At 67.4% G+C, this 54,875-nt stretch carries 55 protein-coding genes (2 of these 55 cut by a window edge); 18 read left to right on the top strand and 37 right to left on the bottom strand.

The features are described from left to right. The 3 genes in view from ACSQ9A_RS10785 to ACSQ9A_RS10775 are tightly spaced (at most 20 nt apart) and all read right to left on the bottom strand, a layout consistent with a single transcriptional unit that may run on beyond the window. Nucleotides 1-300 carry the beginning of an ABC transporter substrate-binding protein gene (locus ACSQ9A_RS10785; RefSeq protein WP_093109405.1) on the bottom strand. The gene continues 867 nt to the left of window position 1, outside the view, so 300 of the gene's 1,167 nt are visible here — the first part of the coding sequence; its start codon is at nucleotides 298-300; its stop codon lies off the left edge, out of view. After that, entirely contained in the window at nucleotides 297-1,178 is an 882-nt protein-coding gene (locus tag ACSQ9A_RS10780; RefSeq protein ID WP_093109406.1) for a sugar phosphate isomerase/epimerase family protein, read from the bottom strand. The genes ACSQ9A_RS10785 and ACSQ9A_RS10780 overlap by 4 nt, the downstream gene beginning before the upstream one ends. Nucleotides 1,179-1,198: 20 nt before the next feature. Further along, nucleotides 1,199-2,122, bottom strand: coding sequence for a shikimate dehydrogenase family protein (locus tag ACSQ9A_RS10775; protein ID WP_436303636.1), 924 nt, complete (start codon nucleotides 2,120-2,122; stop codon nucleotides 1,199-1,201). Between the two features lie 160 nt (nucleotides 2,123-2,282). Between ACSQ9A_RS10775 and ACSQ9A_RS10770 the strand changes: the two genes are divergently transcribed. Beyond that, nucleotides 2,283-3,068 carry an IclR family transcriptional regulator domain-containing protein gene (locus tag ACSQ9A_RS10770; protein WP_093109408.1) on the top strand — a complete coding sequence of 262 codons (786 nt, stop codon included), beginning with the start codon at nucleotides 2,283-2,285 and terminating at the stop codon, nucleotides 3,066-3,068. Between the two features lie 107 nt (nucleotides 3,069-3,175). Here ACSQ9A_RS10770 and ACSQ9A_RS10765 read toward each other — a convergent pair whose 3' ends face one another. Then, entirely contained in the window at nucleotides 3,176-4,585 is a 1,410-nt protein-coding gene (locus ACSQ9A_RS10765) for an MFS transporter (protein WP_093109409.1), read from the bottom strand. A 329-nt stretch (nucleotides 4,586-4,914) separates the two neighbouring features. On the opposite strand from ACSQ9A_RS10765, the gene ACSQ9A_RS10760 reads away from it, so the two are divergent. The 5 genes from ACSQ9A_RS10760 (at nucleotide 4,915) to ACSQ9A_RS10740 (ending at nucleotide 10,786) form a co-directional block, all read left to right on the top strand. After that, nucleotides 4,915-6,159, top strand: coding sequence for an ROK family protein (locus ACSQ9A_RS10760; protein ID WP_093109410.1), 1,245 nt, complete (start codon nucleotides 4,915-4,917; stop codon nucleotides 6,157-6,159). Beyond that, nucleotides 6,152-7,699 (top strand): sugar ABC transporter ATP-binding protein, encoded by a 1,548-nt coding sequence (locus ACSQ9A_RS10755; RefSeq protein ID WP_436295198.1) that lies wholly within the window; start codon nucleotides 6,152-6,154, stop codon nucleotides 7,697-7,699. The genes ACSQ9A_RS10760 and ACSQ9A_RS10755 overlap by 8 nt, the downstream gene beginning before the upstream one ends. A 28-nt stretch (nucleotides 7,700-7,727) precedes the next feature. Beyond that, nucleotides 7,728-8,741: an ABC transporter permease subunit gene (locus tag ACSQ9A_RS10750; RefSeq protein ID WP_436295199.1), complete on the top strand. Its 1,014-nt coding sequence runs from the start codon at nucleotides 7,728-7,730 to the stop codon at nucleotides 8,739-8,741. A gap of 40 nt (nucleotides 8,742-8,781) precedes the next feature. Next, nucleotides 8,782-9,720 carry an ABC transporter substrate-binding protein gene (locus ACSQ9A_RS10745; protein ID WP_436303634.1) on the top strand — a complete coding sequence of 313 codons (939 nt, stop codon included), beginning with the start codon at nucleotides 8,782-8,784 and terminating at the stop codon, nucleotides 9,718-9,720. Between the two features lie 139 nt (nucleotides 9,721-9,859). Continuing rightward, nucleotides 9,860-10,786 (top strand): carbohydrate kinase family protein, encoded by a 927-nt coding sequence (locus ACSQ9A_RS10740; protein ID WP_436303633.1) that lies wholly within the window; start codon nucleotides 9,860-9,862, stop codon nucleotides 10,784-10,786. A 5-nt stretch (nucleotides 10,787-10,791) separates the two neighbouring features. Here the strand turns inward: ACSQ9A_RS10740 and ACSQ9A_RS10735 are convergent, their stop codons facing one another. The 10 genes from ACSQ9A_RS10735 to ACSQ9A_RS10690 all read right to left on the bottom strand — a co-directional run bounded on the left by ACSQ9A_RS10735 (nucleotide 10,792) and on the right by ACSQ9A_RS10690 (nucleotide 18,408). Further along, entirely contained in the window at nucleotides 10,792-11,214 is a 423-nt protein-coding gene (locus ACSQ9A_RS10735) for a putative toxin-antitoxin system toxin component, PIN family (RefSeq protein WP_436303632.1), read from the bottom strand. Between the two features lie 4 nt (nucleotides 11,215-11,218). Then, nucleotides 11,219-11,542, bottom strand: a complete 324-nt coding sequence (locus ACSQ9A_RS10730) for an AbrB/MazE/SpoVT family DNA-binding domain-containing protein (RefSeq protein WP_436303631.1) — start codon at nucleotides 11,540-11,542, stop codon at nucleotides 11,219-11,221. Nucleotides 11,543-11,594: 52 nt separating this feature from the next. Then, nucleotides 11,595-12,779, bottom strand: coding sequence for an MFS transporter (locus tag ACSQ9A_RS10725; protein ID WP_436303630.1), 1,185 nt, complete (start codon nucleotides 12,777-12,779; stop codon nucleotides 11,595-11,597). Next, entirely contained in the window at nucleotides 12,779-13,906 is a 1,128-nt protein-coding gene (aroC, locus tag ACSQ9A_RS10720) for a chorismate synthase (protein WP_436303629.1), read from the bottom strand. The genes ACSQ9A_RS10725 and aroC overlap by 1 nt, the downstream gene beginning before the upstream one ends. Before the next feature lie 8 nt (nucleotides 13,907-13,914). Further along, a complete protein-coding gene (locus tag ACSQ9A_RS10715; RefSeq protein WP_436303628.1) occupies nucleotides 13,915-15,477 on the bottom strand; it encodes an MFS transporter in 1,563 nt (520 codons plus the stop codon). Between the two features lie 55 nt (nucleotides 15,478-15,532). Further along, nucleotides 15,533-15,892 (bottom strand): YciI family protein, encoded by a 360-nt coding sequence (locus tag ACSQ9A_RS10710; protein WP_093109419.1) that lies wholly within the window; start codon nucleotides 15,890-15,892, stop codon nucleotides 15,533-15,535. Beyond that, on the bottom strand, nucleotides 15,889-16,251 hold the full coding sequence (locus tag ACSQ9A_RS10705) for a YciI family protein (RefSeq protein WP_436303627.1): 363 nt from the start codon (nucleotides 16,249-16,251) through the stop codon (nucleotides 15,889-15,891). The genes ACSQ9A_RS10710 and ACSQ9A_RS10705 overlap by 4 nt, the downstream gene beginning before the upstream one ends. 89 nt (nucleotides 16,252-16,340) lie before the next feature. After that, on the bottom strand, nucleotides 16,341-17,603 hold the full coding sequence (locus ACSQ9A_RS10700; RefSeq protein WP_436303625.1) for an RNA polymerase sigma factor: 1,263 nt from the start codon (nucleotides 17,601-17,603) through the stop codon (nucleotides 16,341-16,343). Further along, a complete protein-coding gene (locus ACSQ9A_RS10695) occupies nucleotides 17,603-18,070 on the bottom strand; it encodes an SRPBCC family protein (RefSeq protein WP_436303624.1) in 468 nt (155 codons plus the stop codon). Before ACSQ9A_RS10695 ends, ACSQ9A_RS10700 begins: the two co-directional genes overlap by 1 nt. Continuing rightward, complete coding sequence (locus ACSQ9A_RS10690; protein WP_436306282.1) at nucleotides 17,959-18,408, bottom strand: ArsR/SmtB family transcription factor; 450 nt, start codon at nucleotides 18,406-18,408, stop codon at nucleotides 17,959-17,961. The genes ACSQ9A_RS10695 and ACSQ9A_RS10690 overlap by 112 nt, the downstream gene beginning before the upstream one ends. A 99-nt stretch (nucleotides 18,409-18,507) precedes the next feature. On the opposite strand from ACSQ9A_RS10690, the gene ACSQ9A_RS10685 reads away from it, so the two are divergent. Then, nucleotides 18,508-18,930: a cupin domain-containing protein gene (locus ACSQ9A_RS10685; protein ID WP_093109424.1), complete on the top strand. Its 423-nt coding sequence runs from the start codon at nucleotides 18,508-18,510 to the stop codon at nucleotides 18,928-18,930. Nucleotides 18,931-18,987: 57 nt separating this feature from the next. After that, nucleotides 18,988-19,560, top strand: coding sequence for a GbsR/MarR family transcriptional regulator (locus ACSQ9A_RS10680; RefSeq protein ID WP_436303623.1), 573 nt, complete (start codon nucleotides 18,988-18,990; stop codon nucleotides 19,558-19,560). 71 nt (nucleotides 19,561-19,631) lie between these two features. Here ACSQ9A_RS10680 and cydX read toward each other — a convergent pair whose 3' ends face one another. From cydX to cydD, 5 genes are read right to left on the bottom strand one after another with little or no spacing between them, the layout of a single operon-like run. Continuing rightward, a complete protein-coding gene (cydX, locus tag ACSQ9A_RS10675) occupies nucleotides 19,632-19,754 on the bottom strand; it encodes a cytochrome bd-I oxidase subunit CydX (protein WP_086924947.1) in 123 nt (40 codons plus the stop codon). Nucleotides 19,755-19,775: 21 nt separating this feature from the next. Continuing rightward, nucleotides 19,776-20,930 carry a cytochrome d ubiquinol oxidase subunit II gene (gene cydB / locus ACSQ9A_RS10670; RefSeq protein WP_436303622.1) on the bottom strand — a complete coding sequence of 385 codons (1,155 nt, stop codon included), beginning with the start codon at nucleotides 20,928-20,930 and terminating at the stop codon, nucleotides 19,776-19,778. A 16-nt stretch (nucleotides 20,931-20,946) separates the two neighbouring features. Then, nucleotides 20,947-22,563, bottom strand: coding sequence for a cytochrome ubiquinol oxidase subunit I (locus tag ACSQ9A_RS10665; RefSeq protein WP_436303621.1), 1,617 nt, complete (start codon nucleotides 22,561-22,563; stop codon nucleotides 20,947-20,949). Between the two features lie 37 nt (nucleotides 22,564-22,600). Next, nucleotides 22,601-24,292: an ATP-binding cassette domain-containing protein gene (locus ACSQ9A_RS10660; protein WP_436303620.1), complete on the bottom strand. Its 1,692-nt coding sequence runs from the start codon at nucleotides 24,290-24,292 to the stop codon at nucleotides 22,601-22,603. Beyond that, complete coding sequence (cydD, locus tag ACSQ9A_RS10655) at nucleotides 24,289-25,971, bottom strand: thiol reductant ABC exporter subunit CydD (RefSeq protein WP_436303619.1); 1,683 nt, start codon at nucleotides 25,969-25,971, stop codon at nucleotides 24,289-24,291. The genes ACSQ9A_RS10660 and cydD overlap by 4 nt, the downstream gene beginning before the upstream one ends. Nucleotides 25,972-26,086: 115 nt before the next feature. Between cydD and ACSQ9A_RS10650 the strand changes: the two genes are divergently transcribed. Further along, nucleotides 26,087-27,193 carry a glycosyltransferase family 4 protein gene (locus ACSQ9A_RS10650; RefSeq protein WP_436303618.1) on the top strand — a complete coding sequence of 369 codons (1,107 nt, stop codon included), beginning with the start codon at nucleotides 26,087-26,089 and terminating at the stop codon, nucleotides 27,191-27,193. Between the two features lie 12 nt (nucleotides 27,194-27,205). On the opposite strand, the gene ACSQ9A_RS10645 is transcribed toward ACSQ9A_RS10650, so the two are convergent. The 7 genes from ACSQ9A_RS10645 to ACSQ9A_RS10615 all read right to left on the bottom strand — a co-directional run bounded on the left by ACSQ9A_RS10645 (nucleotide 27,206) and on the right by ACSQ9A_RS10615 (nucleotide 35,295). Further along, nucleotides 27,206-28,312 (bottom strand): acyltransferase family protein, encoded by a 1,107-nt coding sequence (locus ACSQ9A_RS10645; RefSeq protein WP_436306281.1) that lies wholly within the window; start codon nucleotides 28,310-28,312, stop codon nucleotides 27,206-27,208. 22 nt (nucleotides 28,313-28,334) lie between these two features. Next, a complete protein-coding gene (locus ACSQ9A_RS10640; protein ID WP_093109431.1) occupies nucleotides 28,335-29,297 on the bottom strand; it encodes an NAD(P)H-dependent flavin oxidoreductase in 963 nt (320 codons plus the stop codon). A 28-nt stretch (nucleotides 29,298-29,325) separates the two neighbouring features. Continuing rightward, entirely contained in the window at nucleotides 29,326-31,125 is a 1,800-nt protein-coding gene (locus ACSQ9A_RS10635; protein ID WP_436303617.1) for an acyl-CoA dehydrogenase, read from the bottom strand. Between the two features lie 82 nt (nucleotides 31,126-31,207). Further along, nucleotides 31,208-32,143 (bottom strand): electron transfer flavoprotein subunit alpha/FixB family protein, encoded by a 936-nt coding sequence (locus tag ACSQ9A_RS10630; RefSeq protein ID WP_436303616.1) that lies wholly within the window; start codon nucleotides 32,141-32,143, stop codon nucleotides 31,208-31,210. Between the two features lie 11 nt (nucleotides 32,144-32,154). Continuing rightward, a complete protein-coding gene (locus tag ACSQ9A_RS10625) occupies nucleotides 32,155-32,904 on the bottom strand; it encodes an electron transfer flavoprotein subunit beta/FixA family protein (RefSeq protein WP_093112348.1) in 750 nt (249 codons plus the stop codon). Between the two features lie 137 nt (nucleotides 32,905-33,041). Then, a complete protein-coding gene (locus tag ACSQ9A_RS10620; RefSeq protein WP_436303615.1) occupies nucleotides 33,042-34,328 on the bottom strand; it encodes a mechanosensitive ion channel family protein in 1,287 nt (428 codons plus the stop codon). A 13-nt stretch (nucleotides 34,329-34,341) separates the two neighbouring features. Next, the gene (locus ACSQ9A_RS10615; protein WP_436303614.1) at nucleotides 34,342-35,295 is read right to left on the bottom strand and encodes a histone deacetylase family protein; all 954 of its coding nucleotides are present in this window, start codon (nucleotides 35,293-35,295) and stop codon (nucleotides 34,342-34,344) included. A gap of 75 nt (nucleotides 35,296-35,370) precedes the next feature. Between ACSQ9A_RS10615 and ACSQ9A_RS10610 the strand changes: the two genes are divergently transcribed. The 5 genes from ACSQ9A_RS10610 to ACSQ9A_RS10590 are packed head-to-tail and all read left to right on the top strand — an operon-like array spanning nucleotide 35,371 to nucleotide 40,970. Next, nucleotides 35,371-36,291 (top strand): AAA family ATPase, encoded by a 921-nt coding sequence (locus ACSQ9A_RS10610; RefSeq protein WP_093102643.1) that lies wholly within the window; start codon nucleotides 35,371-35,373, stop codon nucleotides 36,289-36,291. 2 nt (nucleotides 36,292-36,293) lie between these two features. After that, the gene (locus ACSQ9A_RS10605) at nucleotides 36,294-37,262 is read left to right on the top strand and encodes a DUF58 domain-containing protein (RefSeq protein ID WP_436290821.1); all 969 of its coding nucleotides are present in this window, start codon (nucleotides 36,294-36,296) and stop codon (nucleotides 37,260-37,262) included. Then, nucleotides 37,256-39,247, top strand: a complete 1,992-nt coding sequence (locus ACSQ9A_RS10600) for a transglutaminaseTgpA domain-containing protein (protein ID WP_436303613.1) — start codon at nucleotides 37,256-37,258, stop codon at nucleotides 39,245-39,247. Before ACSQ9A_RS10605 ends, ACSQ9A_RS10600 begins: the two co-directional genes overlap by 7 nt. 53 nt (nucleotides 39,248-39,300) lie before the next feature. Next, nucleotides 39,301-40,350: a lytic murein transglycosylase B gene (gene mltB, locus ACSQ9A_RS10595; protein ID WP_436303612.1), complete on the top strand. Its 1,050-nt coding sequence runs from the start codon at nucleotides 39,301-39,303 to the stop codon at nucleotides 40,348-40,350. 2 nt (nucleotides 40,351-40,352) lie between these two features. Next, complete coding sequence (locus ACSQ9A_RS10590) at nucleotides 40,353-40,970, top strand: HD domain-containing protein (protein ID WP_436303611.1); 618 nt, start codon at nucleotides 40,353-40,355, stop codon at nucleotides 40,968-40,970. On the opposite strand, the gene ACSQ9A_RS10585 is transcribed toward ACSQ9A_RS10590, so the two are convergent. The 8 genes from ACSQ9A_RS10585 to glpD all read right to left on the bottom strand — a co-directional run bounded on the left by ACSQ9A_RS10585 (nucleotide 40,971) and on the right by glpD (nucleotide 49,257). Beyond that, the gene (locus ACSQ9A_RS10585; protein WP_436290563.1) at nucleotides 40,971-41,528 is read right to left on the bottom strand and encodes a histidine phosphatase family protein; all 558 of its coding nucleotides are present in this window, start codon (nucleotides 41,526-41,528) and stop codon (nucleotides 40,971-40,973) included. A gap of 92 nt (nucleotides 41,529-41,620) precedes the next feature. Further along, nucleotides 41,621-43,351, bottom strand: coding sequence for an ABC transporter substrate-binding protein (locus ACSQ9A_RS10580; protein ID WP_093102636.1), 1,731 nt, complete (start codon nucleotides 43,349-43,351; stop codon nucleotides 41,621-41,623). 88 nt (nucleotides 43,352-43,439) lie between these two features. Continuing rightward, complete coding sequence (locus tag ACSQ9A_RS10575; protein ID WP_093102634.1) at nucleotides 43,440-43,748, bottom strand: DUF2160 domain-containing protein; 309 nt, start codon at nucleotides 43,746-43,748, stop codon at nucleotides 43,440-43,442. 12 nt (nucleotides 43,749-43,760) lie between these two features. Beyond that, complete coding sequence (locus ACSQ9A_RS10570; protein WP_093102633.1) at nucleotides 43,761-44,573, bottom strand: carbohydrate ABC transporter permease; 813 nt, start codon at nucleotides 44,571-44,573, stop codon at nucleotides 43,761-43,763. Continuing rightward, on the bottom strand, nucleotides 44,570-45,460 hold the full coding sequence (locus tag ACSQ9A_RS10565; protein WP_436290564.1) for a carbohydrate ABC transporter permease: 891 nt from the start codon (nucleotides 45,458-45,460) through the stop codon (nucleotides 44,570-44,572). Before ACSQ9A_RS10565 ends, ACSQ9A_RS10570 begins: the two co-directional genes overlap by 4 nt. Continuing rightward, entirely contained in the window at nucleotides 45,457-46,527 is a 1,071-nt protein-coding gene (locus ACSQ9A_RS10560; RefSeq protein ID WP_436303610.1) for an ABC transporter ATP-binding protein, read from the bottom strand. The genes ACSQ9A_RS10565 and ACSQ9A_RS10560 overlap by 4 nt, the downstream gene beginning before the upstream one ends. Before the next feature lies 1 nt (nucleotide 46,528). Next, nucleotides 46,529-47,605 carry an ABC transporter ATP-binding protein gene (locus ACSQ9A_RS10555; RefSeq protein WP_436303609.1) on the bottom strand — a complete coding sequence of 359 codons (1,077 nt, stop codon included), beginning with the start codon at nucleotides 47,603-47,605 and terminating at the stop codon, nucleotides 46,529-46,531. Further along, nucleotides 47,596-49,257 carry a glycerol-3-phosphate dehydrogenase gene (glpD, locus tag ACSQ9A_RS10550; protein WP_436303608.1) on the bottom strand — a complete coding sequence of 554 codons (1,662 nt, stop codon included), beginning with the start codon at nucleotides 49,255-49,257 and terminating at the stop codon, nucleotides 47,596-47,598. The genes ACSQ9A_RS10555 and glpD overlap by 10 nt, the downstream gene beginning before the upstream one ends. 99 nt (nucleotides 49,258-49,356) lie before the next feature. Here glpD and ACSQ9A_RS10545 point away from each other — a divergent pair, with 99 nt between their 5' ends. From ACSQ9A_RS10545 to ACSQ9A_RS10535, 3 genes are read left to right on the top strand one after another with little or no spacing between them, the layout of a single operon-like run. Beyond that, on the top strand, nucleotides 49,357-50,130 hold the full coding sequence (locus ACSQ9A_RS10545; protein ID WP_093102690.1) for a DeoR/GlpR family DNA-binding transcription regulator: 774 nt from the start codon (nucleotides 49,357-49,359) through the stop codon (nucleotides 50,128-50,130). A gap of 1 nt (nucleotide 50,131) precedes the next feature. Then, nucleotides 50,132-51,625, top strand: coding sequence for a glycerol kinase GlpK (gene glpK, locus ACSQ9A_RS10540; RefSeq protein WP_436303607.1), 1,494 nt, complete (start codon nucleotides 50,132-50,134; stop codon nucleotides 51,623-51,625). 4 nt (nucleotides 51,626-51,629) lie between these two features. Then, a complete protein-coding gene (locus ACSQ9A_RS10535; protein ID WP_436290568.1) occupies nucleotides 51,630-52,181 on the top strand; it encodes a cytochrome b in 552 nt (183 codons plus the stop codon). Here ACSQ9A_RS10535 and ACSQ9A_RS10530 read toward each other — a convergent pair. Together ACSQ9A_RS10530 and ACSQ9A_RS10525 are read right to left on the bottom strand one after the other, a co-directional pair. Then, complete coding sequence (locus tag ACSQ9A_RS10530) at nucleotides 52,178-52,786, bottom strand: ABC-type transport auxiliary lipoprotein family protein (RefSeq protein WP_436303606.1); 609 nt, start codon at nucleotides 52,784-52,786, stop codon at nucleotides 52,178-52,180. The two genes, ACSQ9A_RS10535 and ACSQ9A_RS10530, sit on opposite strands and share 4 nt — an antisense overlap. Further along, the gene (locus tag ACSQ9A_RS10525) at nucleotides 52,783-53,610 is read right to left on the bottom strand and encodes an MlaD family protein (protein WP_436303605.1); all 828 of its coding nucleotides are present in this window, start codon (nucleotides 53,608-53,610) and stop codon (nucleotides 52,783-52,785) included. Before ACSQ9A_RS10525 ends, ACSQ9A_RS10530 begins: the two co-directional genes overlap by 4 nt. 181 nt (nucleotides 53,611-53,791) lie before the next feature. Between ACSQ9A_RS10525 and ACSQ9A_RS10520 the strand changes: the two genes are divergently transcribed. Then, nucleotides 53,792-54,238 (top strand): hypothetical protein, encoded by a 447-nt coding sequence (locus ACSQ9A_RS10520; RefSeq protein ID WP_436303603.1) that lies wholly within the window; start codon nucleotides 53,792-53,794, stop codon nucleotides 54,236-54,238. 222 nt (nucleotides 54,239-54,460) lie between these two features. On the opposite strand, the gene ACSQ9A_RS10515 is transcribed toward ACSQ9A_RS10520, so the two are convergent. Next, nucleotides 54,461-54,875 carry the final stretch of an alpha-E domain-containing protein gene (locus ACSQ9A_RS10515; protein ID WP_436303602.1) on the bottom strand. The gene runs 542 nt beyond the window's last position, so 415 of the gene's 957 nt are visible here — the last part of the coding sequence; its start codon lies off the right edge, out of view — the gene reads right to left on this strand; it ends in the stop codon at nucleotides 54,461-54,463.

Raw genomic sequence — 54,875 nt, 5'->3', positions numbered from 1 at the left:
GAAGACCTCGTTGTCCACCGCCTTCTGCGTCAGGCCCTTGGCGACGCCGGGATTGCTCTGCGTGTCGCTGGTGCTCGACTCGATCTTCTTGCCGAGGATGCCGCCCGAGGCGTTGATCTCCTTCACCGCCAGCTCGACGCCGTTCTTGAAGTTGGTGCCGGCGGTCGCACCGCCGCCCGAGAGCTCCACGATGTTGACGATCTTGATCGTGTTCTGCGCGAAGGCGCCTGAAGCGCCCGCGGCCACGGCACAGGCGGCGATGAGTTGGATCGCGAATCGACGCGACTGAACGATGGTCATGCTTGTCTCCTTGGGGTTGAATTGCTGGTACTCACGTGGCTCTCGCTAATCCAGCGCGCGCTCTTCATGGCGCGCTGGCCGACCACCATGGGGTCGGAATTCACATAGTCGTCGTTGAACACCTCGAAGGTGTAGTGGCCGCGGTAGCCCTTGTCCTCGAGCAGCTGCACCAGGTCGCGCACGTCGTGCAGGCCTTCGCCCGGAAACAGGCGCTGGTGGCGCGCGAGCTCGATCATGTCGGCCTGGCGGTCGCTGTACTCGAAGAAGTAGTCGGCCAGCTGCACCAGGAAGATCTTCTCGACCGGCACCTGGGCCAGCTGCGCGAGCGTCTCGGGCGTGTCGTCGCCGTGCACCGACATGTGGAAGGAATCGAGATTGAGGCCCACGTTCTGGCGGTTGCAGCGCTTCACGATGTCCCAGGCCTGGTGCCAGCGGTTGACGTGGCGGCCCCAGGACAGGGCCTCGTAGCAGATGCGGATGCCGAGCGGCGTGGCCAGCGTCGCGAGCGTGCGCAAGTCTTCGGCCGCGCGCTCCGGATCGTCGATGGCCAGCGGCGAGGTGGTGGAGCACACCAGCAGCAGGTCGGCGCCGACCAGCGCCATCTGGCGCAGCTGTTCGCGCGCCATCTCGAGCCGGTGCGGCCGCATGGCGTCGGGCGCGCATTCGAAATCGCGCAGCGGCTGGAAGTCGGTGACCTTGAGGCCGCTGGCCTTCACCAGTTCGGCCGCTTTCTCGACGCCGGCGGGGTGCGCGATCAGGTCGCGCGCCCACAGCTCAACGCCGGAAAAACCCGCGGCTTTCATGCATTCGAGCTTGTGCCCGAGGTCGCCGCCCATGGTGACGGTGTTGAAGCCGAAACGGTCGAGGGAGATGGCCATGATGCTTTGCGCGCGCCCTTTCAGGCCACGCTGTCGGAGTGGTAGCGCAGCGGGGCGTCGATCTCGGCCGCCATTGCGGCTGGGTAGATCAGCTCGCGCAGGAAACGCGCGTCGTCGCGCACACCATGCGCCGCGGCCGTCTGGCCGAAGAAGTCGAGGTAGTACGGCATCTGCTGGATCAGCATCTCGAAGCCGGCCTGCGCGTTGAGCCCGCGCGCGCGGGCGGCGCGCACCAGCGGCGTGGGCTGGTTGCGCAGCAGGATGTCGAACAGCGCCGCGTGGGCGTCCATGCGCTCCACGTCCACCGGCAAGGTGTCGCCCTCCTTCAGGCCCATCGGCGTGGCGTTGATGACCAGGTCGTAGCCTTCGGGATCGCTGCTGTCGACCGCGACCGTGGTCGCGTCGAAGAAGGCATCGAGCTTGGCCGCGACCCCTGCTGCCTTGCCGGCCGAGGTGTCGTGGAAGGCGATGTGCTCGGCGCCGTGGACCGTGCCGCCCTCGGCCAGCGCGACGCCGATGGCCGCGGCGCTGACGCCGGCACCGAGGATCAGCACGCGCTTGCCGCGGAACGGGATGTTGTAGTGGTCCAGCGCGCCCAGGAGACCCTCGCCGTCGAAGAGATCGCCCTCGAGCTCGCCGTTGGCGATGCGCCGCACCACGTTGACGGAGCCGGCGACGCGGCCGAACAGGCCGGCGCCGTCGAGCAGGTCCACCACCAGCGGCTTGTGCGGCGGCGCGATCACCATGCCGCGCACGTTCCTGGCGAGGAAGGCGGCCTTGACGAAGACGGCGAAGTCGCGCGTCGCCACCTGCACCGGCGCCATCACCGCGTCGATGCCGAAGCGCTCGAAGACGCTGTTGAACATGCGCGGCAGGCGCACGTTGGTCACCGGATCGCCGGGGAGCAGGTAAAGGTCGGTGCTGCCTGCAATGGAGGGGAACATGATGGCGTCTCGCTCGGAGTTGTTCGGCTATCGCGCAATTTGGCAGGAATGGTCGCTAATGTAGGGTTCCCACTTGCACGATCCAAGTCGGTGGCGCGAGAATAGCGCGTTGATCGTTCTATAGTGATCGATCATCGAACGATTCCAGGGTTTGTCCTCAATGAACCTCGACACTCGCCCCGCTCCACCCGAACTCGACAAGCGCGACTGGATCGCCGGCCTGGAGCGCGGCGTGTCCATCATCGAGGCCTTCGACGACGCCCACCCGCGCATGACGGCGAGCGAAGCCGGCCAGCGCACCGGCATGACGCGCACCGCCGCGCGCCGCTACCTGCTTACGCTGCAGCACATGGGCTACGTAGCGGGCGACGGCAAGCTGTTCTGGCTGACGCCGCGGGTGCTGCGCCTGGGCCAGTCCTACCTCGAATCGGCACGCCTGCCGCGCATAGTGCAGCCCTTTCTGCAGCGGGTGGCCGCCGGCACGCACGAGATCGCGTATCTGAGCGTGATGGACGGCGACGAGGTGGTCTACATCGCGCGCAACGGCCCCAACCGCAGCATGAGCACCGGCTACGTACTGGGCGCGCGGGTGCCGGCGCAGGTCACGGCCTCGGGCATGCTGATGCTGGCGATGCGCGGCGACGAGGAACTCGGCCACTGGCTGGCCACGCACGAGCTCACCGTCTTCACCTCGCACACCATCGCGAGCAAGGAGCGCATGAAGCTCGAACTCGCGCGCATCCGCGCGCAGGGGTGGGCCCTCTCGGAGCAGCAGCTGGACCTCAATTCGCGCGGCATCGCCGTGCCGCTGCGCGACCGGCACGGCGACCTGGTGGGCGCGCTCAACATCACGATGCCCATGGGCCATGAAAGCAGCGAGGACGCGGTCGCCCGCGTCCTCCCGGTGTTGCGCGAAACGGCGCAGGCGATGCGCAACCTGATCTGATCGCGCTGCCAACTACCGTTCGGGCTGAGCCTGGCCTGCCCTGAGCTCGACGAAGGGTCGAAGCCACGCGCAGCCCTTCGACAAGCTCAGGGCGAACGGGGTTTCCTTCAGACCGCGGCCTTCGCCATCCTCGCGTCGGCCAGCGTCTGTTCGCGCAGGCGCTCGTATTCCGGCTTCGGCACGGGCGCCGCGTCGGGATTGCCGAGGTCGTTCATGTGGATGCGATAGGTCTCGCGGGCGCTCAGCGCGGCGAGTGCCGAGATGACCGTGATGCCGAAGGCCAGCGAGCCCACGATCAGCGGGATGTTGGCCGCGCCGGGAGGCGCCACCGTGGCGAACAGCGCCGGCAGCATGGCGGTGGCGGCGGTGCCGATGTTCTGCGAGATCGCCATCGCCGAGACGCGGGTGCGGGTCGGGAACAGCTCGGGGTAGAAGCTCGGGAACACCGCGTTGTAGCCCTGGTAGACCACGCCCCACATCAAAAGCGACATGCAGATCGCGAGCGGCACGTTCTTGATGCTGATCGCGTAGAGGTAGCCGAAGGCCAGGAGGCCCGAGGCCAGCGCGCCGAAGACGATGGGCGGCTTGCGGCCGATGCGGTCCGAGAGGTTGCCGACGTATGGAATGACCAGCACCGCGAGGATGTTGCCGAGCACGGGAATCCACAGGTAGATGTCCTTCGCGAAGCCGATGCCGTAGGCGGACTGCACCGCATAGGCCGCGCCGAAGATGGTGGCGACCACGGGGATCACATTCATCAGCGCCATCAGCACGACGCGCAGCATGTCCCTCCAGCTGTACTTGAAGGCGTCGACGATCGGCGAGCGCGGGCGCTGCTGCTTGCTGCCTTCCTCGGCGAAGGCGGGCGTCTCGTCGACCTCGCGGCGGATGATGTAGCCGGCGACGATGACGATGAAGCTCAAGAGGAAGGGAATGCGCCAGCCCCAGCTGTTGAAGGCATCCTCCGGCATGTAGTGCGCGAGCGGCAGGAACACCGCCGCGGCCAGGATCTGGCCGGCCTGCACGCCCTGCAGCGTGAAGCTGGCGAAGAAGCCGCGGCGCCCGAAGGGTGCGTGCTCCAGGATCATCGAGCTGGCGCCCGAGATTTCCCCGGCCACCGCGAAGCCCTGGACCAGGCGGCAGATCACGAGCAGCACCGGCGCCAGCAGGCCGACCTGGTCGTAGGTGGGCAAGAGGCCGACGGCGATGGTCGAGAAGCCCATCAGGAACATGCACAGGATCAGCACCTGCTTGCGGCCGTGGGTGTCGCCCCAGTGGCCCAGGAAGAAGGCGCCGATCGGCCGCGCCACGTAGCCGACGCCATAGGTCGCGAGCGAGGCGACGATGGCGATATTCGGATCGCCCTTGGGAAAGAAGATCTGCGGAAAGATCAGCGCTGCTGCGGTGGCGTAAATGAAGAAGTCGTAGTACTCGAGGGCCGAGCCGATCCAGCCGCTGGCGGCGGCCTTCTTCGACTGGTGCCGGCCTTGCGGCTCGTGCTCCTGGGGTTTGCTCATGTGTGTCTCCGTTGGGATGGGGCGAGGCGACTGTAGGTGCGCCCCCGGAGCGCCGGCAATGTCGCGGACAGGGGGTTCGATCGATCATCGATCAATCTCGTGCGACTTTCGCGCGGAATCGGGGTTTGTCCCCGGGTTCACGGGACAGGATGCCCTGACCGATACGGTCTTGCTTTCGCACCCCTTCACGACGTGCGCAACGGGCCCCAACACATACTTTCTTGCATTTTTCCGGGTTAACCCTGGATGGCTCGCCGGCGCTTGCTTCTACTATTTATTCAACTTGAATTAATTAATTGCGCCTCGGCATCGGGGCCAGGAGACAGCCAGTGACGACAGCCGGTCCCGGTCGGGGCACCAACTCGGTCAACCTGCGCCTCTACAACGAGCGCAGCCTGCTGCAGCGGCTGCGCCGGGCCGGCGAGGCGTCGAAGGCGGATCTGGCACGTTGGGCCCAGCTCACGAACACGGCGGTCGGCAGCATCGTGCAGTCGCTCGAGGAATCGCGGCTGATCGAACCCGCGGGCCGCCGGCAGGAAGGCCAGCGCGGCCAGCCCGCCGGGCTCTACCGCGTCAATCCCGAAGGCGCCTACGGCATCGGCGTGCGGCTGGACCGCACCAGCATCGAGACGGTGATGATCGACCTCGGCGGCAAGATCCTGGCCCGTGCGGCGCACGACCTGCTGCTGCCCCACCCCGACCGTGCGCTGGCGCTGGTGCACAAGGACGTGAGCCGCATGATGGCCACGCTCGACGCGGCGCAGCACCGCCGGCTCATGGGCGTCGGCCTGGCGCAGCCCTACAACCTCGGCAGCTGGCTGCGCGAACTCGACCTGAAGGCGGACTTCCGCATCTGGGACGAGGTCGACTTCGGCGCGATGCTCGCGCGCGCCGTGGACCAGCCCGTCTTCAAGGAAAACGACGGCAACGCGGCCGCGATCGCGGAGCTGTTCTTCGGCATCGGCCGCGAGGAGAACGACTTCCTCTACATCTTCATCGGCGCGGCACTCGGCGCAGGTGCGGTGATCGGCGGCGAAAGCCTGCGCGGCCCCACCGGCAACGCGGCCGACCTCGGCCTGATGCCGGTGCCGCCCAGCCGCCTGGCCTCGGCCCCGGTGTCGGACCGGCGCTGGGACATCCTGCTCTCGCGCGCCTCGCTCAACGCGCTGGCGCGCCACCTGCGCCACCACGGCATCGCGGTGCGCGGCCATGCCGAGCTCGAGGCCTGCGTCAAGTCCGGCCGGCCCGAGGTGCGCGAATGGCTCGACGACTGCGTCGATGCGCTGGTGCCTTCGACGCGCGCATCGCTGGCCGTGCTGGACCTGCCGGTGGTGGTGATCGACTGCGACATCGACAGCGGCCTGATCGACGAGCTCATGAAGCGCCTCGACGAAGGCCTGCGCGCGATCGCGCCCGAGGCGCGCCAGACCCCGCGGATCCTGCGCGGCAGCTTCCGCGCCGACGCCGGCGCGATCGGCGCGGCCAGCCTGCCAATGTTCTTCAACTTCTCGCCGCGCGCGGACGTGCTGCGCGGACGTTCACGCCCCCGCCACCCGGAGACAGCGAATGCATGAAGCACCCCCCGCGCTGCTGGAGCTGCGCAAGATTTCCAAGACCTTCCCCGGCGTCAAGGCGCTGCAGGACGTGCGGCTGCGCGCCAGCGCCGGCCACGTGCATGCGCTGATGGGCGAGAACGGCGCCGGCAAGTCGACGCTGATGAAGGTGCTGTCGGGCGCCTACATGCCCGACCCCGGCGCCGAGATCCTGATCGACGGCAAGCAGGTCCACATCGACGGCCCGCTCGCGGCCAAGCACCTCGGCGTGTCGGTGATCTACCAGGAACTGAGCCTCGCGGCCAACCTCAGCGTGGCCGAGAATATCTACATGGGTCGGGCGCTGCGACGCGGCGGCCTGGTCGACCGCGCCGGCATGGCCAGCGCTTGCGAGGCGACGCTGCAGCGCCTGGGCGCCGACTTCGGCCCGGCGACCCGCGTCGCGACGCTCTCGATCGCGCAGCGGCAGCTGGTCGAGATCGCGCGCGCGGTGCACTTCGACTGCCGCATCCTGGTGATGGACGAACCGACCACACCGCTATCGACCCACGAGACCGACCGCCTGTTCGCGCTGATCAAGCGCCTGCGCGACGAAGGCCTGGCGATCCTCTACATCAGCCACCGCATGGACGAGATCGACGAGCTCGCCGACGAGGTCACCGTGCTGCGCGACGGCGCCTACGTCGGCACGCTGACCCGCGCCGAGCTCTCGCGCGACAAGCTGGTGAAGATGATGGTGGGCCGCGATCTCTCGGGCTTCTACCGCAAGGAACACCACGGCCAGCACACCGGCGACAAGGCGCTCACGGTGCGCGGCCTCAGCGACGGCCGGCGCGTGCACGACTGCAGCTTCGAGCTGCATGCGGGAGAAGTGCTCGGCCTGGCCGGCCTGGTCGGCGCCGGCCGCACCGAGCTGGCACGCCTGATCTTCGGCGCCGATCCGAGCACCGGCGGCGAAGTCTCCCTCAACGGCAGCGGCGCGCTGCTGAAGATCGCCAGGCCCATCGACGCGATCCGCTCCGGCATCCTCTACCTGACCGAGGACCGCAAGGGCCAGGGCCTGTTTCTCGACCAATCGGTGCGCGACAACATCAACGTGATGGTGTGCCCGCGCGACGCGAACGCCGGCGGCGTGATGGACGGCAAGCGCGCCGCCCAGCGCGCGCGCGACGCGATCGCGCAGCTGTCGATCCGCGTGCCCTCGGCGCGGGTCAACGTCGGCTCGCTGTCCGGCGGCAACCAACAGAAGGTGCTGCTCGCCCGATTGCTCGAACTCGCGCCGAAGGTGCTGATCCTCGACGAGCCGACGCGCGGCGTCGACATCGGCGCCAAGAGCGAGATCTACCGCCTGATCGACGAGCTGGCGCGGCGCGGCGTCGCGGTGCTCGTCATCTCGAGCGAACTGGCCGAGGTGGTGGGTATCTGCGACCGCGTGATCGTGATGCGCGAAGGCCATCTCGTCGGCGAGGTGGGCGGCGCGAGCGGCCTGCCCATCACCCAGGAAAACATCGTCGCGCTCGCCACCGGCGCGGCCGCCACCCACGCGCCCGTGCTGCACTGAGACAGACGGCGCAACAGGAGACATCCCCATGAGCAAGCAGACCTCCCCCGCCTTCCCGGCGCCGGCCAACCCCGCCCTGCCCCGCGCGCTTAGCGGCGCTTCCGGCCGCGAAATCATGCGTGCGCTCGGCATGCTGCCGGTGCTGGTGCTTCTGTGCATCGGCTTCAGCTTCGCGAGCGACAACTTCTTCAGCCTGCAGAACCTGTCGATCATGACGCAGCAGGCCTCGATCAATATCGTGCTGGCCGCCGGCATGACCTTCGTGATCCTCACCGGCGGCATCGATCTGTCGGTGGGCTCGATCCTCGCGGCCTCCGCAGTGGTGGCAATGCTGGTGTCGAACGTGCCGGAGTTCGGCATGCTCGGCATTGCCGCCGGCCTGGCCTGCGGGCTGCTGTTCGGCCTGATCAACGGGGTGCTGATCGCCTTCGTCAAACTGCCGCCCTTCATCGTGACGCTGGGCTCGCTGACCGCGGTGCGCGGCATCGCGCGGCTGCTCGGCAACGACACCACCGTGTTCAACCCGCAGCTGCCCTTCGCCTTCATCGGCAACGGCGAGGTGCTGGGCGTGCCCTGGCTGGTGATCATCGCCTTCGCAGTGGTGGCGCTGTCGTGGTTCATCCTGCGCCGCACCGTGCTGGGCCTGAACATCTACTCGGTCGGCGGCAATCCCGAAGCCGCGCGCCTGGCGGGCATCAAGGTCTGGGCGGTGCTGCTGTTCGTCTACTGCACCTCGGGGCTGCTCTCGGGCCTGGGCGGGGTCATGGCCTCGGCACGGCTCTATGCGGCCAATGGCCTGCAGCTCGGCGCCTCGTACGAACTCGACGCCATCGCGGCGGTGATCCTCGGCGGCACCAGCTTCGTCGGCGGCACCGGCTCGATCCTCGGCACGCTGATCGGCGCGCTGATCATCGCGGTGCTGACCAACGGCCTGATCCTGATGGGTGTCTCGGACATCTGGCAGTACATCGTCAAGGGCCTGGTGATCATCGGCGCCGTCGCATTGGACCGCTACCGCCGCAAGGACTCGGCTCGTACCTGAACCCCTTTCATTTCCCCAACCACGACCAGGAGACTATTCCATGCGCAAGTCATTGTTCGCACTCGCCGTGATCGCCGCGGCCCTCGCTGCCCCGGCGGCGCAGGCCCAGAACAAGCAGATCAAGAGCGTCGGCATCACGCTCGGCTCGCTCGGCAACCCCTTCTTCGTCTCGCTCGCCAAGGGCGCCGAAGCCAAGGTCAAGCAGTACAGCCCGAATGCCAAGGTCAATGCACTGTCGGCCGACTACGACCTCAACAAGCAGTTCTCGCAGATCGACGGCTTCATCGCCTCGGGCGCGGACATGATCCTCGTCAACGCGGTCGACGCCAAGGCCATCGAGCCCGCGCTGCAGAAGGCGAAGAAGGCCGGCATCGTCGTGGTGGGCGTCGACGTGGCGGCCAACGGCGCCGATGCGACCGTGCAGACCAACAACGTGCAGGCCGGCGAGCTCGCCTGCCAGTACATCGTCGAGAAGCTCGGCGGCAAGGGCAATGTGATCATCCAGAACGGCCCGCAGGTATCGGCCGTGATCGACCGCGTCAACGGCTGCAAGACGGTGCTGAAGAAGAGCCCCGACATCAAGATCCTGTCGGACGACCAGGACGCCAAGGGCTCGCGCGAAGGCGGCCTCAACGTGATGCAGAACCACCTGACGCGCTTCCCGAAGATCGACGCCGTGTTCGCGATCAACGATCCGCAGGCCATCGGCACCGATCTCGCGGCCAGGCAGCTCAACCGCAAGAACATCGTCATCACCTCGGTCGACGGCGCGCCCGACATCGAGACGGCGCTCAAGAGCGACACGCAGGTACAGGCCTCGGCCAGCCAGGACCCGTACATGATTGCGCAGAAGGCGGTCGAGATCGGGCAGGACATCATGAACGGCAAGAAGCCCGCCAATCCGATGACACTGCTGCCCTCGACCTTGATCACGCGCACGAACGTCAAGGACTACAAGGGCTGGCAGGCGCCGAGATAAAGCTCTCCCCCAGGCTCCCCCACTTCGTGTGGTCCGCCAACCCCCTTCCGGGGGCAACACCAGCGGCCCGGCAAAGCCGGTTCCGCGGTGTTTCACGAATGTTTGTCGCTATCTAACCTGGCACTTTCTGGAGGATGAGATGTTTGTCGTCTGCGGCGAAGCCCTGATGGATGTCTACACGGGCGAATGGACGGCCACCGGCATGACGCTCGATGCGCGCATCGGCGGCTCGCCGCTCAACGTGGCGCAGGGGCTGGCCCGGCTAGAACGGCCGGTGGCCTTCCTGGCGGGACTGTCGACCGATGCCTGCGGCGAGCGCCTGCTGGCCTCGCTGCGCGCCGAAGGCGTCGACACCTCGCTGGTGCTGCGCAGCGACGCACCGAGCACGCTCAGTGTGATCAGCGTCGACGCTGTAGGCGTGCCGCGCTACGCCTTCCACGGCACGGGCGCGGCGGACCGGCAGATCACGCACGACACGCTGCCGGCGCTGCCTACAGCGGCGCGCGTGCTGCAGTTCGGCTCCTACGCGCTCGCGGTGGAGCCGGTCGGAAGCGCGCTGCGCGCCCTGGCGGCGCGCGAGCGCGAACGGCGCCTGATCGCCTACGACCCCAACGTGCGCCTCAACGTCGAGCCCGACCTCGCGCACTGGCGCGCGGTGGTCGAGCAGATGGTGTCGATCGCGCACTTGGTCAAGGTCAGCGACGAAGACCTGGGCCTGCTCTATCCGGCCGAAAAGCCGGAGCACGTGGCGGCACGCTGGCTCGAGCGGGGCGTGAACCTGGTCGCGGTGACGCGCGGCCGCCATGGGGCGAGCGCGTGGACCGGGGCGGCGCAGGCCGACGTGCCGGCGCCGGAGACCGAGGTGGTGGACACGGTGGGCGCGGGCGATACCTTCCAGGCGGCCCTCCTGACCTGGCTGGACGAGCACGATGCACTCACACCCGAGGCGCTGTCGGCGCTCGGCCATGCATCGCTCGTCGATCTGCTGCGCTTTGCCGCCCGGGCCGCCGCGATCACCTGTTCGCGGCGCGGCGCCGACATGCCGCGGCGCGACAAGCTGAACTGAGGCCTTCAGAGGGAAGCGAATCCCTCGATGAACGGCTCGATGGCGAGGATGGGGAACTTGGTTGCCCCTGACAGCACCAGGAGATCGCGGTCGCCCGTCACCAGCGTCGCCTTGCCCGTGACCGCGAGTTGCAGGAAGGGCACGTCGAAGGGGTCACGGCACGCTGGTACGACGGGCGGCGGATCGGGCAGCGTCACGACCTGCGCAAAGGGAAGATAGTCGGCCAACAGCTCCTCGCGCTCCTGTGGTGAAAGCCTGAACTTCGGATAGCCCAGCACGCGCACCAGTTCGCCTGCGGTCGCCGTGCTGACCAGCGGCGTGCACGCGCCCTGCTGCCACAGCTCGCGCAGCCGCCGTGTCGCCGGTCCGCCGAACAGCAAGGCCGAAAGAACCACATTGGTGTCGAACACCACCCGCCGGGCGGCCACGCGCTCAGGCCTTGCGCCCGGTCTTGGTGGGAGCGCTGCCAGCCGAGCGCGCACGCTTGACGCGATAGGCAGGCGGCGGCTCGGCAGCCATCAGCGCAGCCGGTTCGGCCCCCTGCCGTGCCCAATCGACGGCATTGCGAACATCCGCATCGGTCAGACCCAGCGCCGCGAGCTTGGCGCGCACCGCATCGCCGCGCTGGATGCGCACCGGCGTCAGCACGATCTGGCCGTCGTGCACCGCGACGTCGAAGTACTCCGTGGCGCCGACCTGGTCCGTCACGCTGCGCGGCAGCGTGAGCTGGTTCTTGGAGGTCATCTTGGCAAGCATGGAATATTCCTAAAGTAAGGAATCCTTACTTTAGCCAGCTGTCGCCGGGAGGTCAACCGCCCGCTTCCAGCCGCTGCGCCCGCCACGCGCAAATGCTGCCCACCACGGCAAGCAGGGTCGCCACGCCGAACATCGCGACATAGCCGAATTGCTGCGCGATCGCGCCACCGGCCAGCACGCCGAACACGCCGCCGAAGCCATAGCCGATCACGGTGAAGAGCGCCTGCCCGCGTCCGCGCAGCCGCCCCGGGAAATGGCGCGACACCATCGCGATGCAGGCCGTGTGATGCGCTGCGAACGAGAGCGCATGCAGGGCCTGCGCCGCCACCAGCGCCCAGACCCAGGGGCCGCATCCCGCGGTGATCCCCATGCGCAGCACGGCGGCGACGCCGCAGATCAGGAGCCAGCGCGGCATCGCGAACAAGCCCAGCAGCCGGCCCTGCAGGTAGAACCAGGCGATCTCGGCCACCACCGACAGCGCCCACAGCAAGCCGATGGTCCCCTTGCCGTAGCCGAGCGAATCGAGGTACAGCGAGAGAAAGCCGTAGACCGCGAAGTGCGCCATCACGTGGAAGAACAGCGACATGAAGAACCAGCGCACCGCCGGAATGCGCAGCACCGGCCCGACCGGATCCTTCACCATCGAGTGGGCCGCCGCCGGTTCGCGCACGTCGGGCAGGCGCAAGGTCGCGATCAGCACGATGGCGAGCGTGCCGCCCGCCCAGGCTGGAAAGTGCCCCATGCCGAAATGCTCGAACCATTCGCCGGCAAAGAAGACCGTGACCAGGAATCCCGCCGAGCCCCAGAGCCGGATGCGGCCGTAGCGCCCCCAGTCGCCGGCCACCAGGTGCGCCATGGCCGCTTCGGTGAGCGACATCATCGAACTGGTGTGCGTGAACATCACCAGCAGCACCAGGCCCAGCCACCAGGCGCCGCCGTGCCACCACAGCCCGAACGAGGACACCAGCGCCACGGCCGCGCTGATGCGCAGCAGCAGCACGCGATGCCCCGTGTGGTCGCTCAGCGCGCCCCATGCATAAGGCGCGAAGACCCGCGTGATCGACTGCACCGAGGTCAAGAGGCTGATGGTGAAGATCGGCAGCCCCAGATCCTTCAGCCACAGCGGCAGGTAGGGATTGAAGAAGCCGATGTGCGCGAAGTAGCTGGCCGAGAGTGCCGCGAAGGCCAGCAGGTGGCCGCGGCCGCCCGCAGCAGGGGCCGGGGCCGGGGCCGGCACTAGAGGAAAGACGCCTGTGGCGACGGCCGCGCGTCGGCGTCGGCTTGCCCCTGTTCCTGCTCTCCCTGCACGTCGCCGCATTGCGCGCGGTTGCGAAGCGCATGCTCCATCACGACCAGCGCCAGCATCGCCTCGGCGATCGGCGTCGCGCGGATGCCGACGCAGGGGTCGTGCCGGCCCTTGGTGACAACCTCGACCGGCTGGTTGTTGACATCGACCGACCGGCGTGGGCTGATGATCGAGCTGGTCGGCTTGATCGCGATGCTGACCTCAAGATCCTGCCCGGTGGTGATGCCGCCGAGCGTGCCGCCCGCGTTGTTGCTCTCGAAGCCCTCGGGCGTGATCGAGTCGCCGTGCACGGTGCCGCGCTGCGTGACGCTCGCGAAGCCGGCGCCGATCTCCACGCCCTTGACGGCGTTGATGCCCATCATGGCCCAGGCGATGTCGGCATCCATCTTGTCGAACAGCGGCTCGCCGAGGCCTACCGGCACCTTCGATGCGGTCACGCGAATGCGCGCGCCGCAGGAGTCGCCGGCCTTGCGCAAAGCGTCCATGTAGGCCTCGAGCTTGGAAACGTCGGCAATGGGCGCGAAGAAGGGATTGTTCGGCACGTGCTCCCAGCTCTCGAAGGGGATCGCGATGTCGCCGATCTGCGCCATGCAGCCGCGGAACACCGTGCCGTACTTCTCGTTGAGCCACTTCTTGGCCACCGCGCCGGCCGCGACCATCGGCGCCGTGAGCCGTGCCGAGGAGCGGCCACCGCCGCGCGGATCGCGGATGCCGTATTTCTTCCAGTAGGCGAAGTCGGCATGGCCGGGGCGGAACTGCTGCGCGATCTGGCCGTAGTCCTTGCTGCGCTGGTCGGTGTTCTGGATCAGCAGCGCGATCGGCGTGCCGGTGGTCTTGCCCTCGTACACGCCGGAGAGGATCCGCACCGCATCGGGTTCGTTGCGCTGGGTCACGTGGCGGCTGGTGCCGGGGCGGCGGCGGTCGAGGTCGCCCTGGATGTCGGCCTCGCTGAGCGCCATGCCGGGCGGGCAGCCGTCGATGACGCACCCGATCGCGGGACCATGGGACTCGCCGAAGTTGGTGACCGCGAAAAGGGTGCCGAAGGTATTGCCGCTCATGCGGCGGATTATCCCAACAAAGTCACTTCGACATTGCCGGACGGCTGGCCCGGTGGCGATCCCACACGCCGCAGCATGATGGCGGCCAGCACCGCGGCCGCCAGCGCCACCGCTGCGCTGATGGTGGCCGTCGTCTCGAAGGCCTGCGCGAACGCCTCGCGCCCGGCATCGAACAGGGCCGCGCCTGCAGGCCCCGGGAGCGCGGCCGCGGTGTCCGCAGCAACACCCAGATTGGCGCGTGCGGCTTCGAGCGCGGCCTTTGGTACGCCGTCGATCCGGGCCTCGCCCATGGCGTGGCGGTAGATGGCGACGATCACGCTGCCGAGCACCGCAATGCCCAGCGCGCCGCCGAACTCCGAGCTCGTTTCCGAGATCGCCGATGCCGCACCGGCACGCTCGGGCGGCGCCGTGCCGACCATCAAATCGACCGCCAGCGTGAAGGCGAACGAAAGCCCCAGCGACAGAACCCCGTAGGCGACGACCAGCCTGACCAGGCCGTCGATGCGGTCCACCGTGCTCAGCAAGGCGAAGCCGGCCGCGGCCACGAGCAGGCCGCCGGCCACCACGAAGCCGGGACGCACCAGCCGTACCAGCCGCGGCGCGATCGTGGAGCCAAGCGCAAAGGCCACGCCCGAAGGCACGCTCCACAGGCCCGCCTGCAAGGCCGACAGGCCGAGCACGAGCTGCAGGTACTGCGCGATGAAGAGGAACCCGCCGAAGGCGATGAAGAAAGCCAGCGTGTTGATCGCGAGCGCGGCGTTGAAGGCCGGCACGCGGAACAGCCGCAGCTCGATCAGCGGATCGGCCAGCCGCCCCTGCCGGCGGATGAAGGCGATGCCGATCGCCACGCCCACCACAATGGCCGCCAGCGGCAGCACGCCCATGCCTGCTTCGGCGATGCGCTTGAGGCCATAGATGACGGCGAGCACGGACAACAGCGACTGCGCCGCACTCAGCAGGTCGAGCCGCCCGGCCTGCGTGTCGCGGTACTCGGGCAGCAACCAGGGCCCGAGCGCGAGCAGCAGCACCATGACCGGCACGCCGATCAGGAACACCGAGCCCCACCAGAAGTGCTCGAGCAGCGCCCCGCCGATCAGCGGGCCGATGGTGCCGCCGACCGAGAAGCTCGCCACCCAGATGCCGATGGCCACGCTGCGCTCGTGGGCGTCGAGGAACATGTTGCGGATCAGCGAGAGCGTCGAGGGCGCGAGCGTTGCGCCTGCGATGCCAAGCAGCGCGCGCGTGGCGATCAGCATCGCGGCGCTGCTCGAGAAGGCGGCCAGCACCGAGGCGATGCCGAAGCAGGCCGCGCCGATCAGCAGCAGCCGGCGCCGGCCGATGCGGTCGCCCAGCGTGCCCATGGTGATCAGCGAACCCGCGAGCATGAAGCCATAAATGTCGACGATCCACAGCATCTGGGCGCTGCTGGGATGCAGCGCGGCGCTCAGGTGCGGCACCGCCAGGTTGAGGACCGTGAGGTCCATCGAATAGATCATGCAGGGCAGCGCGATGACGGCCAGGCCGATCCATTCGCGCGCGCTGGCCCTGGCGCCGGCGGCCGGGGCGTTCATTGAATCACCTCCGCGCTGCGCGCTGCGGTATTCGCCTTGGGAACGGCCCGGCGGCTCATGGCGTGTGCTCCCAGACCACCACGGGGCGCACCTCGATGCTGCCCACGCGCGAGGACGGAATGCCGGCGGCGATGCGCACCGCCTCTTCGTCGCTCGCGGCCTCGACCAGGTAGAAGCCGCCGAGCTGTTCGTTGGTTTCGACGAAGGGGCCGTCGGTCACCGACAGCTTGCCGTTGCGCACGCGCACGACGGCGGCAGTGCGGGCCGCCTCCAGGCCTTCCGATTCGACGAAATGCCCGCTCGCGCGCAACTGGTCGTCGTAGTCCAGGTGCGCGTTGACGAAGTCGCGCATCTCGCCGGGCGAGAGCACGCTCATCTGCTCGTCGGTGGCGAAGATCATGCAGAGGTATCTCATGACGCAATCCTCTCGACCTTCGCGATGGGGCGCACCTCGATGCTGCCGTACTTCGCGAGCGGGATCCTGGCGGCCACCTGGATCGCGGCGTTGAGGTCCTGGACGTCGATCAGGATGAAGCCGCCGAGCTGCTCCTTGGTTTCGGCGAAGGGGCCGTCGGTCCGCGACATCGTGCCCTTGCGCACCTGCACGACCTTGGCCGTCTTCACCGACTGCAGGGCTTCCGCGACGACCAGTTGGCCGCGCGCATCGAGCTCCTTGTCGTAGTCCATCGAATCGGCGTCCAGCGTGGCGCGCTCGCTCGGCGTCATCGTCGCGAGCAGCTTGGGGTCGAAATAGACCATGCAGAGGTATTTCATGTGCATCTCCAGAAAAGGATTGGGTGACTGACACCCACTGGTCGAACGCAAAGGCCGCCGATCGACATTCGCGCCCGCTCGAATTTGTTTCAGGATGCAAGCTCAGCCAGCCGCCGCTCGAGAAACTGCCGCTCGGGGGCCTGCCGCGCGAGCGCCAGCGCACGCTCGTACGATGCCTTCGCTTCCGCCGTGCGGCCGAGCCGCCGGCACAGATCGGCGCGCGCCGCGTGGGCCAGGTGGTAGTCCGCGAGCTCGCCGCGCACGAGGATTTCATCGATGAGCGCCAAGCCGGCCGCCGGCCCGTCGCGCATCGCGATCGCGACCGCGCGGTTGAGCGCCACCACCGGCGAAGGCTCGGCGCGCAGCAGCACCTCGTAGAGCCCGGCGATCTGGGCCCAGTCGGTGGATTGCGCATCCGCGGCTTCGGCATGCACCGCCGCGATGGCGGCCTGCAGCGTGTAGGGCCCGAAGCGGCGCGACGAGAGCGCGCGCATCGCGAGGGCAGCGCCCTCCTCGATCGATGCCCGATTCCACAGGCTGCGATCCTGCTCGTCGAGCAGCACCATCTCGCCCGATGCCGAGGTTCGTGCGGCACGCCGCGACTCGTGCAGCAGCATCAGCGCCAAGAGGCCCACGGCCTCGGGCTCTGGCAGCAGGTTGACCAGCAGCCGGCCGAGCCGGATCGCCTCGGCCGACAGGTCGGGACGCGTCAGCGTCTCGCCGGACGAGGCCGCATAGCCCTCGTTGAACACCAGGTAGACCACGCGCAGCACGGCATCGAGCCGTTCGGCCAGCTCGGCCACGGGCGGCACCTGGTAGGGGATGCGGGCCTCGCGGATCCTGGCCTTCGCGCGCACGATGCGTTGCGCAATCGTCGGCGCGGGCACCAGGAAGGCATTGGCGATGTCTTCGGTCGCGAGGCCGCAGACCTCGCGCAGCGTCAGCGCGACCTGCGCGTCGGGCGCCAGCGCCGGGTGGCAGCAGGTGAAGACGAGGCGCAGGCGGTCGTCCTCCAGCGTCTCGGCATCGGCGTCGCGCTCATCCCAGGCCAGCGCAGGGTCGGCGATGGCCTCGGCCGCATCGCCTGCGTCGTCCCAGGCATCGAAGCGTGCGCGGCGGCGGAGGCCGTCGATGGCCTTGAAGCGCCCGGCCGACACCAGCCAGGCGCGCGGGCTGGCCGGGATGCCGCTCGCAGGCCATTGCTCGAGCGCCGCGCGAAAGCCGTCGTGCAGCGCCTCCTCGGCCAGGTCGAAGTCGCCCAGGAGGCGCACCAGCGTCGCGAAGATGCGGCGGGACTCGCTGCGGTAGACCGCATCCACCGCCTCGCGCACTGCGGCCGGCGCTGTCGCCATCAGGGCGCTTCCGCGCTGCCGAGCAAGGCCTCCAGCTTCACCAGCGAGCCGGTCCAGCCGTGTTCGTGGCCTTCGCGCGCGGCCTCGTCGAAGAACTGGTCGTGGCGCAATTCGAGATCGGCGCCGCGGCCCGAGGGCTCGATCAGCACCGTCACGCGCGACTCGCGCTCGGGCGTGCTGTGCCAGGCCCAGCTGAAGACCAGCTTGCGATTCGGAACGATCTCGCGGTAGACGCCGCCGACCTCGTGCCGCTCGCCGTTCGCTTCCAGCATCACCACGCGGAAGCGGCCGCCCACGCGCAGGTCGATCTCGGAGACCGGCACCGAGACGATCTCGGCCGGGCCGAACCACAGCTTTAGCGCTTGCGGGTCGGTCCACGCCCGCCAGACTTTGTCGGGCGCGACTTCGTAGTGCCGGCGGAGGGTGAGCGAGGGGCGTTCTTCGTCTCGGGTGGCAGGGCTCGCCATGCGGTCTCCTCTTGGTGGTACAGGAAGCGGGCCAGGGCGTCGAGGCGCTCGGCCCAGAATTTTTCATAGCGGGACAACCACACGGCGGCCTCCTGCATGGGCTGAGGCGAGAGCTCGCAGCGCACGATGCGGCCCTCCTTCGTGCGGGAGACGAGCCCTGCGTTCTCGAGCACGCGCAGATGCTTCATGAAGCCGGTGAGCGACATGCCGTGCGGCTGCGCGAGTTCCGTGACGGTGAGGCCGCCGCCCTCCCCCAGCGTTTCGAGCACCGCGCGGCGCGTCGAATCGGACAGCGCCGCGAAGACGGCATCGAGGGTGTCTGCATCAGAGTGAACCATGTGGTTGAGTTTCGAAGCGAGCGGCACCGCTGTCAAGCCCGACGCGGGAACGCTTTATGCATATTGCGACGCAGCATCCCACCGCCACAAGGAGTTCCCATGCTGGACCGCACCGACACGAAGTTCTCCCACGTGAAGCCCGGCGACACCGAGTACGTCTCGGGCGGATTGCGCGACTTCTTCCTGTACCGCGACCTGGGCATCGCCGAGGCCACGCACGGCAAGGTCATTGCGCACCTCGTCAAGGCCAACATGGCACCGGAAGCGGGCACCGGCTGGCACCGGCACGAGGCGGAGTTCCAGATCGTCATCATGGTGAAGGGCTGGGCCAGGTTCATGTACGAAGACCAGGAGACGCTGGTCGAGGCCGGCGACGTGGTGCACCAGCGCCCCGGCATCCGGCACTACCTCTTCGACTACTCGCCCGACATGGAGTACCTCGAGATCGTCTCGCCGGCCGATTTCAAGAGCATCGATGTCGAGCCGGCCTGCGAGGTTCCCGCGCCGACGCCATGGAAGTAGCGGCACGAGTTTTCAGTCTTTCTTGAAGCTACAGCAATTCGGCGCGAAAATGCGCCGATGCCTTCTCACCCCCTGCCCCCGCTCAACCGCCAGTTCGTCGCCCACTTCGGAGAGATGGGCAGCAAGTGGGGCATCAACCGCACCGTCGGCCAGATCTATGCGCTGATCTTCATCTCGCAGCGCGCGCTCAACGCGGACGAGATCGCCGAGATGCTGGAGTTCTCGCGTTCGAACGTGAGCATGGGCCTGAAGGAGCTGCAGGCCTGGCGGCTGGTGCAGCTGCGCCACCAGCCGGGCGACCGTCGCGAGTACTTCGAGGCGCCGGCCGACGTCTGGGAGATCTTCCGCGTGCTGGCCGAGGAACGGCGCCGCCGCGAGGTCGAGCCGACGCTCTCGATGCTGCGCATGGCACTGCTCGAAGAACCCACGAGCGACGAGGAGCGCCACGCCCAGCAGCGCATGCGCGAGATGCACGACCTGATCGACCGGCTCATGAAATGGTTCGACGATGTGCAGCGCCTGGCGCCCGAGACCGCAATGCAGCTGATGGGCATGGGCGCGACGGTGAGCAAGGTGCTCACGCTCAAGGACCGCATCACCGGGGCAAAGGGCAAGAAGGCGGGGGCCTAGGGTTCAGGCCGGCTCGTCGAACAATGGCTTGCGGCCGGGCGTGCGCCCAAACGGGCGAGCCAGTCAGCAAGCTAGGGCTTCTCGAGCTTGTCGCGCCGGATCGCCTCGTCGTCCATCAGCTCGTACCACATCGCATTGAGCACCGCGAAGGTCGCGGCGAGAGGGAGGCCCAGCAGCCAGGCGAAGTACCACATGGTTCGATTCCTTTTCTTGATTCAGTAGGCGTGACCGCGTTCGTTCTTGATCGCGTCCGCATCGACCTTGCCCCACAGCACCTTGTAGACCCAGCTGGTGTAGGCCACGATGAGCGGGATGAAGATGGCGGTGACCACCAGCATGATGAACAGCGTCAGGTGGCTCGATGACGAATCCCACACCGTGAGACTGGCGCGCGGGTCGATCGACGACGGCAGGATGAAGGGGAACATCGAGGCGCCGACGCTGAGGATGATGCCCACGATGCCGAGCGCGCTGGCGAGCAGCGTGAACACTTCGCGCCGCAGGCGCAGCCCCACGAAGGCCAGCAGCGCGCCGGCCAATCCCAGGCCCGGTGCCGCCCACATCCACGGCCGCGCCGCATAGTTGGCGAACCATGCGCCCGGCTGCACTTCGACCATCTTGAGCAGCGGGTTGGACGGCCCGTCCGTCGGCAGCGCGCTCGTTACCCGGTAGCCGTCGACCCAGCTCCACAGCACATAGCCGGCCAGCGCATAGAGCACCAGCGTGAGCAGCGCCGCGACGCTGCCGAAGGCGCGCGCACGATCGGCGATCGGTCCCTGGGTCTTCAACTGCAGCCACGCGCTGCCGTGCATCACCAGCATCGCGACCGACACTAGGCCGCACAGCAAGGCGAAGGGATTCAACAGGCCGAAGAAAGAACCCTCGTAGAAGATGCGCATGTCGGGCGCCAGCCGGAAGGGCACGCCCTGCAGCACGTTGCCCATGGCCACGCCGAAGATCAGCGCGGGCACCAGGCCGGTGACGAACAGCGTCCAGTCCCAGCGCGTGCGCCAGCGCGCATCGTCATTCTTGCTGCGGAACTTGAATGCCACGGGCCGCAAGATCAATGGCACGAGGATCGCGAACATCGCGAGGTAGAAGCCAGAGAAGGACACCGCGTAGAGCTGCGGCCAGGCCGCGAAGATCGCGCCGCCGCCGAGGATCAGCCACACCTGGTTGCCTTCCCAGACCGGGCCGACGCTGTTGATGATGACGCGGCGTTCGAGATCGTTGCGGCCGGCGAAGGGCAGCAGCATGTTGGCGCCGAGGTCGAAGCCGTCGGTCACGGCAAAGCCGATCAGGAGCACGCCGAGCAGCAGCCACCAGACCAGGCGCAGGGTTTCGTAGGAAATGAGTTCGTGCAGGATCATGTCGTGCTCCGTGAGGTCAATCTGCGGCGGCGAGAGGTGTGCGGGGCAGCGTGGCGGCCAGCTCGGGGTCGGCCTCGGCGCGATAGGCCGCGGGCGGCGGCACCGGATGTTCCTCCGGCCCCGTGCGGATCGCCTTCAGCATCAGCTTCATCTCGATCAGGAACAGCACGGTGTAGATCAGCGCGAAGCCCGCGATGGTGATCAGCAGCGTGGTGACGCCGAGGTTCGACACCGCCACCGCGGTCGGCAGCACGCCCTCGATCACCCAGGGCTGGCGGCCGACCTCGGCCACGATCCAGCCGCACTCGGCGGCGATCCACGGCAGCGGGATCGCGAACACCGCGAGCTTGAGCAGCCACGGATGCGCGTCGAGCCTGCGCCGCGCCGAGAGCACGAAGAAGATGGCGGTCAGCAGGATGAAGAACATGCCGAGCCCGACCATGATGCGGAAGGACCAGTACAGGGGCGCCACGGCCGGCACGGTGTCCAGCGCGGCCTTGGCGATCTGCTCCGGCGTGGCTTGCCGCGGGTCGTCGACGTAGCGCTTGAGCAGCAGCGCATAGCCCATCGCATGGCCGTTGGCCTCGAAGATCTTGCGCGCCGACTCCGGAACTTCGGTCTCGCTGCCGGCCGCGCGGATCTTCTGCAAGGCATCGTAGGCCGAGATGCCGACGCGGATGTTGAGCTCGGCGCGGTGCACGAGGTCGTCGATGCCCGGGATCTCGGTGGTGAGCGAGCGCGTGCCGATCAGCCCCATCACCGCGGGGATGTGGATCGCGTAGTGCGTCTCGCGCGTTTCCTGGTCGGGGAAGCCGAAGGCGGTGAAGGCGGCCGGCGCCGGCTCGGTCTTCCACATCGCTTCGATGGCGGCGAGCTTCATCTTCTGGTGCTCGGTCGAGAGGTAGCCGCTCTCGTCGCCCAGCACCACGACCGAGAGCGAGGCCGCGAGGCCGAAGGAGGCGGCCACCGTCATCGAGCGCTTGGCCAGCTGCAGGTGCCGCCCGCGCAGCAGGTACCAGGCCGACACGCCGAGCACGAAGATGGAAGCGACCGTGTAGCCTGCCGACACCGTGTGCACGAACTTGGCCTGCGCCACCGGGTTGGTCAGCACGGCGAAGAAATCGGTCACTTCCATGCGCATGGTCTGCGGGTTGAAGGCCGCGCCCACCGGGTTCTGCATCCAGCCGTTGGCGATCAGGATCCACAGCGCCGAGAAGTTGGAGCCGATGGCCACCGCCCAGGTGGTGACCAGGTGGCCGACCTTGGAGAGCTTGTCCCAGCCGAAGAAGAACAGGCCGACGAAAGTCGCCTCGAGGAAGAAGGCCATCAGCCCCTCGATGGCCAGCGGCGCGCCGAAGACGTCGCCCACGTAATGGCTGTAGTAGCTCCAGTTCATGCCGAACTGGAACTCCATCACGATGCCGGTGGCCACGCCCATCGCGAAGTTGATGCCGAACAAGAGGCCCCAGAACTTCGTCATGTCGCGCCAGATGGTGCGGCCGGTCATGACGTAGACCGTCTCCATGATCGCGACGATCACCGCGAGGCCGATGGTCAGCGGCACGAACAGGAAGTGGTAGAGCGCCGTGAGCGCGAACTGCAAGCGTGAAAGTGCAACGATGTCGAGGTCCATGGGGTTCCTTTCGTTTTCTTGTGGTCGGCGTGCGATCTCAGTCGGGCCGCAGTTCGCTCAAGGCAGCATCGAAGGCCGCCGTGCCGCGCCGCAGGTCGGCCGTGATGCGGCCGGCCCGCATGCACAGCAGCCGGTCCGCCAGCGCGGCCTCGCGCCGCAGATGGGTCGCGATCAACAGGCTTCGTCCCGCGGCCTGAACGCGCAGGCGCTGCAGCACATCGTGTGCGGTCGCAGTGTCCAGCGCTTCAGTGGGCTCGTCGAGCAGCCAAAATGGTACGTTCCGCAGCAGCAGGCGCGCCAACGCGAGGCGTCGCGACTGGCCGCCGGAAAGGCCCAGGCCGCCTTCGCCGAGCAGGGTATCGAGGCCCCGGGCCATGGCGCGGACTTCGTCGGCCAGCCCTGCGGCGCGCAGCACCGCCCATAGCCGCGCCTCGTCGGCCGCCGGGTCGGCGAGCCGCAGGTTGTCGCGCAGGCTGTCGTGGAAGAGTTCGGTGCGCTGCGTCAACAGGCAATGGTCTTGCGCGCGGAGTTCACCCTGCTGCGGCTTCAGTTCGCCCGCGATCGCCGCGAGCAGCGTCGACTTGCCTGCACCGCTCGCACCGATCAGCGCGACACGCTCGCCCGCGGCCAGTGCCAGCGCGCCGAGCTGCAGCGCAGGCACGCGGCTGCCGGGGTGCGCCACGACGACATCCTTCAGTTGCAGCGCCAGGCCCTCATCGGGCGCGGCGGGGCCATGCAGGGCCTTCGGCTCGGCCGCCATGCGCGGTGCCAGCCGCCGCGCCGCGAGCCAGCTGCGCCCGGCATCGAGCGCGCCGCGGCGCAAGGCAGCGAAGGGTTCAATGGCCGTCAGTGCCACCAGCAGCGCCAGTGCCGCGGCCGGCGCGCCGATCGCGCCCTCGTCCGCCAGCAGGCCCACCGCCAGCAGCACCGCCGCCAGGGTCAGCGCGCCGGCCATGCCATAGGCCATGCCGGCGCCGGCTTCGAGCCGGTTCAGCACCAGGTCGGCCTTGGCCAGGTGGCGGTCGGCCGCGGCCAGCGCCTCGCGCTGCGCGTCGATGCGGCCCGCCATGACCAGTTCGGTCTGGCCGGCGACCAGGTCCACGGCGCGTGCGCGCAGGCTTTCCATCGCCTGGGCCCGCCGCACTGCGGCCGGCCGCGCACGCTGCGCCACCACCAGCGCGATGCCCCAGCCCGCGGCCAGCAACCAGAGCGCGAGCAACCCGCCCATCCAGGGATTCATGACGCCGAGCACCAGGCCCGCCAGCAGCGCCGCGCCGAGCGCCGCAGCGGCGGGCACCAGGAGGCGCAGGTAGAAGGATTCGAGCGCATCGATGTCCGCGGTCAATCGGAACAAGAGCCGTGCCGGCCGCGCCAGCAACTGGCGTGCGGCATCGGGCCGGGCCCAGCCGCGGAACAGGCGCACGCGCAGCGCGGCCAGAACGGCAAAGCTCGCGTCGTGCGTGATCAACCGCTCGCCATAGCGCGATGCGGTGCGGCCCAGTGCCAGCAGGCGGATGCCGGCCGAGGGCATGAAGACGTCGAAGACGATCGCGGTCGCGGCATGCAGGCCTGCGAGCGCGGTGGCGGTGATGAACCAGCCCGAGAGGCCGAGCAGCGCCATGCCCATCAGGACGGTGAGCGCCGCGAGGGCTGCGCCGAGCACGAGCCTGCGCGGCTCCGCGGCGACAAAGAGTCCCGCGACTGGACGAAGATCGCGCCACAGCTTCATGCCGCTTCCTTCGCGGGCACGGCGTCGAGCCGGATCACGCGGTGCAAGCGCGCGGCCAGCACGGGATCGTGCGTCGCGGCGATCAGGGTCTTGCCGCGCGCGAGTTCGATCAGCGCATCGGCCACGCGCTCCGCGGTCTCGGTGTCGAGGTGCGCCGTGGGCTCGTCGACCAGCAGCAGGTCGGCCTCGGGGTGCACGGCCAACCGCGCCAGCGCGAGGCGCGCCGCCTCGCCGCCCGACAACCCGCTGCCGCCCTCGCCCAGCGCCACGCTCGGGTGGGCCTGGGCCACGCGGTCCAACTGCGCGAAATGCATCGCGGCCTCGACCTGTTCCGAGTCCGCGCCGGCGCGCCCCAGCGTCACGTTAGCCTGCACCGAGCCCGCGAACACGTGGGGCTTCTGGCCCATCCAGGCCATGCGCCGGCGCAGTGCGGCCACGGTCCGGTCCGAGAGCGGGACGCCGCCGATCGCGATCTCGCCCTGCCGCGCCGGCACCAGCCCGGCGATCAGGCAGAGCAAGGCCGTCTTGCCCGAGCCGCTGGGCCCCATCAGCGCGACATGCTCGCCGGCGACGATGCGCAGGTCATAGTCCTCGAAGAAGGCGTCTTCGCCGGCATGGGAGAAATGCAGGCCATGCGCATGCACCGAGGGCGCGCCGGCCGTGGCCTCGTCGCCGGCCGACAATTCGCTCTGCGCGCCGGGCAGCGCCACATCGGTGCGCGCGAGCCGGTCGAGCGCATCGAGCGCCGCCTCGCCGGCTGCGCGGTCGTGCCAGACCGCCGACAGCTCGCGCAGCGGCTCGAAGAAAGCCGGCGCCAGCAGCAGCACAAACATACCCTCGCCCAGGCTCAGGCGCCGGCCCCAGGTGCCGAACTCGAAGGTGCCGAGCAGATGGAAACCGACATAGGCCGCGACCATCGCCACGCCCAGCGCCGAGAACAGCTCCAGCACGGCCGACGACAGGAAGGCGATGCGCAACACCGCCATGGTGCGCCGTCGCAGCGCCTCGGCCGCTTCGCCGAGCCTGAGCGCAGTGGCGGCTATCGCACCGAGCGCACGCAAGGTGGGAAGGCCGCGCAGCCGGTCGAGCAGGAAGGCATTCATGCCTCCCGTTTCCACCAGCTGCGCCTCGCTCGCGGCCCGCGCGCGCCAGCCCACGATGGCCATGAAGAATGGGATCAGCGGCGCCGCGACCAGCAGCACCAATGCCGCCACCCACGAGAAGCCGGCCACCACCGGCAGGATCGCGAGCGGCACGACCATCGCGCGCCAGCGCGCCGGGCCGTAGCGCACCAGGTACGGCACCACCGCCTCCGCCTGCTCCGCGATCACGCTGGCCGCGAGCCCCGAGGCCGGACGCGCACGGTCCAGCGGCGAACGTGCCGCCAGTGCGACAGCGACCCGTGCGCGCAGTTCCGACAGCGCCGCTCGCGCGCCGGTAAAGACGCGGCGCGCCCCCCAGGCCTCGCAGACAACGCGCAGCAGCCCGAGCAGCACGATCCCGCCTGCGGGCCACAGCACCGCCGCCAAGCCCGTGCCCGCCGCCAGGCCCTCGACGGCCCAGGCCAGCAAGGCCGCCTGCGGCAGCCACAGCAGCGCGGCAGCACCCTGAACGAAGGCGGCGAGCCTTGGCGGGTCCAGGGATCGCAAGCCGGCGAGCGAGGGTGCGTGAGGCTGCATTTTGTTGAATTCGTGTAATTTCAGTATTTACTGAACGTTCCACAATGATAGCGGATGTGACACGGCACGGGCAATCGCCCGAAGCGGCATGGTGCACCCGCTAAGCTACGACGCCATGAAGATTCTTTCCATCACGCCGACCTATTTCCCCGAGATCGGAGGCATCGAGTCCGTCGTGCGGGAACTCGCGGTGCGCAACTCGAGCCAGGGCAGCCAGGTCGACATCGCGCACGTGTCCGCCAAGCACACGGGGTTTTCGGTCGGCGAGCTGGACGGCATCAAGGTGTTCCGGGTGCCGGTGCTGGGCAACCGCCTGGCCGGCTATGCGCGCGAGCTCGGCCGGCTTGCCGCCGGCTACGACCTGCTGCACGTGCACGATCCGCAACTGATGATGCTCACCGGCAACGTGCTGCTTCAATGCCGCGACATCCCCGCCGTCCTGAGTACGCACGGCGGCTTTCGCCACACGGCCAAACACGGCGCGATCAAGTGGCTGCACGAGCGCGTGCTGATGCGCCGCCTGCTGCGCCGCTACCGGAAGATCCTCGCGAGCAGCGAATCCGACAAGGCCTACTTCAGCCATTTCTCGAACAGGGTCGAGAAATGCGAGAACGGCATCGCGTACTCGAAGTTCCAGGGCGGGCGCCTCACCGGCGCGCCCGACCCCACCAAGTGGATCTACTGGGGTCGCTGGTCGCGCAACAAGCGCATCGACGCGGTCATCGACACCGTCGCCATGGCAAGGCACCAGGGGATCAAGATCGACCTGCTGATCGCCGGGCCCGATTTCGACAACCTGGGCGAATCGCTGCAGGCGCAGATCGGCGCCCTCCAGCTCGATGACTCGGTCAGGCTGCATCCTTACATCGAAGACGCCGCCCTGCTGCAGGAGCTGCAGCAGCGCACGGTCTTCGTCACGGGCAGCGAGTATGAGGGCTTCGGCATCGGCATCCTGGAGGCGATGGCCGCCGGCAAGATCGTGCTGTGCCGCGACATGGCGCCGATCAACGGCTTCGTCGAGCGCGCAGTCAACGGGCTCTTCCTCGATTTCGACATCGGCGCCAAGGATCTGGCCGTGGTGCGCGAGGTCGCGGGCCTCGACGGCGAGCGCTGCACCGCGATGTCGATGGCCGCGCAGCAGCGGGCCAAGCGCTACGACTGGGAGGTCGTCGCCGAGACCTTCTCGGCGCATTACGCAGAGGCGCTCGCGGCAGGCCGCTAAGAAGCCAGGAAGCTACGAAGAGGCCACCGCGCCGCAGACCAGCAGGCCCGCAAACAAGGCCAGCACCGCGCGCCAGGTGGCGGGTCGCGACTCCACCCACCGGTAGAGCAGCATCGCCGCGACGATCGACAGCGCGAAGGTGGCCAGGAGGCCGATCAGGTCGACCCAGGGCCCGTCGGGCGCGAGCCGGTCGAACGCCGCGCTCACCAGCAGCAGCACCGGAAAGTGGATCAGGAACAGTGAGTACGAGATGCGCCCTAGCCGCAGCAGCGGCTGCGCGAGCAGCGGCCATGCGGCCGGCTCGGGCCCGGCGCGGCGCTGGACCACAGCCAGCAGCAGCGCCGTGACCAGCGCCGTGGCGATGCGGCTGCGCCAGTCGAGCGCCAGGGCCGCGGCGCCGACCAGGAGCAGCAGCGCGATGCCGAACTGCCAGGTGCGTAGCCGCGTCGCGCGGCCGATCCAGAACACGCCCATGCCCAGGCCATAGGCGCCGAAGAAATAGAGCGCCGTGTCGTCGAGCTCTTCGTTGCGGTTGAACACCGCGAGAGAGGCGACGGCCAGCACCAGCACCAGCGCCACGGCGAGCCAGCGCGACCGCTCCGGCCGCAGGGACCAGCGCCGCTGCAGCAGTTCGGAAAAGCTGATCGCCGCGAGCGCCAGCACGAAGAGCTGGAAGTCGATCGCCACGTACCAGACGCCGGTGGACAAGGCGTCGTAGCCGAGCAGATCCTGCAGCAGCAGCCCGTGCGCCAGCAGCTGCGCAATGCCCGGCGCCGCGGGCACCGCCTCGTCGTCGAGCCAGGGCCGCACCAGCGCGGCGACCAGCACGCTGAAGCTCAGTGCCGCCAGGTAGGGCATCGCAAGCCGGCCGTAGCGCTGGAACACGCGGACCAGCGGCCGGTCGACCCGCAGCACGCCGTCGGGCGCCAGGCTGCCCGCCGCCAGAAAACCGGCCAGCACCAGGAACACCTGCACCGCCAGCCGGCCATCCTGCGCCAGCCATTCGAACAGCCCCGGCGCGAGGGAGGACGCGCCTGCCGGCAAGGGCCCGTAGCGCGCGAGGTGGTGCCCGACGATCACGGCGCAGGCCAGGCCTTTCGCCGCATCGAGCAGCGGCAGGCGCGCCGCGGTGGCCGCGGTGTCAGAGCGCAAGGCGGCGACGCGCTTCGTCGTACTCGCGCTTGAGCTTGTCGATGAAAGCGGCGGCGCTCGCGACCTCGGTCACGGCGCCGATGCCCTGGCCCGAACCCCAGATGTCCTTCCAGGCCTTGGCCTTGCTGCCGTCGCCGCCGCCGAAATTCATGGTCTTGAGCTCGCCCTGCGGCAGGTTGGCCGGGTCCATGCCGGCGGCCACGATGCTGGGCGCGAGGTAGTTGCCGTGCACGCCGGTGAACAGGTTCGAATAGACGATGTCGTCGGAGGTGCCGTCGACGATGGCCTGCTTGTACTCGGCGCTGGCGCGCGCCTCCTCGGTGGCGATGAAGGCGGTGCCGATGTAGGCGAAGTCGGCTCCCATGGCCTGCGCCGCGAGCACCGCGCCGCCCGTCGCGATCGAGCCCGACAAGGCGATCGGGCCATCGAACCACTGGCGGATTTCCTGCACCAGGGCGAAGGGGCTCTTGATGCCCGCATGGCCGCCGGCGCCGGCCGCCACGGCGATGATGCCGTCGGCGCCCTTCTCGATCGCCTTCCTCGCGAAGGCGTTGTTGATGATGTCGTGCAGCGTCACGCCGCCGTAGCTGTGGACCGCATCGTTGACGTCGGTGCGCGCGCCGAGCGAGGTGATGACGATCGGCACCTTGTACTTCACGACCATCGCCATGTCATGCTCGAGGCGGTCGTTGCTCTTGTGCACGATCTGGTTGATGGCGAAGGGCGCGGCCGGCTTGTCCGGATTCGCCTTGTTGTACGCCGCGAGCTCTTCGGTGATCTCAGCCAGCCAGTCTTCGAGCTGCGACGCGGGCCGCGCGTTGAGCGCAGGCATCGCGCCGACGACGCCGGCCTTGCACTGCGCGATCACGAGCTTGGGGTTGCTGATGATGAACAGCGGCGAGCCGATGATCGGCAGCGGGAGATTGGCGAGTACGGAAGGCAGCTTGGACATGGGGTCTCCGGATGTTGACTGACTGGATTCAGAAAGCGTCGAGCGCCAGCGCCGTCACGCTCTCGGCGCCATCGACGATGCTGTCGCGCAGGCCGGGCGCCTTGTTGAGGATGTGCTCGGCATAGAAGCGCGCGGTGGCGATCTTGGCGTTCATGAAGGCGGTGTCGGTGCCGGCGTTGGCGAGCGCTTCGGCCACCAGCAGCGAGCGCGCGAGCTGCCAGCCGGCCACCAGGTTGCCCGCCAGCATCAGGTAGGGCACGCTGCCCGCGAACACGGCATTGGCTGATTTCGGTCCGGCCTTGGTCTGGCCGGCGACGAAGTCGACCACGTCGACGAAGGCCTGGCGCGCTGCCGTGAGGCGCTTGCCCACGGCACGCGCGGCGTCGCTGCCCTGCTTCGCGAGTTCGGCCTCGGTCTGCTCGATCTGCGCGGCAATGGCCTTCGCGGTCTGGCCGCCGTCGCGCGCGGTCTTGCGGCCCACCAGGTCGTTGGCCTGGATCGCCGTCGTGCCTTCGTAGATGGTGAGGATCTTGGCATCGCGCAGGTACTGCGCCGCGCCGGTCTCCTCGATGAAGCCCATGCCGCCGTGCACCTGCACGCCGAGCGAGGCGACCTCCAGGCTCATCTCGGTGCTATAGCCCTTGACCAGCGGCACCATGAATTCGTAGAAGGCCTGGTTCTGCCGGCGCGTGTCTGCGTCCGCGTGGTGATGCGCCGCGTCGTAGGCGGCCGCGGCCACCGCGGCCATGGCGCGGCAGCCCTCGGTGTAGGCACGCATCGTCATCAGCATGCGCTTCACGTCGGGGTGATGGATGATCGGCGCGCTGGCGTTGATCGAGCCGTCGACCGGACGGCTCTGCACGCGGTCCCTGGCATAGGCCACCGCCTGCTGGTAGGCGCGCTCGGCGATCGCGATGCCCTGCATGCCGACGGCGTAGCGGGCTGCGTTCATCATGATGAACATGTATTCGAGGCCGCGGTTTTCCTGGCCCACGAGGTACCCCACGGCACCACCGTGGTCGCCGTACTGCAGCACGGCGGTCGGACTGGCCTTGATGCCCAGCTTGTGCTCGATGCTCACGCAGTGCACGTCGTTGCGAACGCCCAGCGAACCATCCTTGTTCACGAGGAACTTGGGGCAAACGAACAGGCTGATGCCCTTCACGCCTTCGGGCGCGCCGGCCACGCGCGCGAGCACGAGGTGCACGATGTTCTCGGCCATGTCGTGCTCGCCGTAGGTGATGAAGATCTTGGTGCCGAAGATCTTGTAGCTGCCGTCGGGTTGCGGCTCGGCGCGGCTGCGCACCATTGCGAGATCGCTGCCGGCCTGCGGCTCGGTCAGGTTCATGGTGCCGGTCCATTGCCCGCTCACCAGCTTCTCGAGGTAGGTGGCCTTGAGCTCGTCGGAGCCGGCCGTGAGCAGCGCTTCGATGGCGCCGTCGCTCAGGAGCGGACACAGCGCGAAGCTCATGTTGGCCGAGTTGAGCATCTCGCCGCAGGCCGCGCCGATGGTCTTGGGCAGGCCCTGGCCGCCGAACTCGGCCGGATGCTGCAGGCCCTGCCAGCCGCCCGCCACGTACTGCGCAAAAGCTTCCTTGAAGCCCGGCGTGGTCGCGACCCGGCCGTCCTTGAACGAGGACGGATGCCGGTCTCCCGCGACGTTCAGCGGCGCGACCACGTCGCGGTTGAAGCGCGCGCATTCCTCGAGCACGGCCTGGGCGGTTTCGAGCCCGGCGTCTTCGAGGCCCGGCATCTGCGAGACCTGCGCGATGTTCGCGAGGTGCTCGATGTCGAACAGCATGTCCTTGATGGGGGCGGTGTAGCTCATGGTTGTCTCCAATGCAGCAGATACGAAAAGGGCATCGCGAACGATGCCCTTCACCTGTCTTTCTCTGTTCGATGAAAGCGGATCAGAGCGCTTTCACCAGTTCCGGCACGGCCGTGAACAGGTCGGCTTCCAGCCCATAGTCGGCCACCGAGAAGATCGGCGCTTCCGGGTCCTTGTTGATCGCCACGATCACCTTCGAATCCTTCATGCCCGCCAGATGCTGGATCGCGCCCGAGATGCCGCAGGCGATGTAGAGCTGCGGCGCCACGATCTTGCCGGTCTGTCCGACCTGCCAGTCGTTGGGCGCGTAGCCCGCGTCCACTGCGGCGCGGCTGGCGCCCAGGCCGGCGTTGAGCTTGTCGGCCAGCGGCGCCATCACTTCGGTGAACTTCTCGGCGCTGCCGAGTGCCCGGCCGCCCGAGACGATGATCTTGGCGGCCGTGAGTTCGGGACGCTCGCTCTTGGTGATTTCGCGTCCGACGAAGCTCGACTTGCCGCTGTCGGCCACGCCCTCGGCGCTCTCGACCGCGGCGCTGCCACCGGTGGCGGCCGCCGGGTCGAAGCCGGTGGTGCGCACCGTGATCACCTTGATCGCATCGCTGCTCTGCACGATGGCAATCGCATTGCCCGCATAGATCGGGCGCTCGAAGGTGTCGGGGCTGTCGACCTTGGTGACGTCGCTGATCTGCGCCACGTCGAGCTTGGCTGCGACGCGCGGCGCCACGTTCTTGCCGTTGGCCGTGGCCGGGAACAGGATGTGGCTGTAGTTCTTGGCGATGGCCAGGACTTGCGCGGCGACGTTCTCGGCCAGGTTCTCGGCGAGAGACGGGCTGTCGGCGGCGATGACCTTGGCGACGCCGGCGATCTTGGCGGCGGCGGCAGCGGCTTCGGCGGCATTGGCACCGGCCACCAGCACATGCACATCGCCGCTCTGGCAGGCGAGGCCCGCGGTCACGGTGTTGAGGGTCGCCGGCTTGACGGTGGCGTGGTCGTGTTCTGCGATAACGAGTACGGTCATGTCGGTCTTCCTCAGATCACCTTGGCTTCGTTCTTGAGCTTGTCCACCAGCGTGGCGACATCGGGCACCTTGATGCCGGCGCCGCGCTTGGGCGGCTCGCTGACCTTCAGGGTCTTCAGGCGCGGCTTGACGTCCACGCCCAGGTCTTCGGGCTTGAAGGTGTCGAGCTGCTTCTTCTTGGCCTTCATGATGTTGGGCAAGGTGACGTAGCGCGGCTCGTTCAGGCGCAGGTCGGTGGTGATGACCGCGGGCAGCGTGAGCTGGATGGTTTCCAGGCCGCCGTCGACTTCGCGCGTGACCTTGACCTTGTCGCCCTCGACCTCGACCTTCGAAGCGAAAGTAGCTTGCGGAAGATCAGCCAAGGCCGCCAGCATCTGGCCGGTCTGGTTGGCGTCGTCGTCGATCGCCTGCTTGCCGAGGATGACCAGTTGGGGCTGTTCCTTGTCGACCAGGGCCTTGAGCAGCTTGGCCACGGCGAGCGGCTGCAGTTCTTCGGAGGTCTCGACCAGGATGCCGCGGTCGGCGCCGATGGCCATGGCGGTGCGCAGGGTTTCCTGGCACTTGGCATCGCCGCAGGAGACGGCGATGACTTCGGTGACCACGCCCTTTTCCTTCAGGCGGACCGCCTCTTCGACGGCGATCTCGTCGAAGGGGTTCATGCTCATCTTGACGTTGGCGATGTCCACACCGGTGCCGTCGGACTTGACGCGCACCTTCACGTTGAAATCGACGACCCGCTTGACGGGGACCAGGACCTTCATTGGCTTGACTCCATTGAATTGCGAAACCGGGGGTGCAGGGGAACCGGAGATTTTAGGCGCCGGCCTCTGCGCGAGCTGTTCATTTCAATCACCTGGCGCGGGGCGCGAAGAAAAAGAACGATCGTGCTTTTTTGCGATTATAGGCGAGCCGCCTCGGGCGCCGAAACGCCGGGCGGCAGCGACTCGACGCGCAGCACGCGCTGGGGGTACGGAATGTCGATGCCGGCGGCACGAAGGCCCTCGAGGATCGCGATGTTGATGGGCGAGCGGACGTTGTCCTTGCCCTTGTCGGGATCGGCGATCCAGAAGTTGAGGCTGAACTCCAGCCCGTCGGGCGCGAAGTTGACGAGGAATGCGACCGGCGCGGGATCGCTCAGCACGCGCGCCTGCGCGGCGGCCGCATCGCACAAGATGGCCTGCACCTGCGCCACGTCGCTGTCGTAGCCGACCACGATGCTGGTCGTGATGTTGAACTTGAGGTCGGACACGGAAAGGTTCTCGACCCGGCTCGTGATCAGCGATTCGTTCGGCACGATCGACTCGCGCCCGTTGCCCTGCCGCACCAGCGTGTAGCGTGTCTTGATGTCGGTGATGCGGCCCTCGAAGCCGTCGACCTTGACGTTGTCGCCGATGCGGATCGAGCGCTCCAGCAGGATCACGAAACCGCTCACGTAATTGGCGGCCAGCTTCTGCAGGCCGAAGCCGAGGCCCACGCCCAGCGCGCCGCCCAGCACCGAGAGCGCCGTCAGGTCGACCCCCACCGCCGACAAGGCGAACAGCAGGCCGATCAGGAGCAGGAAGGCGCGGATCGCGTTCGACGCCACCTTGCGCATCGACAGGTCGGTCACCGAGGTGCGCAAGATGCGCTTCTCGATCGTCGAGGCGATCCACAGCGCGATCACGAGCACGAGGCCGGCCGACAGGATGCCTTCCAGGATGGTGCGCAGGCTGACGCGGGTCTTGCCGAAGGCCAGTGTGATGTTCTCGAGCTCGGCCAGCACCGCGGGCAGCAGGCCGACGATCCAGAGCACCGCCGCAATCCATGCGATCCACGAGATCGTGCGCTCGACCAGGCGGATCAGCGCCGAGGTCGGGAACACCGCCCTGAGCACCCGCGCGAACAGGCGGATGGCCGCGAGCGAAAGGAACACCGGCACTGCCATGCGCAGCACCAGCACCGGCTGGAACTCGAGCACGAAGCGGCGCGCCAGATCGGTCAAGAGCAGTGCGAGCAGCGGGAACAGCAGGCCGTCGAAGGTGCGCTCGCCGAACCAGATCGAATCCTTGGGCTGGTCGCGGCCGAACCAGCGGCAGACCGCCCAGGCCAGCGCCACGCAGCCGACCAGAGCCGCAAGTTCGATCCACAGGCTGCGCGCGTCGATCTGGCCGAGGCGCTGAGTGAAGGTGAAGGCGCTGAGATCCATCCTAGGGGCTGCCCTAGAGATCAGCCAGCACGCGCAGGTGCGTTTCGACGCTGCGCGCGAGCGCATCGAGGTTGTAGCCGCCTTCCAGCATCGACACGATGCGGCCCTGGGAATGGCGTCGCGCCACGTCGCGGACACGCTCGGTGATCCATGCGAAGTCGTTCTCGTTGAGCCGGAGCTGGCCCAGGTCGTCGTCGCGATGGGCGTCGAAACCCGCGCTCACGAAGATCATCTGCGGCTTGAATTCGTCGAGCCGCGGCATCCAGCAGGCCTCGATCAGCTCGCGCACGTCCATGCCCTTGGTATAGGCCGGCACCGGCAGGTTGAGCATGTTCGGCGCCGGATGGTCGGTGCCGCTGTACGGATAGAAGGGATGCTGGAAGAAGCCCACCATCAGCACGCGCGGGTCGTTGCTCAGGATGTCTTCGGTGCCGTTGCCGTGGTGGACGTCGAAATCGACGATCGCGACGCGTTCCAGGCCATGTTCTTCGATCGCATGGCGCGCCGCGATCGCGACGTTGTTGAGGAAGCAGAAGCCCATCGCCTTGTCGCGGCAGGCATGGTGGCCGGGCGGGCGCACGGCGCAGAAGGCGTTGTCCAGCTCGCCGGTGATCACCGCGTCGGTCGCGGCGATGGCGGCGCCGGCGGCGCGGCGGGCAGCGAGCACGCTGAAGCGGTTGAGCGCGGTGTCGGGATCGAGCTGCGCGTAGCGCGGGCCGCCGGCCGGGGCGTCGGCGATCAGCCGCTGGCTCAGCGCCTCGAGGAGTTCCAGGTGTTCGACGCTGTGCGCCCGCGTGATCTGCTCCAGCGTGGCCAGCGGCACCTCTGCGCGTTCGAGCGCGTCGGCGACGCCGGTTGCAAGCAGCCGGTCCTCGATCGCATCGAGCCGCTCCGGGCATTCGGGATGCCCCGCGCCCATCTCGTGTTTCCAGCAGTCGCGGTGGGTGAAATAGCCGGTTTTGCCCATGGATCGATCACGTCGTAGCCTCATGCAGCGTAGGGCCGCAGGGCTTTACGGTATTGTTTGCATATGGATACAAAAATGGACGTTGCCGCGAAGCTCGCCAGTTTGCTCGGCCAGCTTAACACGGTGATCGTGGGCAAAGAGGCACAGGTGCGCGACTGCGTGGCCTGCCTCCTGGCCGGCGGTCACCTGCTGATCGAGGATGTGCCGGGCGTCGGCAAGACCACCCTCGCCCACGCGCTTTCGCACACTTTCGGCCTGCAGTTCTCGCGGGTTCAGTTCACCGCCGACCTGATGCCGGGCGACCTCTCGGGCGTGGCGATCTACGACCGCGGGCAGCAGGCTTTCGTGTTCCACCCCGGACCCATCTTTGCCCAGGTGCTCTTGGCCGACGAGATCAACCGTGCGAGCCCCAAGACCCAGAGCGCGCTCTTGGAAGCGATGGAGGAGAAGCAGGTCACGGTGGAAGGCGAAACCCGCCCTCTTCCCACGCCCTTCTTCGTGATCGCGACGCAGAACCCGCACGATCAGCTCGGCACCTTCGCGCTGCCCGAGTCGCAGCTCGACCGTTTCCTGATGCGCATCTCGCTGGGTTACCCCGACCGCGCCGCCGAGCGCGAACTGCTGGCCGGCGCCGACCGGCGTGAAATGCTCGCGGGTCTGCCGGCCTTGTTGACAGCGGGTGAACTCACGGCGCTGCAGCAGCGCGTGCTGCAGGTGCATGCGGCCGAGCCGCTCCTGAACTACGTGCAGGACCTGATCGCCGCGACGCGCTCGGGCCGCTGGTTCCTGCAGGGCCTCTCGCCGCGCGCCGGCATCGCCGTGCTGCGCGCGGCCAAGGCGCAGGCGCTCTTGGCCAACCGCGACTACGTGGCGCCCGACGACGTGCAGGCCGTGCTGCCGCAAACCATCGCGCACCGGCTCACGCCGCTCGGCGATGCGGGCCGCGGCGCGGTCGAGCAGGTGCGCGCCATGACCGCCGCAGTCCCCTTGCCGTGAAACTGCTGGCGCCGCTTCGCTCGCGCATCGACGGCTGGTTTCTCTCGCGCCGGCCGCCTTCGGACACGCTCGAGCTCACGCAGCGCAACGTCTATATCGTGCCGACGCCCGCGGGCTGGATGCTGGGCGCCACGCTGCTGCTGCTGCTGATCGCGTCGATCAACTACCAGCTCAACCTCGGCTATCTGCTGACCTTCCTGCTGGCCGGCAGCGTGGCGGTCGGCATGTATGTGTGCCATGCCACCCTGCGCGGGCTCGCGCTGCGCCTGATGACGCCCGATCCGCGCTATGCGGGTGCGGCCGCCGTGTTCCGCGTGGTGCTGCACAACGCCCGGCGCAGCACGCGCTACGGCATCGGACTGGCCGTGCGTCACAGCGGGCAATGGTCGTGGAGCGACGTGCCGGCCGAGGGCAGCGCAACGGTCGAGGTCGCCTTCAAGCCCGAACGCCGCGGTCTGCATCCGGTGCCGACGCTCACGGCCGAAACCCGTTTTCCGCTGGGCACCTTTCGCGTCTGGACGGTGTGGCGGCCGGCCTCGCAGGTGCTGGTCTACCCGGCCCCCGAGCCGAACCCGCCGCCGCTGCCGCCCGGCGAACCCCTGGCCGGGCAGGCGGCGGCGTCGATGCTGCGCGCGAACGTGGCCGGCGAGTACGACGGGGTGCGCGCATATCGGCGCGGGGACCCGCTGAAGCTCGTGGTGTGGAAGCGCGCGGCGCGGGCGCAGGCCACGGGCTCGGAAGAACTCGTGAGCCGCGACACGCAGCAGGCGCAGCGGCAGGAGCTGTGGCTGGACGCGCAATCTGCCGGCCTGCCCGGTTGGGAAGCGCGGCTGTCGCGGCTTTGCGCGTGGGTGCTGATGGCGGACCGGTTGGGCGTGGATTACGGGTTGCGGGTGGGCGGCAAGGTGGTTGCTCCTTCTCAGGGGGAGGCGCACAAGCGGCGGTGTCTGGAGGTGCTGGCCTTATGTTGACCAGGCTCCAATCGCTGCCCCGGGAAGCCAGAGACACCCTCTTCCTGCTCGGCGTGATCGCGCTCATCCTGCTGCCCCAGGTCCCGAATCTGCCCTGGTGGTGCAGCACCCTCACCGCCATCGTCCTGTTCTGGCGCGGCGTCCTGGCCGTGCAGGCCAAGCCGCTGCCCAGCAGATGGTGGCGCGCCGGCCTGCTCGCGGTCACGCTGGTCGCCACCTACGCCACGCATCGCACGCTGCTTGGCCGCGACGCCGGCGTCACGCTGATCGTGATCCTCCTTGCGCTCAAGACGCTGGAGCTGCGCGCCCGGCGCGACGCCTTCGTGATCTTCTTTCTGGGCTTCTTCACGATGCTCACGAACTTCTTCTACTCGCAGTCGCTGCCCACCGCCTTCGCGATGCTGCTGGCACTGCTGGGCCTCCTGACCGCGCTGGTCAACGCCCACATGCCGGTCGGCAAGCCGCCGCTCATGCAGGCGGCGCGCACCGCGGGCTGGATGGCGCTGCTCGGCGCACCGATCATGCTGGTGCTGTTCCTGCTATTCCCGCGCATGGCGCCGCTCTGGGGCACGCCCAACGACGCGATGACCGGCCGCACCGGCCTCTCGAACACGATGCGCGTGGGCAGCATCGCGCAGCTCGCGCTCGACGACGGCATCGCGGCGCGCATCAGGTTCGACGGCAACCGCATCCCGGCGCAGCGCGACCTGTACTTCCGCGGCCCGGTGCTGTCGCAGTTCGACGGCCGCGAATGGACATCGCCGCCGCTCTTCTCGCGCGGCTTCCTGCCGCAGAACCTGCGCGTGCGCGGGGACGCCATCGGCTACGAAGTCACGCTGGAGCCCAGCAACCGCCCCTGGCTGCTGACGCTCGATGCCGCGCCGGCCAAGCCGGAGTTGCCGGGCTACGAACTGTTCGGCACGCCCGAGCTGCAATGGGTCGCGAACCGGCCGATCGGCGACCTGGTGCGCTACCGCGCCCAGAGCTTCACGCAGTTCCAGAGCGGCCCGCAGCGCCGCACAGCCGCGTTGCAACCCTACGTGGCGCTGCCTCCGGGCTCGAACCCGCGCACGGCCGAACTGGCCGCGCAGATGAAGCGCGACCCGGCCCTCGCCGGCGCGGCCACGCCAGCCTTCGTGCAGGCCGCTCTGCAACGGCTGCGCACGGGGGGCTACAGCTACACGCTCGAACCCGGTGTCTACGGCAACGACACCGCCGACGAGTTCTGGTTCGACAGGAAAGCCGGCTTCTGCGAACACATCGCCTCGGCCTTCGTGGTGCTGATGCGCGCGCTCGACATCCCCGCGCGCATCGTCACCGGCTACCAGGGCGGCGAGATCAACGGCGTCGACAACTTCTGGACGCTGCGCCACAGCGATGCGCACGCCTGGGCCGAGGTGTGGCAGGAAGGCGCGGGCTGGATACGCGTCGATCCGACCGGCGCCATCTCGCCGGACCGCGTCGGCCAGTTCCAGCGCCTCGCGCCGCAGCCGGGCCTCTTCGCCGGCGCGATCAACGGGATGAGCCCTACGCTGGCGCAGAACCTGCGCGCCGCCTGGGAAGCGGTCAACAACGGCTGGAACCAGTGGGTGCTCAACTACACGCAGAGCCGGCAGCTCGACCTGCTCAAGAACCTGGGCTTCGAAGCGCCGAGCCTGCAGGACCTGGCGACCGTGCTGCTCGTGCTGCTGGTCGTGGCCAGCCTGGCGGGCGCCGGCTGGACGCTGTGGGAACGCAGCCAGCACGACCCGTGGCTGCGCCTGCTCGGCCAGGCCCGTGCACGCATGAAGAAGGCAGGCATCGAGGTGCCCGACGCGATGCCGCCGCGCCAGATGGCGGCCCGGCTGGCCGAACGCTTCGGTGCCGGCGCGCAGGCGGCTGCGGACTGGCTGCTCAAGCTCGAGGCGCAGCGCTACGCCAGAACGCCCGGGCCGGCGCTGGCCGCGCTCAAGGCCGAGTTCCGCCGCCTGGCCTGGCCGCGCTGAAACCACATGTGTCCCGCACGAGCGCGCCGGGCACGGGCGGCACAATCAAGGCCATGCGCCTCCTTCTTTCGACCGCTCTTCCGCTGGCCCTCCTCCTGCTGACCGCCCCGACCCCCGCATCGGCTCAGAAAACCGTGCGCGGCGAGACGCCCTATGCCACGCGCGACGACGCGATGCAGTTCGCCGACGACGTGGCCGAACGGCGCAACCTCGATCGCAAATGGGTGCGCGCGACCATCGGCAACGCACGGCTGCTGCCCAACGTGCCGCGCCTGATGCTGCCGGCACCCAGGGGCACGGCGAAGAACTGGCGCGTCTACCGCAGCCGCTTCATCGACCCGATCCGCATCGCGGCCGGCGTGCGCTTCTGGCGCGCCAATGCCGACACGCTGGCGCGCGCCGAAGCCGAGTACGGCGTGCCGCCCGAGATCATCGTCGGCATCGTCGGCGTCGAGACCATCTACGGCCGCAACATGGGCAACTTCCGAGTCATCGATGCGCTGGCCACGCTGGCTTTCGATTTCCCCCAAGGCCATCCGCGCGCGGCCGAGCGCCAGGCCTTCTTCCGCGGCGAGCTCGAAAGCTTTCTCAGCACCGAAAGCCGCACCGCGGAAGATCCGATGATGCCGGTCGGCAGCTATGCGGGCGCGATGGGCATGCCGCAGTTCATGCCGAGCAGCATCGCCAAGTACGCGATCGACTTCGACGGCGACGGCCGCATCGACTTGGTCAACAACCCGGCCGACGTGATCGGTTCGGTGGCCAGCTATTTCAGGGCCTTCGGCTGGCAGCCGGGCATGCCGCCGATCTACCCGGTCGGCTTCGACGAGGCGCGGCTCAAAAAGGACGTGCTGATGGCGCCCGACATCCTGCCCAGCTTCAGCGCCGACGCGTTCGTGGCCGGCGGCGCCGTGCTCGAGGGCGAGGCGCTCACGCACAAGGGCCTGCTCGCGCTGATCGAGCTGCAGAACGGTGCCGACGCGCCGAACTACGTGGCCGGCACGCAGAACTTCTACGTGATCACGCGCTACAACTGGAGCAGTTACTACGCGATGTCGGTGATCGATCTCGGCCGCGAAGTCCGCACCGCGATGGGGCAGTAGCCATGGACGCCGGCGTGCGGCGCGCCTCGTGGATCGATGCTTGGCGCGACCTCGGCGTCGCTGCGCCCGACGAGGTGCTGCTGGCCAAGCTGCTGGCGCACTACAGCGAGCCGCATCGCGCCTACCACACGCTGCAGCACCTGGACGAATGCCTGGCGGGTCTCGCGCGCGAACGCAGCCATGCAGAGCGCCCGGCCGAGATCGCGCTCGCGCTGTGGTTCCACGACGCGATCTATGACGTGCACCGGCGCGACAACGAGGCGCGAAGCGCCGACTGGGCGCAAGCCGCGCTGCTGGCCGCCGGCGTCGCGGGCGATGCGGCCCGGCGCGTCCATGCGCTGGTGATGGCCACGCGCCACCACGCACAGCCCGAAGATGCCGATGCACAGTTGCTGGTCGACATCGACCTCTCGATCCTCGGCGCGCCTGCCGCGCGCTTTGCCGAGTACGAGCGGCAGATCCGCGCCGAGTACGCACATGTGCCGCCCGAAGTCTTCGAGCTGCGACGGCGTGAAATTCTCGGCCGCTTCCTGGCGCGCGATCCGCTCTATCTCAGCGCATCGATCCGGGCGAAGCTGGAAGTCCAGGCGCGCATCAATCTGCAGCAAGCGATCGGCTGATCAGCCGCCAAAGCCGCCGCGTGCCACGACCTTGGCCGCGCGATCGACGACCACCGCTTCGCCCATCGCCACCGACTCGCCGGTGAAGGCCGTGATGTTGACCTGGTGCGTAACCCAGACCTCGAAAGTACCGGCCGGAATGCGCGCCAGTCCGTCGAGCAGGAGTTGCCGGTTGTTGGCCGAGATCTCAGTGCTGCCGAAGGTCGAGTTGAGAGGCGCCCACAGGGAATGGGCACCGAAGGCCAGGTCCGCCGTGTCCTTGCAGCGGCACCACGCGCTGGAACGCACGGCGCCCGGTGCGAGGCCGCGGGCACGGAACCACTCGCCCGCCGCGCGGGCCTGCGTACGGCCCGCCTCGCTCAGGTTGCGCTGCGTGCTGCACTGGTCCAGCCTGAAGCCGGGCGGATCGCCGACGCCCTGCGTCGTCTGCGCGTGGCGCCACAGCAGCGCGCACCGGCCGGCACGCAGGCGCTCGGCCATCGCATCGGCACCCGTCTGGGCATGGGCACGGCCCAGAAGTGCCGCTGCAAGCAGGATGAATTCGCGTCTTCCAGGCATCGCGCGAGGCTAGCAAAGCGCGGTCGACCCCAAAGCAAAAAGGGCTGCTGCGCCTTCGCACAGCAGCCCTCGAAGCCTTGCGCTTCAGGCGCTCAGCGTGCCTTGCCTTCCTTCCAGGCGCTCAGCAGCTTGTTGTAGTCGATGGTCTCGCCCTTCGGCTTCTCGTTCGCCAGCTTCTTCCACGGCGCATGCTGGTCGCTCAGGTACTTGTTGGGATCGCCCTTGGCATTGAGCTTGGGCGCGCACTTGGCCATGCCGGCGCGCTCCAGGCGGCCCATCACGTTGTCCATCTCGTCGGCCAGGTTGTCCATGGCCTTCTGCGGCGTCTTCTCGCCCGTCACCGCCTCGGCCACGTTCTTCCACCAGAGCTGCGCCAGCTTCGGATAGTCAGGCACGTTGGTGCCGGTCGGCGACCAGGCCACGCGCGCCGGGCTGCGGTAGAACTCGACCAGGCCGCCCAGCTTGGGCGCCATGTCGGTCATCGCCTTCGACTGGATGTCGGACTCGCGGATCGGCGTCAGGCCCACGATGGTCTTCTTGAGCGAGGTGGTCTTGGAAGTGATGAACTGCGCATAGAGCCAGGCGGCGGCCGTGCGGTTCTCGTCGTGCGCAGAGAAGAAGGTCCACGAGCCGACGTCCTGGTAGCCGTTCTGCATGCCCTGCTTCCAGTACGGTCCGTTCGGGCCGGGCGCCATGCGCCACTTGGGCGTGCCGTCCGCGTTGACCACCGGCAGGCCGGCCTTGGTCATGTCGGCGGTGAAGGCCGTGTACCAGAAGATCTGCTGCGCGATCTGGCCCTGCGCGGGCACCGGGCCGGCTTCGCCGAAGGTCATGCCGGTGGCTTCCTTGGGCGCGTACTTCTTCATCCAGTCGATGTACTTGGTCAGCGCATAGACGGCCGCGGGCGAATTGGTCGCACCGCCGCGCGACACGCTGGCGCCCACCGGCGTGCACTTGTCGTCGCCGACGCGAATGCCCCACTCGTCGATCGGCAGGCCGTTGGGCGTTCCGATGTCGGCGGTGCCGGCCATCGAGAGCCAGGCATCGGTGAAGCGCCAGCCGAGCGACGGGTCTTTCTTGCCGTAGTCCATGTGGCCGTAGATCGGCTTGCCGTCGATGGTCTTCACGTCGACGCTGAAGAACTCGGCGATGTCCTCGTAGGCGCTCCAGTTGAGCGGCACGCCCAGGTCGTAGCCGTACTTGGCCTTGAACTTGTCCTTCAGGTCGGGGCGCGCGAACAGGTCGGCGCGGAACCAGTAGAGGTTGGCGAACTGCTGGTCGGGCAACTGGTAGAGCTTGCCGTCTGGACCGGTGGTGAACTTGGTGCCGATGAAGTCCTTGAGGTCGAGGCCCGGGTTGGTGTATTCCTTGCCCTTGCCGGCCATGTAGTCGGTCAGGTTCATGATCTTGCCGTAGCGGTAATGGGTACCGATCAGGTCGGAGTCGGAGACCCAGCCGTCGTAGATCGACTTGCCCGACTGCATCGAGGTCTGCAGTTTCTCGACCACGTCGCCTTCCTGGATCAGGTCGTGCTTGACCTTGATGCCGGTGATTTCCTCGAAGGCCTTGGCCATCGTCTTCGATTCGTACTCGTGCGTGGTGATGGTTTCGGACACCACCGAGATCTCCCTGACGCCCTTGGCCTGCAACTTCTTGGCGGCGTCGATGAACCATTTCATCTCGGCGGTCTGCTGGTCTTTGCTCAGGGTCGACGGCTGGAATTCGCTGTCGATCCATTTCTTGGCCTCCGGTTCTCCGGCCCAGGCGCTCTGCAAGGCAAAAGTCGCCGCTGCCAGTGCCAACGCTGTGTAGCGAATCTTCATGGATGTCTCCTCATGGTGCTTCCCGGTGTTGTGCAGATCCCGGCCCCGGGAAAGCGAAGAGCCGGACAGCTGAAGAAAGCGATTGCCGTCAGCCCTTGCGCATGATCAGCGCCAGCGCGAGCATCGACAGCACGAAGCTGATCCAGATCGACGGTTCGACCTCCAGGCTGAACCACTCCTGGAACAGGCCGGCCAGGCCGATGAAGGCCAGATTGATGTAGGCCGCGATGAGCAGCCCGATGAAGAGCCGGTCGCCGCGCGTGGTTTCCATCGGCAGCCAACCGCGGCGCAGGGTGGTCGGCGACTTGAATTCCCACACGGTCATGCCGACCAGCATCAGTGCGATGCAGCTGAAGAAAACGGCCACCGGCGTGGTCCAGACCATCCACTCGAACATTTTTCAGTCTCCTTAGACGCGTCCCATCGCGAAGCCCTTGGCGATGTAGTGGCGCACGAACCAGATCACGATCGCGCCCGGCACGATGGTCAGCACGCCCGCGGCCGCCAAGGTGGCCCAGTCCATGCCCGAGGCGCTCACCGTGCGCGTCATCGTGGCCACGATCGGCTTGGCGTTCACGCTGGTCAGCGTGCGGGCCAGCAGCAGCTCGACCCAGCTGAACATGAAGCAGAAGAAGGCCGCGACGCCGACGCCGGCCTTGATCAGCGGCAGGAAGATGGTGAGGAAGAAGCGCGGGAAGGAATAGCCGTCGATGTAGGCCGTCTCGTCGATCTCGCGCGGAATGCCGCTCATGAAGCCTTCCAGGATCCACACCGCCAGCGGCACGTTGAAGAGCAGGTGCGCCAGCGCCACGCCCAGATGCGTGTCCATCAGCCCGACCGTGGTGTAGAGCTGGAAGAAGGGCAAGAGGAACACGGCCGGCGGCGTCATGCGGTTGGTGAGCAGCCAGAAGAACACGTGCTTGTCGCCGAGGAAGGAATAGCGCGAGAAGGCATAGGCCGCCGGCAACGCGACCGTGAGCGAGATCACCGTGTTGATGCCGACGTAGATCAGGCTGTTGATGTAGCCCGAGTACCACGATTCGTCGGTGAAGATGCGCGCGTAGTTGGCCCAGGTGAACTGCTGGGGGAAGAAAGAGAAGCTCGAAAGAATCTCCTCGTTGGTCTTGAAGCTCATGTTGACCATCCAGTAGATGGGCAGGAGCGCGAACAGGATGTAGAGCAGCAGGAAGACGCTGCGCTTGCGGAAGCGGCGTTCGTTCATTTCGTTTCCTCCACTTCCTGCGTGCCGACCCGCTGCATCCAGTTGTAGAGCACGAAACACAGCAGCAGAATGATCAGGAAATAGATCAGCGAGAAGGCGGCCGCCGGACCGAGGTCGAACTGGCCGACGGCCTTCTGCGTGAGGTACTGGCTCAGGAAGGTGGTCGCATTGCCCGGACCGCCGCCCGTCAGCACGAAGGGTTCGGTGTAGATCATGAAGCTGTCCATGAAGCGCAGCAGCACCGCGATCACCAGCACGCCGCGCATCTTGGGCAGCTGGATGTAGCGGAACACCGCGAACTTGCTTGCGCCGTCGATGCGCGCGGCCTGGTAGTAGGCATCGGGAATCGAGCGCAGCCCGGCGTAGCACAGCAGCGCGACCAGCGGCGTCCAGTGCCAGACGTCCATCACCAGCACCGTGAGCCAGGCATCGCGCGCGTTGCCGGTGTAGCTGTAGTCGATGCCCAGCTTCTGCAGCGCCCAACCGAAGAGCCCGATGTCGGCACGCCCGAAGATCTGCCAGATGGTGCCGACCACGTTCCACGGAATCAACAGCGAGAGCGCGACCACCACCAGCACGGCCGATGACTTCCAGCCGGTCGATGGCATCGACAGCGCCAGGCAGATGCCCAGCGGGATCTCGACGACGAGCACGGCGAGCGAGAAGCCGAGCTGGCGCCACAGGGCTGCATGCAGCTCGTCGTCGCGCATCACCGCGGCGAACCATTCGGTGCCGACGAACACGCGCCGCTCGGGCGAGATGATGTCCTGCACCGAGTAGTTGACCACCGTCATCAGCGGCACGATGGCCGAGAAGGCCACGCACAGCAGCACCGGCAGCACCAGCCACCAGGCCTTCTGGTTGATGGGTTTCACGGTTCCGTTCATGCGACCAGCTCCTCATCGCGGTAATAGCAGGTGTGCTTGTCCACCACCTTGAGCCAGACCGGCTCGCCGACCGACGGCACCTGCGCATCGGAATGCAGCCGGGCCTTGAGCACGCTCTCGCCGATCTGCGCGCTGAGCATCTGGTGCGTCCCGACGTCCTGCAACTGCGTGACCGTGGCCCTCAATGCGCCGGGCGACTGAAGTTCGGCCAGCGTGAGGTATTCGGGCCGGATGCCGAGCTTGAGCGCGCCGTCGGGCAGCGCCCGCGGCAGCGCGAGCCGGTTGCCCGCGATCTCCAGCACGCCGCCCGCGCACTGCGCCGGCAGGAAGTTCATGCCCGGCGAACCGATGAAGTGGCCGACGAAGGTGTGGGCCGGCCGCTCGAACAGCGCCTCGGCGCTGCCCACCTGCACCGCCTTGCCGCGCGTCATGACGACCACCTCTTCGGCGAAGGTCAGCGCCTCGACCTGGTCGTGCGTGACGTAGATCAGCGTGAGCTTGAGCTCGCGGTGGATCTGCTTGAGCTTGCGCCGCAGCTGCCACTTGAGGTGCGGATCGATCACGGTCAGCGGCTCGTCGAAGAGCACCGCCGACACGTCGCTGCGCACCAGCCCGCGGCCGAGCGAGATCTTCTGCTTGGCATCGGCCGCGAGGTTGGCGGCGCGCTGGTTGAGCTGACCGCTCATGTCGAGCATCTCGGCGATCTCGCCCACCCGCCTCTTGATCTGCTCGGCTGGCAGCTGCCGGTTGCGCAGCGGGAAGGCGAGGTTCTCGGCCACGGTCATGGTGTCGTAGATCACCGGGAACTGGAACACCTGCGCGATGTTGCGCTGCTGCGGCGTCTCCAGCGTCACGTCGCGGCCGTTGAAGCGCACGCTGCCCTGCGAGGGCGCGAGCAGGCCCGAGATGATGTTGAGCATGGTGGTCTTGCCGCAGCCCGAGGGGCCGAGCAAGGCGTAGGCGCCGCCGTCGCGAAAGCTCATCTTGAGCGGCAGCAGCGCATAGTCGCTGTCCTCCCTCGGGTTGGGGTGATAGGCATGGGCCAGGTCGAGGTCGATGCGGGCCATGTCAGTCTCCCTTCCGGCGCCAGGCCGGCGCCACCGCGAGCCGCTCGCCGGCGTCGAACACGTAGGCCTGCGAGGCCGCGAAGTACAAGGTGATCGCCGTGCCGAGTTCGAAGCGGTGCACCCCGGTCAGTTGCGCCACCAGTTCGCCCACCAGCGTCTCGGCGTGAACGAAGGTGTCGGAGCCAGAGATCTCGGCCAGTTCGACCTTGCCGGGCAGGGCGATGTCGCCCTCCCCCGCGTTCACGTTCAGCGCACTCGCGCGCAGGCCGATGGTCACGGCGCCTTCGACGGCCGCCGGCAGCGCGATCGGCAGCAGCGGCCCGCCTTCGAGTTGCACGCCGCCGGCGACCACGCGGCCGGCCAGCAGGTTCATCGGCGGGTCGCTGAAGGCGCGCGCCACGCGCAGCGACTGCGGCGCATGGAACACCTCGGCGGTCGGCCCGTACTGCAGCAGCTCGCCGGCATCCATCACCGCGGTGTAGCCGCCCAGCAGCAGGGCCTCCCCAGGTTCGGTGGTGGCGTAGATCACGGTCGAGTCGCCGGTGGCGAAGAGCTGCGTGAGTTCTTCGCGCAGGCCTTCGCGCAGCTTGTAGTCGAGGTTGACCAGCGGCTCGTCGAGCAGCATCAGCGGCGCGTTCTTGGCCAGCGCGCGCGCCAGCGCCACGCGCTGCTGCTGGCCGCCCGAGAGTTCGGCCGGATAGCGGTCGAGGAACATGCCGATGTGCAGCTTGTCGGCCAGCTCGCGCACCTTCGCATCGACGTTCTTCTCGCCGCGCAGCTTGAGCGGCGAGCCGATGTTCTCGCCCACCTTGAGCGAGGGGTAGTTGATGAACTGCTGGTAGACCATCGCCACGTTGCGCTCGCGCACCGGCACGCCGGTCACGTCCTTGCCGTCGACCTGCACCTTGCCTTCGGTCGGCGTGTCGAGGCCGGCCATCAGCCGCATCAGGCTGGTCTTGCCGGCCTGCGTGGCGCCCAGCAGCACGGTCACCGCACCATGCTTCGGCGCGATGCTCTGCGGGTAGAGCCAGGTCTGGGCGCCCACCTTCTTGGTGACGCGCTCGAGTGTCAGTTGCATGCAGCAATTCCTTCTTGCGAACTCGTGTTGATCTCCATCCAGGTACCGACCTGCTCGCGCTCCTGGCGCGTGAGGTGCAGGCCCAGCTTGGAGCGGCGCCAGAGCACGTCGTCGCCGCTGCAGGCCCACTCCTCGTTGTGCAGATAGCGCAGCTCGCGCTCGTGCAGGCAGGGTGCCACGGCGGCGCCGAGGTCGGCCATCGATTGCGCATCGCCGATCACGTTCGAGATGCGGGCGCCGTAGGCGCGCGCGAGCCGGCGCGCCAGCGCGGCATCGAGCCACGGGTACTTCGAGCCAACCGCTGCCACGAAGCGTTCGAAATCGTCATCGGGCCGCGCGGCGGTACCGATCCAGCCCGACAGGTCGCCGCCCGCGAGAAAGGCGCCTTCGGTCCATGCCGGCCGCGCATCGCCGAGCATCCGGCCCACCTCGTCGGCCGCGTCTTCGGCGAGCTTGCGAAAGGTCGTGATCTTGCCGCCCCACACAGACAGCAGCGGTGCGGCACCGGTGTTGCTTTCGAGCAGGTAGTCGCGCGTGACGGCCGAGGGGTCGCCCGAGTCGTCGTCGAGCAGCGGCCGCACGCCCGAGTAGGTCCAGACCACGTCGGCCGGCACGATGGGCTTCTCGAAGTAGCGGCTGGCCTGGGTGCAGAGGTAGTCGATCTCGTCCGCGCCGATGCGCGCCGCGCCGGGGTCGTCGCCGTTCAGCTCGATGTCGGTGGTGCCGATCAGCGTGAAATCGTCCTGGTAGGGAATCGCGAAGATGATCCGCTTGTCGGGGTTCTGGAAGATGTAGGCGTGGTCGTGCTTGAAGAGGCGTGGCACCACGATGTGGCTGCCCTTGACCAGCCGCAGGTGCCGCGTGGCCAACGCCTCGCCCTTGGCCGCGTGGGCCACGCCGCGCAAGAAGGATTCGGCCCAGGGCCCCGCCGCATTGACCACGGCGCGCGCGCGCACCGTGCGCTGGGCGCCGCCCGCGGATTCGAGCAGAGCGGTCCAGCCATCGACATCGCGGCGCGCGCTCACGCAGCGCGTGCGGGTCAGCACCTCGGCCCCCTTGGCGCGCGCATCGAGCGCATTGAGCACCACCAGCCGCGCGTCATCGACCCAGCCGTCGGAGTAGACGAAGCCGCGTTTGAACTGCGGCTTGAGCGGCTCGCCGGCCGCGTGGCTGCGCAGGTCGATAGCGCGCGAGCCCGGCAGCACCTCGCGCTTGGCCAGGTGGTCGTACATGAAGAGGCCGATGCGCACCATCCAGGCCGGCCGCATGGAGGGATCGTGCGGCATCACGAAACGCAGCGGCCACATGATGTGCGGCGCGCTCTTGAGCAGCACCTCGCGTTCCTGCAAGGCCTTGCGCACCAGCGAGAACTCGTAGTACTCGAGGTAGCGCAGACCGCCGTGGATCAGCTTGGTGGACGACGAGGAGGTGTGCGCCGCGAGATCGTCCTTCTCGCACAGCAGCACGCGAAAGCCGCGGCCCGCCAGATCGCGCGCGATGCCGCAGCCATTGATGCCGCCGCCGACGATGAGCACGTCGCAGTCGGTGATGGCGGCGGAGGTGGACGGGGGGATGGCGCTCACAACGGACGGAGGGATGGACCCGTGAATTTGTTCACTTATTTCGCCTGAGGCGTTTTCGTATTCTTTCATTTTGATTCCTTAATGCGCGATTTTCCTTGGCGTTAACCCTTAAGTCCATTCGTTTTCTTTCGCTTTAAAGTAACGCGCCCCGCGCTCTCTTCCATGTCAGTGAACTCCAACCCCCGCCAACTCAAGCTGCTCAACACCGTCCGCGCCCGCGGCTCGATCACGGTCGAACAGCTGGCCGAAATGCTCGAAGTGACGCTGCAGACCGTGCGCCGCGACGTGCAGCGACTGGCCGACGAAGGCCTGCTGACGCGCTTCCATGGCGGTGTGCGGGTGCCGAGCTCGACCACCGAGAACATCGGCTACCAGCAGCGCGAAACGCTCAATGCCGAAGGCAAGGCGCGCATCGCGCGCGCCGTGGCCGCGCGGGTGCCGAACGACTGTTCGCTGATCCTCAACATCGGCACCACCACCGAGGCGATCGCGAAGGCGCTGCTGCGCCACACCGGGCTGCGCGTGATCACCAACAACCTCAATGTCGCGACCATCCTGAGCGACAACCCGAACTGCGAGGTGATCGTCGCGGGCGGCTCGGTGCGGCTGCGCGACCGCGCGATCGTGGGCGAGGCGACGGTCGATTTCATCCGCCAGTTCAAGGTCGACATCGCGCTGATCGGCGTTTCCAGCATCGAGGACGATGGCACGCTGCGCGACTTCGACCTGCGCGAGGTGAAGGTGGCGCAGACCATCATTGCGCAGGCGCGCGAGGTCTGGCTCGCGGCCGACGCGAGCAAGTTCAACCGCCCTGCCATGATCGAGCTGGCGAAGCTGTCGCAGATCGATTGCCTTTTTACCGACGCCGAGCCGCCGCCGCCTTTTCCGGAGCTGCTCGAGCGCGCACAGGTGCGCTGCGAGATCGCATCAAAGGACCACTGAGATGACCTACCTGCTCGCCCTCGACCAGGGCACGTCGAGCTCCCGCAGCATCGTCTTCGATCGCGAAGGCCGCATCGTCGCCATCGCCCAGCAAGAGCTCACGCAGATCTACCCGCAGCCCGGCTGGGTCGAGCACGACCCGGTGGAGATCTGGACCAGCCAGCTCGCGACCGCGCGCGAGGTGCTCGCTAAAGCGAAGCTCACAGCGAGCGACATCCACGCGCTGGGCATCACCAACCAGCGCGAAACCACCGTGCTGTGGAACCGCAAGACCGGCCAGCCGGTGCACCACGCCATCGTCTGGCAGGACCGGCGCGCCGAGCCGCTGTGCGCACGGCTGCGCGAAGACGGCATGACCGACACCATCCGCGACAAGACCGGTCTCGTGATCGACGCCTACTTCTCCGGCACCAAGCTGCGCTGGCTGCTCGACAACGTGCCCGGCGCACGCGCCGCGGCCGAGCGCGGCGAGCTGGCCTTCGGCACCGTCGACAGCTGGCTGATCTGGCAACTGACCGGTGGCAAGGTGCATGTGACCGACGTGAGCAACGCCTCGCGCACCATGCTCTTCAATGTCCGCAGCAACCAGTGGGATGCCGATCTGCTGAAGGCGCTGGACATCCCCGCCTCGCTGATGCCCGAGGCGAAGCCTTCGAGCGCGCACTTTGCCGACACCGACGCGGGCCTGTTCGAGCGCAGCCTGCCCGTCGGCGGCGTGGCGGGCGACCAGCAAAGCGCCCTCTTCGGCCAGGCCTGCTTCGAGGCCGGCATGGCCAAGAACACCTATGGCACCGGCTGCTTCCTGTTGATGCACACCGGCGGCGCCTTCCAGCCTTCGCAGAACGGCCTGCTCGTGACCAGCGCGGCGCAGACCAGCGCCCTGCCGCAGTACGCGATGGAAGGCAGCGTGTTCGTCGGCGGCGCGGTAGTGCAGTGGCTGCGCGACGGCTTGAAGGCCATCCAGGGCAGCGCACAGGTGCAGGCGCTGGCCGAGAGCGTGCCCGATGCGGGCGGCGTGATGATGGTGCCGGCCTTTACCGGCCTCGGCGCGCCCTACTGGAACGCCGACGCGCGCGGCACCATCACCGGCCTCACGCGCGGCACCACCGTCGCGCACATCGCGCGCGCGGCGCTGGAGAGCATTGCTTATCAGAGCGCCGCGCTGCTGCAGGCCATGAGCCGCGATGCGGTGGCCGCGGGCGGCACGCCGGTGGCGGAGTTGCGCGTCGACGGCGGCGCGGCCGTCAACGATCTGCTGATGCAGTTCCAGGCGGATCTGCTGGGGATTCCAGTGGTACGGCCGGAGGTCATCGAGACCACGGCGCTCGGTGCGGCTTACCTGGCAGGACTCTCGACCGGCGTGTACCGCGACCTGGGTGAGTTGTCGAAGCAGTGGCGCGTCGAACGGCGCTTCATGCCTACCCTGAGCCGGGTGAAGGCTGAGGAGAAGATGGAGCGGTGGGAGCTGGCGGTGCGGAGGGCGACGCTGGTTTGATGCCATGACCCCGATCGAGAACACCGAGGACCGCTATGGCGCTGTTGCGATCCTGCTCCACTGGTTGATGGCTTTTCTTGTCATCGGACTTTTGGCATTGGGCATCTACATGGTCACGCTTCCAGATGTCGGCTTCAATACAAAAAAGATCACGCTGATTCTCTACCACAAGGAGCTTGGCTTGCTGGTACTCGTCTTGCTCGCGGTGCGCTTGGGCTGGCGTTTGACGAATGTGCTCCCGCAACTGGTTGCACACCTGCCTGATTGGCAAAAAATCGCCGCCCGATTCGTCCATCTCTCCTTTTACGCACTGATGTTCGTCTTGCCGATGACTGGTTGGCTCATGTCTTCCGCCGCTGGCATCCCGGTATCGTTCTTTGGCTTGTTCACGCTGCCTGATTTCCTTCCTCGCGACGACCATCTGTTTCAGCGACTCATCGATGTCCACAAGTGGCTCGCTTATGTGCTCGTGCTTGTCATATTCGTCCATGTGGGCGCGGCACTGAGGCATCATTTCGTATTCAAGGACGATACTTTGCGCAAAATGCTGCCCTAACCCGCTTTCTCGACCACGAACCTGGCGAGTTCCCGCAATACTTTTACCGCAGCCTCATTGGCCGCCGCGACCCCGGCGGAGGGATTTCTCTCCCGCAAGGGTTCGCGCACCGACACTTCCTTTGTCGCGATAACCCGATTCATTGCCTCGCGACTTAGATAGAAGCGTATCGTGAGCTGCAGTATCGCCGAGTCTGAAGTGAAGTCCTGCTTGAGCTCCAGGATTTCGGTGCGAAGAGCGAAAGTGTGGCGACCAAAATGAGGAGGCGACCGGACCTCGCTGAAATAGTGCGTATTCGAAATTGTCTTGACGATCAGAGGCAGCATCATCTGCGCTGGTGTTTCCGCCCATTCATTCCGACTGAAATACGCGATTTGATGGGCCTGGGTGGTATAGGCCATTTGCGTCGTGCCATAGACCGGATGGGTCTCGGGGACCAGAACCAACAGGGTCGCGGAGCGAGTCCGTTCGTTGGGCAGGTCGAGTGGGATGCTGCTCAGCACATGTTTCTTGGCGGCAGTATCGACCGGCGACAACAGGGCACAGCCCGAAAGCAGGATGGCACATAGCGCAACCAGCGCCGCCCTCGCCATACTTCCCTTCATTTTTCTTCCCCGGGCCCAAGCGGTGGAGGCCTGGTGCCGCGAATCAAGATCGACGGGTCTCGATTGATCCTGGTCGCCACGCCGGAGAGGGAACTGGACAGCGCATCGAGATTGGACAGGGTCTTGTGAGCCTCAGGCAGGATTTGCGTCTGAAGCGCTCTCACTGTGTCATGACTCGATTCCAGCAGAGGCTCCAGACGATGACTCGCGCGCTCGGTATTGGCAACGATCGAGTTCAGCTTCCTGGTATTTTCTGCCAGTACCTTGGTTACTTGCTGCAAGCTGTCGACCGATTGCTTCAGCGATGCGATGGTCTTCTCGTCGAATGTCGATTGCAGCAGCTCAGTGACGGCTTGGACATTCTCGTTCATCTGAGTCAGCGTCCCATCGAGCGTCATTGATTTCGACGGCGCCGTCGGTATTGTCGGATAAAGTTCGCCCGGCCGTGCTGCCAGCGGCCGCGAATCGATGCCGGCGTCTTCGATAGCAATGTAAACGTAGCCGGTGAATCCTCGCGAAGCGAGTCCACGCGAGGTGATCGTGGCGACGCTGGCCGAGGTAATCGGAGCGGTCTTGTCGATACTCAACAAAATGCTCACTGAATTCGACCGGACCAGCTTGACGCTTTTCACCCTTCCCACATCAACGCCGTGGAATTCGACAGGAGCATCGGCAATGAGGCCGGAGACGGACTCCTCGGTAGAAATCTGATAGTTCACATAATCGCTTACGGAAACAAAATACCAGATTGCCCCAGCGAGAATCGACACAAGCAGGAACGCCACGAACGCAAGTCGCGCCTTCGTGTTGACATCGTTTTTCATCGCGCATTGCCTCCATGGCTAGCCCGCACATCGCCGGCCAAATAGGCGCTTGGGCCGGTGCCAGCCTAGTCCGTCATCCCTGCAATTGCCACGCGATGCGAAGATTGCATTTTCGACCCGTTGGCGGGCGAGCCTCAACCCCTCGCCACGCAAGGACATCCCCTACCTATATTCCCCACCCGTGATCCCGACCGGCGTGACCAGTGAACTGGTCCTTGGGCCCTCGGATCTCGACATCTCCGGCGGCGATGCGCTCACCACAGCGGATCCGTCGGCATTCGACAAGCAGCCGAAGACCGGCAACTTCTCGCACCGAAGCGTGTACTGGCAGAAAGTCAGCCAAGCCGGCTATCGCCTGGTCGTTGATGAAACTCCATACGGATGGAGAGGCGATCAGTACGCGATCTTCGCGGTTCCGGAAGCAACGAAGTCCGACGATTTCATCGCGCAGGTGAGCGACGATGACCCGCGAAACCAGAACACGATTCGCCCGATGCGTCGCTCGCCGACTGGGCGCGAAAGGAACCCTATAACCACGAACTGCTCGGTCAAATTCGCAAGCAGTACCGTTTGGCCGAGCCGACGATGGCCGCGTACTATCAGGGCCGCTTTGGCCGCTCGAAGGTAGAGTCAAGGCGCATGGCGGCCTATGCGCTGGACATCATGTTCCGCTCGCGCTATGTGTTTCATAGGGAACGGCACGATGCACCCGACAATGAATCACCATCGAATCCGTGGCGGACCGGAAAGTCTGCTTTGAATCGCCCATCGGTGTTCAGAGTCGGTCCTACAGGTCGATGAACTTGCGCCCACAGCGCGCCGTAGTCGCCGACTCGCAGTCGAAAAATGCTCAGTGCCCAGGCACCAAAAAGTCCTGACTGATCCGCCACCCCAACTCATTCACCCGATCGAGAAACTGCGTCAGATAGGCATGCAGTCCCGTCGCCAGAATCTCATCGACCCGCGCGTACTGCAAATCGGCCAGAAGCTTCCCCGCACGCCGCTGCGTCTCCGCGCTCTGGTCGTTCTGCACCTTCGCAAGATTGCTCACCACTTCGACCAGGCTCGCATGCAGCGAACGCGGCATGTCGGCGCGCAGGATCAGGAGCTCGGCCACGCGTTCAGGCTTGATCACGTCGCGGTACACCTTGCGGTAGACCTCGAAGGCCGAGACGCTGCGCAGGATCGCGCTCCAGTGATAGAAGTCGTACTCCTGGTCTTCCTCGGTGGCGGTGCCGAAGAACTCGCTGTTGAGCGCATGGAAC

The organism is Variovorax sp. LjRoot290 (assembly GCF_964253985.1).
GTDB lineage: Bacteria > Pseudomonadota > Gammaproteobacteria > Burkholderiales > Burkholderiaceae_C > Variovorax.
This window is presented reverse-complemented; position numbering and strand designations above follow the sequence as displayed.

Coding starts and splice junctions, on each gene's coding strand:
- glpD (WP_436303608.1), bottom strand. CDS start 49,257: ATGAAAGAATACGAAAACGCCTCAGGCGAAATAAGTGAACAAATTCAC.
- ACSQ9A_RS10610 (WP_093102643.1), top strand. CDS start 35,371: ATGGACGTTGCCGCGAAGCTCGCCAGTTTGCTCGGCCAGCTTAACACG.
- ACSQ9A_RS10745 (WP_436303634.1), top strand. CDS start 8,782: ATGCGCAAGTCATTGTTCGCACTCGCCGTGATCGCCGCGGCCCTCGCT.
- cydD (WP_436303619.1), bottom strand. CDS start 25,971: ATGCAGCCTCACGCACCCTCGCTCGCCGGCTTGCGATCCCTGGACCCG.
- ACSQ9A_RS10530 (WP_436303606.1), bottom strand. CDS start 52,786: ATGAAGGGAAGTATGGCGAGGGCGGCGCTGGTTGCGCTATGTGCCATC.
- aroC (WP_436303629.1), bottom strand. CDS start 13,906: ATGAGCGGCAATACCTTCGGCACCCTTTTCGCGGTCACCAACTTCGGC.
- cydB (WP_436303622.1), bottom strand. CDS start 20,930: ATGATCCTGCACGAACTCATTTCCTACGAAACCCTGCGCCTGGTCTGG.
- ACSQ9A_RS10730 (WP_436303631.1), bottom strand. CDS start 11,542: ATGCTTGCCAAGATGACCTCCAAGAACCAGCTCACGCTGCCGCGCAGC.
- ACSQ9A_RS10755 (WP_436295198.1), top strand. CDS start 6,152: ATGCATGAAGCACCCCCCGCGCTGCTGGAGCTGCGCAAGATTTCCAAG.
- ACSQ9A_RS10560 (WP_436303610.1), bottom strand. CDS start 46,527: ATGGCCCGCATCGACCTCGACCTGGCCCATGCCTATCACCCCAACCCG.
- ACSQ9A_RS10705 (WP_436303627.1), bottom strand. CDS start 16,251: ATGAAATACCTCTGCATGGTCTATTTCGACCCCAAGCTGCTCGCGACG.
- ACSQ9A_RS10615 (WP_436303614.1), bottom strand. CDS start 35,295: ATGGGCAAAACCGGCTATTTCACCCACCGCGACTGCTGGAAACACGAG.
- ACSQ9A_RS10740 (WP_436303633.1), top strand. CDS start 9,860: ATGTTTGTCGTCTGCGGCGAAGCCCTGATGGATGTCTACACGGGCGAA.
- ACSQ9A_RS10695 (WP_436303624.1), bottom strand. CDS start 18,070: ATGGCGAGCCCTGCCACCCGAGACGAAGAACGCCCCTCGCTCACCCTC.
- ACSQ9A_RS10765 (WP_093109409.1), bottom strand. CDS start 4,585: ATGAGCAAACCCCAGGAGCACGAGCCGCAAGGCCGGCACCAGTCGAAG.
- ACSQ9A_RS10570 (WP_093102633.1), bottom strand. CDS start 44,573: ATGAACGAACGCCGCTTCCGCAAGCGCAGCGTCTTCCTGCTGCTCTAC.
- ACSQ9A_RS10525 (WP_436303605.1), bottom strand. CDS start 53,610: ATGAAAAACGATGTCAACACGAAGGCGCGACTTGCGTTCGTGGCGTTC.
- ACSQ9A_RS10665 (WP_436303621.1), bottom strand. CDS start 22,563: ATGGACCTCGACATCGTTGCACTTTCACGCTTGCAGTTCGCGCTCACG.
- ACSQ9A_RS10660 (WP_436303620.1), bottom strand. CDS start 24,292: ATGAAGCTGTGGCGCGATCTTCGTCCAGTCGCGGGACTCTTTGTCGCC.
- ACSQ9A_RS10575 (WP_093102634.1), bottom strand. CDS start 43,748: ATGTTCGAGTGGATGGTCTGGACCACGCCGGTGGCCGTTTTCTTCAGC.
- ACSQ9A_RS10620 (WP_436303615.1), bottom strand. CDS start 34,328: ATGGATCTCAGCGCCTTCACCTTCACTCAGCGCCTCGGCCAGATCGAC.
- cydX (WP_086924947.1), bottom strand. CDS start 19,754: ATGTGGTACTTCGCCTGGCTGCTGGGCCTCCCTCTCGCCGCGACCTTC.
- ACSQ9A_RS10580 (WP_093102636.1), bottom strand. CDS start 43,351: ATGAAGATTCGCTACACAGCGTTGGCACTGGCAGCGGCGACTTTTGCC.
- ACSQ9A_RS10690 (WP_436306282.1), bottom strand. CDS start 18,408: ATGGTTCACTCTGATGCAGACACCCTCGATGCCGTCTTCGCGGCGCTG.
- ACSQ9A_RS10535 (WP_436290568.1), top strand. CDS start 51,630: ATGACCCCGATCGAGAACACCGAGGACCGCTATGGCGCTGTTGCGATC.
- mltB (WP_436303612.1), top strand. CDS start 39,301: ATGCGCCTCCTTCTTTCGACCGCTCTTCCGCTGGCCCTCCTCCTGCTG.
- ACSQ9A_RS10650 (WP_436303618.1), top strand. CDS start 26,087: ATGAAGATTCTTTCCATCACGCCGACCTATTTCCCCGAGATCGGAGGC.
- ACSQ9A_RS10585 (WP_436290563.1), bottom strand. CDS start 41,528: ATGCCTGGAAGACGCGAATTCATCCTGCTTGCAGCGGCACTTCTGGGC.
- ACSQ9A_RS10685 (WP_093109424.1), top strand. CDS start 18,508: ATGCTGGACCGCACCGACACGAAGTTCTCCCACGTGAAGCCCGGCGAC.
- ACSQ9A_RS10780 (WP_093109406.1), bottom strand. CDS start 1,178: ATGGCCATCTCCCTCGACCGTTTCGGCTTCAACACCGTCACCATGGGC.
- ACSQ9A_RS10680 (WP_436303623.1), top strand. CDS start 18,988: ATGCCTTCTCACCCCCTGCCCCCGCTCAACCGCCAGTTCGTCGCCCAC.
- ACSQ9A_RS10750 (WP_436295199.1), top strand. CDS start 7,728: ATGAGCAAGCAGACCTCCCCCGCCTTCCCGGCGCCGGCCAACCCCGCC.
- ACSQ9A_RS10600 (WP_436303613.1), top strand. CDS start 37,256: ATGTTGACCAGGCTCCAATCGCTGCCCCGGGAAGCCAGAGACACCCTC.
- ACSQ9A_RS10590 (WP_436303611.1), top strand. CDS start 40,353: ATGGACGCCGGCGTGCGGCGCGCCTCGTGGATCGATGCTTGGCGCGAC.
- ACSQ9A_RS10775 (WP_436303636.1), bottom strand. CDS start 2,122: ATGTTCCCCTCCATTGCAGGCAGCACCGACCTTTACCTGCTCCCCGGC.
- ACSQ9A_RS10555 (WP_436303609.1), bottom strand. CDS start 47,605: ATGCAACTGACACTCGAGCGCGTCACCAAGAAGGTGGGCGCCCAGACC.
- ACSQ9A_RS10700 (WP_436303625.1), bottom strand. CDS start 17,603: ATGGCGACAGCGCCGGCCGCAGTGCGCGAGGCGGTGGATGCGGTCTAC.
- ACSQ9A_RS10565 (WP_436290564.1), bottom strand. CDS start 45,460: ATGAACGGAACCGTGAAACCCATCAACCAGAAGGCCTGGTGGCTGGTG.
- ACSQ9A_RS10715 (WP_436303628.1), bottom strand. CDS start 15,477: ATGAACGCCCCGGCCGCCGGCGCCAGGGCCAGCGCGCGCGAATGGATC.
- ACSQ9A_RS10625 (WP_093112348.1), bottom strand. CDS start 32,904: ATGAAGGTCCTGGTCCCCGTCAAGCGGGTCGTCGATTTCAACGTGAAG.
- ACSQ9A_RS10630 (WP_436303616.1), bottom strand. CDS start 32,143: ATGACCGTACTCGTTATCGCAGAACACGACCACGCCACCGTCAAGCCG.
- ACSQ9A_RS10710 (WP_093109419.1), bottom strand. CDS start 15,892: ATGAGATACCTCTGCATGATCTTCGCCACCGACGAGCAGATGAGCGTG.
- ACSQ9A_RS10770 (WP_093109408.1), top strand. CDS start 2,283: ATGAACCTCGACACTCGCCCCGCTCCACCCGAACTCGACAAGCGCGAC.
- ACSQ9A_RS10635 (WP_436303617.1), bottom strand. CDS start 31,125: ATGAGCTACACCGCCCCCATCAAGGACATGCTGTTCGACATCGAGCAC.
- ACSQ9A_RS10640 (WP_093109431.1), bottom strand. CDS start 29,297: ATGTCCAAGCTGCCTTCCGTACTCGCCAATCTCCCGCTGCCGATCATC.
- glpK (WP_436303607.1), top strand. CDS start 50,132: ATGACCTACCTGCTCGCCCTCGACCAGGGCACGTCGAGCTCCCGCAGC.